At 40.8% G+C, this 57671-nt stretch carries 62 protein-coding genes, 1 pseudogene and 1 riboswitch (1 of these 64 only partly in view); of the genes and pseudogenes, 49 read left to right on the top strand and 14 right to left on the bottom strand.

The window, feature by feature from the left end; all coding sequences use genetic code 11:
* The 5 genes from E6139_RS08220 to E6139_RS08200 all read left to right on the top strand — a co-directional run.
* On the top strand, positions 1-2248 hold the 3' portion of the coding sequence (locus E6139_RS08220) for a DNA translocase FtsK (protein ID WP_316402575.1). 155 nt of this gene lie to the left of the window's left edge; only the last 2248 of its 2403 coding nucleotides appear in the window; its start codon lies off the left edge, out of view; it ends in the stop codon at positions 2246-2248.
* Between the two features lie 374 nt (positions 2249-2622).
* Entirely contained in the window at positions 2623-4569 is a 1947-nt protein-coding gene (locus tag E6139_RS08215) for a BglG family transcription antiterminator (protein ID WP_316402574.1), read from the top strand.
* A gap of 5 nt (positions 4570-4574) precedes the next feature.
* Positions 4575-5036: a fructose PTS transporter subunit IIA gene (locus tag E6139_RS08210; protein WP_316402573.1), complete on the top strand. Its 462-nt coding sequence runs from the start codon at positions 4575-4577 to the stop codon at positions 5034-5036.
* Positions 5037-5058: 22 nt separating this feature from the next.
* Complete coding sequence (locus tag E6139_RS08205; protein ID WP_316402572.1) at positions 5059-5370, top strand: PTS fructose-like transporter subunit IIB; 312 nt, start codon at positions 5059-5061, stop codon at positions 5368-5370.
* A 98-nt stretch (positions 5371-5468) separates the two neighbouring features.
* On the top strand, positions 5469-6560 hold the full coding sequence (locus tag E6139_RS08200) for a PTS fructose transporter subunit EIIC (protein WP_316402571.1): 1092 nt from the start codon (positions 5469-5471) through the stop codon (positions 6558-6560).
* Between the two features lie 35 nt (positions 6561-6595).
* Here E6139_RS08200 and E6139_RS08195 read toward each other — a convergent pair whose 3' ends face one another.
* Entirely contained in the window at positions 6596-7354 is a 759-nt protein-coding gene (locus E6139_RS08195; RefSeq protein WP_316402570.1) for a DeoR/GlpR family DNA-binding transcription regulator, read from the bottom strand.
* Positions 7355-7624: 270 nt separating this feature from the next.
* Between E6139_RS08195 and E6139_RS08190 the strand changes: the two genes are divergently transcribed.
* The 5 genes from E6139_RS08190 (at position 7625) to E6139_RS08170 (ending at position 13577) form a co-directional block, all read left to right on the top strand.
* Positions 7625-9973: a formate C-acetyltransferase gene (locus E6139_RS08190; RefSeq protein ID WP_316402569.1), complete on the top strand. Its 2349-nt coding sequence runs from the start codon at positions 7625-7627 to the stop codon at positions 9971-9973.
* A gap of 14 nt (positions 9974-9987) precedes the next feature.
* Entirely contained in the window at positions 9988-10770 is a 783-nt protein-coding gene (locus E6139_RS08185) for a glycyl-radical enzyme activating protein (protein ID WP_316402568.1), read from the top strand.
* 130 nt (positions 10771-10900) lie between these two features.
* Positions 10901-11968, top strand: a complete 1068-nt coding sequence (gene rlmN / locus E6139_RS08180; RefSeq protein ID WP_316402567.1) for a 23S rRNA (adenine(2503)-C(2))-methyltransferase RlmN — start codon at positions 10901-10903, stop codon at positions 11966-11968.
* Positions 11969-12299: 331 nt separating this feature from the next.
* Positions 12300-13115 carry a prenyltransferase gene (locus E6139_RS08175; RefSeq protein ID WP_316402566.1) on the top strand — a complete coding sequence of 272 codons (816 nt, stop codon included), beginning with the start codon at positions 12300-12302 and terminating at the stop codon, positions 13113-13115.
* Between the two features lie 57 nt (positions 13116-13172).
* Positions 13173-13577: a hypothetical protein gene (locus E6139_RS08170; RefSeq protein WP_316402565.1), complete on the top strand. Its 405-nt coding sequence runs from the start codon at positions 13173-13175 to the stop codon at positions 13575-13577.
* A gap of 23 nt (positions 13578-13600) precedes the next feature.
* On the opposite strand, the gene E6139_RS08165 is transcribed toward E6139_RS08170, so the two are convergent.
* From E6139_RS08165 to E6139_RS08145, 5 genes are all read right to left on the bottom strand, one after another.
* On the bottom strand, positions 13601-14080 hold the full coding sequence (locus tag E6139_RS08165) for a DUF2798 domain-containing protein (protein ID WP_316402564.1): 480 nt from the start codon (positions 14078-14080) through the stop codon (positions 13601-13603).
* Positions 14081-14267: 187 nt separating this feature from the next.
* Positions 14268-15095: an NUDIX hydrolase gene (locus E6139_RS08160; RefSeq protein ID WP_316402563.1), complete on the bottom strand. Its 828-nt coding sequence runs from the start codon at positions 15093-15095 to the stop codon at positions 14268-14270.
* A gap of 102 nt (positions 15096-15197) precedes the next feature.
* On the bottom strand, positions 15198-16127 hold the full coding sequence (locus E6139_RS08155; protein ID WP_316402562.1) for a peptidylprolyl isomerase: 930 nt from the start codon (positions 16125-16127) through the stop codon (positions 15198-15200).
* Positions 16128-16278: 151 nt separating this feature from the next.
* A complete protein-coding gene (locus tag E6139_RS08150; RefSeq protein ID WP_316402561.1) occupies positions 16279-16668 on the bottom strand; it encodes a YtxH domain-containing protein in 390 nt (129 codons plus the stop codon).
* Entirely contained in the window at positions 16669-17094 is a 426-nt protein-coding gene (locus tag E6139_RS08145; protein ID WP_316402560.1) for an HIT family protein, read from the bottom strand.
* Between the two features lie 378 nt (positions 17095-17472).
* Between E6139_RS08145 and E6139_RS08140 the strand changes: the two genes are divergently transcribed.
* The 16 genes from E6139_RS08140 to E6139_RS08065 all read left to right on the top strand — a co-directional run bounded on the left by E6139_RS08140 (position 17473) and on the right by E6139_RS08065 (position 29020).
* Positions 17473-18210 carry an ABC transporter ATP-binding protein gene (locus E6139_RS08140; RefSeq protein WP_316402559.1) on the top strand — a complete coding sequence of 246 codons (738 nt, stop codon included), beginning with the start codon at positions 17473-17475 and terminating at the stop codon, positions 18208-18210.
* Positions 18203-19411 (top strand): ABC transporter permease, encoded by a 1209-nt coding sequence (locus E6139_RS08135; RefSeq protein ID WP_316402558.1) that lies wholly within the window; start codon positions 18203-18205, stop codon positions 19409-19411. The genes E6139_RS08140 and E6139_RS08135 overlap by 8 nt, the downstream gene beginning before the upstream one ends.
* A gap of 3 nt (positions 19412-19414) precedes the next feature.
* Complete coding sequence (dat, locus tag E6139_RS08130; protein WP_316402557.1) at positions 19415-20284, top strand: D-amino-acid transaminase; 870 nt, start codon at positions 19415-19417, stop codon at positions 20282-20284.
* A gap of 89 nt (positions 20285-20373) precedes the next feature.
* Complete coding sequence (locus E6139_RS08125; protein ID WP_316402556.1) at positions 20374-21156, top strand: phosphotransferase family protein; 783 nt, start codon at positions 20374-20376, stop codon at positions 21154-21156.
* A 139-nt stretch (positions 21157-21295) separates the two neighbouring features.
* The gene (gene trmB, locus E6139_RS08120) at positions 21296-21949 is read left to right on the top strand and encodes a tRNA (guanosine(46)-N7)-methyltransferase TrmB (RefSeq protein WP_316402555.1); all 654 of its coding nucleotides are present in this window, start codon (positions 21296-21298) and stop codon (positions 21947-21949) included.
* A 93-nt stretch (positions 21950-22042) separates the two neighbouring features.
* Positions 22043-22993 (top strand): competence type IV pilus ATPase ComGA, encoded by a 951-nt coding sequence (gene comGA, locus E6139_RS08115; RefSeq protein WP_316402554.1) that lies wholly within the window; start codon positions 22043-22045, stop codon positions 22991-22993.
* The gene (gene comGB, locus E6139_RS08110) at positions 22971-23966 is read left to right on the top strand and encodes a competence type IV pilus assembly protein ComGB (RefSeq protein WP_316402553.1); all 996 of its coding nucleotides are present in this window, start codon (positions 22971-22973) and stop codon (positions 23964-23966) included. The genes comGA and comGB overlap by 23 nt, the downstream gene beginning before the upstream one ends.
* Positions 23963-24229, top strand: a complete 267-nt coding sequence (comGC, locus tag E6139_RS08105; RefSeq protein ID WP_316402552.1) for a competence type IV pilus major pilin ComGC — start codon at positions 23963-23965, stop codon at positions 24227-24229. The genes comGB and comGC overlap by 4 nt, the downstream gene beginning before the upstream one ends.
* Positions 24230-24245: 16 nt before the next feature.
* Complete coding sequence (gene comGD / locus E6139_RS08100; protein ID WP_316402551.1) at positions 24246-24668, top strand: competence type IV pilus minor pilin ComGD; 423 nt, start codon at positions 24246-24248, stop codon at positions 24666-24668.
* Positions 24646-24927 (top strand): competence type IV pilus minor pilin ComGE, encoded by a 282-nt coding sequence (comGE, locus tag E6139_RS08095; RefSeq protein ID WP_316402550.1) that lies wholly within the window; start codon positions 24646-24648, stop codon positions 24925-24927. The genes comGD and comGE overlap by 23 nt, the downstream gene beginning before the upstream one ends.
* Positions 24914-25324 (top strand): competence type IV pilus minor pilin ComGF, encoded by a 411-nt coding sequence (gene comGF / locus E6139_RS08090; protein ID WP_316402549.1) that lies wholly within the window; start codon positions 24914-24916, stop codon positions 25322-25324. Before comGE ends, comGF begins: the two co-directional genes overlap by 14 nt.
* On the top strand, positions 25317-25637 hold the full coding sequence (comGG, locus tag E6139_RS08085) for a competence type IV pilus minor pilin ComGG (protein WP_316402548.1): 321 nt from the start codon (positions 25317-25319) through the stop codon (positions 25635-25637). Before comGF ends, comGG begins: the two co-directional genes overlap by 8 nt.
* A gap of 166 nt (positions 25638-25803) precedes the next feature.
* Positions 25804-26811, top strand: a complete 1008-nt coding sequence (locus E6139_RS08080; protein ID WP_316402547.1) for a class I SAM-dependent methyltransferase — start codon at positions 25804-25806, stop codon at positions 26809-26811.
* 73 nt (positions 26812-26884) lie between these two features.
* Positions 26885-28081, top strand: a complete 1197-nt coding sequence (locus tag E6139_RS08075; RefSeq protein WP_316402546.1) for an acetate kinase — start codon at positions 26885-26887, stop codon at positions 28079-28081.
* Positions 28082-28226: 145 nt separating this feature from the next.
* The gene (locus tag E6139_RS08070; protein ID WP_316402545.1) at positions 28227-28577 is read left to right on the top strand and encodes a BMC domain-containing protein; all 351 of its coding nucleotides are present in this window, start codon (positions 28227-28229) and stop codon (positions 28575-28577) included.
* Between the two features lie 2 nt (positions 28578-28579).
* Positions 28580-29020, top strand: coding sequence for a EutP/PduV family microcompartment system protein (locus E6139_RS08065; protein ID WP_316402544.1), 441 nt, complete (start codon positions 28580-28582; stop codon positions 29018-29020).
* 19 nt (positions 29021-29039) lie between these two features.
* Positions 29040-29214, top strand: a riboswitch (cobalamin riboswitch).
* 184 nt (positions 29215-29398) lie between these two features.
* On the opposite strand, the gene E6139_RS08060 is transcribed toward E6139_RS08065, so the two are convergent.
* The gene (locus E6139_RS08060; RefSeq protein WP_316402543.1) at positions 29399-30295 is read right to left on the bottom strand and encodes a PocR ligand-binding domain-containing protein; all 897 of its coding nucleotides are present in this window, start codon (positions 30293-30295) and stop codon (positions 29399-29401) included.
* 283 nt (positions 30296-30578) lie between these two features.
* On the opposite strand from E6139_RS08060, the gene E6139_RS08055 reads away from it, so the two are divergent.
* From E6139_RS08055 to E6139_RS07970, 18 genes are all read left to right on the top strand, one after another.
* On the top strand, positions 30579-30857 hold the full coding sequence (locus E6139_RS08055) for a BMC domain-containing protein (protein ID WP_316402542.1): 279 nt from the start codon (positions 30579-30581) through the stop codon (positions 30855-30857).
* Between the two features lie 17 nt (positions 30858-30874).
* Positions 30875-31684, top strand: coding sequence for a propanediol utilization microcompartment protein PduB (gene pduB / locus E6139_RS08050; protein WP_316402541.1), 810 nt, complete (start codon positions 30875-30877; stop codon positions 31682-31684).
* A 19-nt stretch (positions 31685-31703) separates the two neighbouring features.
* Positions 31704-33365 carry a propanediol/glycerol family dehydratase large subunit gene (locus tag E6139_RS08045; RefSeq protein WP_316402540.1) on the top strand — a complete coding sequence of 554 codons (1662 nt, stop codon included), beginning with the start codon at positions 31704-31706 and terminating at the stop codon, positions 33363-33365.
* A 12-nt stretch (positions 33366-33377) separates the two neighbouring features.
* On the top strand, positions 33378-34043 hold the full coding sequence (locus E6139_RS08040) for a propanediol/glycerol family dehydratase medium subunit (protein WP_316402539.1): 666 nt from the start codon (positions 33378-33380) through the stop codon (positions 34041-34043).
* A 13-nt stretch (positions 34044-34056) separates the two neighbouring features.
* Positions 34057-34569 carry a diol dehydratase small subunit gene (locus E6139_RS08035; protein WP_316402538.1) on the top strand — a complete coding sequence of 171 codons (513 nt, stop codon included), beginning with the start codon at positions 34057-34059 and terminating at the stop codon, positions 34567-34569.
* Between the two features lie 38 nt (positions 34570-34607).
* On the top strand, positions 34608-36443 hold the full coding sequence (locus tag E6139_RS08030; protein WP_316402537.1) for a diol dehydratase reactivase subunit alpha: 1836 nt from the start codon (positions 34608-34610) through the stop codon (positions 36441-36443).
* The gene (locus tag E6139_RS08025; protein ID WP_316402536.1) at positions 36433-36810 is read left to right on the top strand and encodes a glycerol dehydratase reactivase beta/small subunit family protein; all 378 of its coding nucleotides are present in this window, start codon (positions 36433-36435) and stop codon (positions 36808-36810) included. Before E6139_RS08030 ends, E6139_RS08025 begins: the two co-directional genes overlap by 11 nt.
* Positions 36807-37391 carry a BMC domain-containing protein gene (locus tag E6139_RS08020; RefSeq protein ID WP_316402535.1) on the top strand — a complete coding sequence of 195 codons (585 nt, stop codon included), beginning with the start codon at positions 36807-36809 and terminating at the stop codon, positions 37389-37391. The genes E6139_RS08025 and E6139_RS08020 overlap by 4 nt, the downstream gene beginning before the upstream one ends.
* A 183-nt stretch (positions 37392-37574) precedes the next feature.
* Positions 37575-37865: a BMC domain-containing protein gene (locus E6139_RS08015; RefSeq protein WP_316402534.1), complete on the top strand. Its 291-nt coding sequence runs from the start codon at positions 37575-37577 to the stop codon at positions 37863-37865.
* Positions 37858-38490, top strand: coding sequence for a phosphate propanoyltransferase (pduL, locus tag E6139_RS08010; RefSeq protein WP_316402533.1), 633 nt, complete (start codon positions 37858-37860; stop codon positions 38488-38490). The genes E6139_RS08015 and pduL overlap by 8 nt, the downstream gene beginning before the upstream one ends.
* 15 nt (positions 38491-38505) lie before the next feature.
* A complete protein-coding gene (eutJ, locus tag E6139_RS08005; RefSeq protein ID WP_316402532.1) occupies positions 38506-39345 on the top strand; it encodes an ethanolamine utilization protein EutJ in 840 nt (279 codons plus the stop codon).
* Between the two features lie 73 nt (positions 39346-39418).
* Complete coding sequence (gene pduM, locus E6139_RS08000) at positions 39419-39919, top strand: PduM family microcompartment protein (RefSeq protein ID WP_316402531.1); 501 nt, start codon at positions 39419-39421, stop codon at positions 39917-39919.
* Complete coding sequence (locus tag E6139_RS07995) at positions 39906-40169, top strand: EutN/CcmL family microcompartment protein (protein ID WP_316402530.1); 264 nt, start codon at positions 39906-39908, stop codon at positions 40167-40169. The genes pduM and E6139_RS07995 overlap by 14 nt, the downstream gene beginning before the upstream one ends.
* A 17-nt stretch (positions 40170-40186) precedes the next feature.
* Positions 40187-41179, top strand: coding sequence for a cob(I)yrinic acid a,c-diamide adenosyltransferase (locus E6139_RS07990; protein WP_316402529.1), 993 nt, complete (start codon positions 40187-40189; stop codon positions 41177-41179).
* 1 nt (position 41180) lies between these two features.
* Positions 41181-42566 carry an aldehyde dehydrogenase family protein gene (locus E6139_RS07985; RefSeq protein ID WP_316402528.1) on the top strand — a complete coding sequence of 462 codons (1386 nt, stop codon included), beginning with the start codon at positions 41181-41183 and terminating at the stop codon, positions 42564-42566.
* Between the two features lie 14 nt (positions 42567-42580).
* The gene (locus E6139_RS07980; protein WP_316402527.1) at positions 42581-43699 is read left to right on the top strand and encodes a 1-propanol dehydrogenase PduQ; all 1119 of its coding nucleotides are present in this window, start codon (positions 42581-42583) and stop codon (positions 43697-43699) included.
* Between the two features lie 152 nt (positions 43700-43851).
* On the top strand, positions 43852-44568 hold the full coding sequence (locus E6139_RS07975; RefSeq protein WP_316402526.1) for an MIP/aquaporin family protein: 717 nt from the start codon (positions 43852-43854) through the stop codon (positions 44566-44568).
* Between the two features lie 80 nt (positions 44569-44648).
* Positions 44649-45833, top strand: coding sequence for an acetate kinase (locus E6139_RS07970; protein WP_316402525.1), 1185 nt, complete (start codon positions 44649-44651; stop codon positions 45831-45833).
* Positions 45834-45888: 55 nt separating this feature from the next.
* On the opposite strand, the gene E6139_RS07965 is transcribed toward E6139_RS07970, so the two are convergent.
* The 5 genes from E6139_RS07965 to E6139_RS07945 all read right to left on the bottom strand — a co-directional run bounded on the left by E6139_RS07965 (position 45889) and on the right by E6139_RS07945 (position 50360).
* Complete coding sequence (locus E6139_RS07965; protein ID WP_316402524.1) at positions 45889-46446, bottom strand: BMC domain-containing protein; 558 nt, start codon at positions 46444-46446, stop codon at positions 45889-45891.
* Complete coding sequence (locus E6139_RS07960) at positions 46446-47792, bottom strand: 4Fe-4S dicluster domain-containing protein (protein ID WP_316402523.1); 1347 nt, start codon at positions 47790-47792, stop codon at positions 46446-46448. The genes E6139_RS07965 and E6139_RS07960 overlap by 1 nt, the downstream gene beginning before the upstream one ends.
* A 17-nt stretch (positions 47793-47809) precedes the next feature.
* On the bottom strand, positions 47810-49024 hold the full coding sequence (locus E6139_RS07955) for a phosphotransferase (protein ID WP_316402522.1): 1215 nt from the start codon (positions 49022-49024) through the stop codon (positions 47810-47812).
* Between the two features lie 235 nt (positions 49025-49259).
* Positions 49260-49736 (bottom strand): MGMT family protein, encoded by a 477-nt coding sequence (locus E6139_RS07950; protein WP_316402521.1) that lies wholly within the window; start codon positions 49734-49736, stop codon positions 49260-49262.
* A gap of 96 nt (positions 49737-49832) precedes the next feature.
* Positions 49833-50360 carry a CDP-alcohol phosphatidyltransferase family protein gene (locus E6139_RS07945; RefSeq protein WP_316402520.1) on the bottom strand — a complete coding sequence of 176 codons (528 nt, stop codon included), beginning with the start codon at positions 50358-50360 and terminating at the stop codon, positions 49833-49835.
* Positions 50361-50484: 124 nt separating this feature from the next.
* On the opposite strand from E6139_RS07945, the gene E6139_RS07940 reads away from it, so the two are divergent.
* Positions 50485-51051: an NAD(P)H-dependent oxidoreductase gene (locus E6139_RS07940; protein WP_316402519.1), complete on the top strand. Its 567-nt coding sequence runs from the start codon at positions 50485-50487 to the stop codon at positions 51049-51051.
* 46 nt (positions 51052-51097) lie between these two features.
* Here E6139_RS07940 and mgrA read toward each other — a convergent pair whose 3' ends face one another.
* A complete protein-coding gene (gene mgrA / locus E6139_RS07935; protein WP_316402518.1) occupies positions 51098-52099 on the bottom strand; it encodes an L-glyceraldehyde 3-phosphate reductase in 1002 nt (333 codons plus the stop codon).
* 335 nt (positions 52100-52434) lie between these two features.
* Here mgrA and E6139_RS07930 point away from each other — a divergent pair, with 335 nt between their 5' ends.
* Together E6139_RS07930 and proS are read left to right on the top strand one after the other, a co-directional pair.
* Positions 52435-53286 carry a DUF368 domain-containing protein gene (locus E6139_RS07930; protein WP_316402517.1) on the top strand — a complete coding sequence of 284 codons (852 nt, stop codon included), beginning with the start codon at positions 52435-52437 and terminating at the stop codon, positions 53284-53286.
* 318 nt (positions 53287-53604) lie between these two features.
* On the top strand, positions 53605-55044 hold the full coding sequence (proS, locus tag E6139_RS07925) for a proline--tRNA ligase (protein WP_316402516.1): 1440 nt from the start codon (positions 53605-53607) through the stop codon (positions 55042-55044).
* Between the two features lie 395 nt (positions 55045-55439).
* Here the strand turns inward: proS and E6139_RS07920 are convergent.
* Positions 55440-56029, bottom strand: a pseudogene (locus E6139_RS07920) (histidine phosphatase family protein).
* Positions 56030-56415: 386 nt separating this feature from the next.
* On the opposite strand from E6139_RS07920, the gene E6139_RS07915 reads away from it, so the two are divergent.
* The gene (locus E6139_RS07915) at positions 56416-56799 is read left to right on the top strand and encodes a hypothetical protein (RefSeq protein WP_316402515.1); all 384 of its coding nucleotides are present in this window, start codon (positions 56416-56418) and stop codon (positions 56797-56799) included.
* Positions 56800-56861: 62 nt separating this feature from the next.
* Positions 56862-57548, top strand: a complete 687-nt coding sequence (locus E6139_RS07910; protein ID WP_316402514.1) for a DUF2922 domain-containing protein — start codon at positions 56862-56864, stop codon at positions 57546-57548.
* Positions 57549-57671: the final 123 nt, after the last annotated feature.

Genomic DNA, 57671 nt, shown 5'->3' with positions numbered 1-57671 from the left:
TGTATTGCGAATGATCGGCGGCAATACTTATCAATTTTTGGCGCTGCTGTTGGGACTATATGGCGGATTGCTGGTAGCCAAAAATACGAAGCTGCGAATCAGCAAGCCGCGGCGATGGATTGGGATCGGAGTTTTTTACTTAGGAATCCTATTGATTCTTCATGCTCGTTTGTTTATGAAGGTTGAGAGTCAGGATCCGAATATTTTGAAAACGACGTGGGATCTTTTGATGATCGACTTTTTAGGAAATCAAATCAGCCAAAATGTCGGTGGCGGGATGCTGGGCGGTGCAATTTACAATTTAACCCACTTCCTAGTGTCGCAGGTCGGCAGCTATCTGATCGCTGGATTGTTATTGATCCTCGGCATATTTTTGTTCAGCCAGTTGGAATTCAATCAAGTGACCGATTACTTAGCAAATTTCGTCGATACGATGAGGGAGAAATTCTCTGAATCAGATGAGAAAAAAGCCTTAAAAGCTGCTAAAAAAGAAGAGCGGCAAGCACAAAAAGCCCAAGCCAAAGCGGAAAAACAAGCAGCTGAAAAGGCGAAAATGGAAGCAGAACTGGCAGAACGTGAGAAAAATAGAGTGCGTTCGTTAACACCAGGTGAACAGCTGGCAAAAGAGAGTCAAGAGCATTTAGAGAAAGAGCCGGAGCAAATGACCTTAGTGCCGATTGAAGGCTTCCAAGAAAATCTGGAGCCAACAACAACGCCGCTTGCCAAGACAAAACCCGAGGTTGATGAAGAGGAGATTGACGATCCTGGAGATTTGGAATTTGAAATCAATGCCGAACCGGAGGATCATGATTATCAATTACCTCCTTCAACTTTACTGGATTCGATACCTGCAGCGGATCAAAGTGACGAATACAAAAAAATTGAACAAAATATCAAAGTACTGGAAAAAACCTTCAACAGCTTTGGCGTAGATGCAAAGGTCGTCAAAGCCAGCTTAGGTCCATCTGTTACGAAATTTGAAGTGCAGCCGGCAGTCGGTGTGAAAGTCAGCAAGATCGTCAACTTAACGGACGATATCGCTTTAGCTTTAGCCGCCAAAGATGTGCGGATGGAAGCACCAATTCCTGGTAAATCATTGATTGGGATCGAAGTACCAAATAGTACGATCAGCATGGTTTCGTTCCGAGACATCATCGAGGCCCAGCCGAACCATCCAGATAAACTGTTGGAAGTTCCATTAGGTCGAGATATTTCTGGTATGGTCCAAACAGCTGATCTATCGAAAATGCCTCACTTGCTGGTTGCAGGGTCAACTGGTAGTGGGAAGTCCGTCTCTATCAATGGAATCATCACAAGTATCTTGATGCGGGCGAAGCCGAATGAAGTAAAATTAATGATGATCGATCCGAAAATGGTCGAGTTAAATGTCTATAATGGGATTCCACATTTACTGACCCCTGTTGTAACCAATCCGCGAAAAGCGGCACAGGCGCTGCAAAAAGTGGTACAGGAAATGGAAGAACGTTATGAAAAATTCGCCGCAACTGGTGTGCGGAATATTTCTGGCTTCAATGAATTAGTCATTCAGAAAAACTTGGAGGATGGACAAAATCGTCCGATATTACCGTTTATTGTTGTTATCGTGGATGAATTAGCCGACTTGATGATGGTAGCAAGTAATGAAGTCGAAGATGCGATTACTCGCTTAGCCCAAATGGCTCGGGCGGCCGGTATCCATATGATTCTTGCCACTCAACGGCCAAGTGTTGACGTTATTACCGGGATCATTAAAGCCAATGTGCCGTCTCGGATCGCCTTTGCTGTATCTAGTGGTACAGACTCACGGACGATCATTGACAGCAATGGTGCCGAAAAACTTCTAGGTCGTGGGGATATGCTGTTCTTGCCAATGGGTGAAAACAAACCGATCCGTGTGCAGGGGGCGTTTATTTCTGATCACGAAGTCGAACGAGTGGTAGAATTCGTCTCCGATCAGCAGGAAGCACATTACGAAGAAAAAATGATGCCGACAGAAGAAACTTCTTCCTCACCATCAGAAACACCACAAGACGAATTGTATGAGGAAGCGAAAGCATTGGTAGTCGAGATGCAGACCGCTAGTATTTCCTTGCTACAACGCCGTTTCCGCATCGGCTACAACCGTGCTGCTCGTATTGTTGATGAATTGGAAGAACGTGGCGTGATCGGACCTTCTACCGGCAGCAAGCCGCGAGAGGTCTTCATAGAAAAAGCGGAAGAAGAACTAGAGAATCCATTAGATGAATAGTTAAGAATAGGAACAGTCTTGCCAAAAATCCGTTTGGCAAGACTGTTTTTTTCTATAAAACAGCAACGTAGAAAAAGATTCGCCGTGTCGCAACTTATTTTAAACTTTATATAGAATTGCACATATGTGCGAAACAATTGTAAGTTTTGATTGAAAAAGGTCCTTCTTTTGGTTTTTTATCTATTAACTCTCTTTGCGTAAAAGCGCGTCATTGTCAGCTTTGTATGAAAAATAAGTCAACCCGTTTTGTTAGAAGGCGAACAGAATGAATAAATTTCAACATTAATGTGTAACTTTTATGTGTTATACAATAGAAAAAGCCTGTGCTATCTTTTTGTTAGATTGATAAGCGCTTACAATTGGAGGACAAAAAAATGGAGGAGTTGAATCCACGTCAGAAAAAATTGATTCATTTGCTTGTTCAGAATGAGCACTATTTACCAGTAGCCTTTTATTCTGAAAAGCTTGGAAAGTCGAGCCGAACGATTTATTCAGATCTAAAAAAAATCCAAACGTTTCTATCAAATGACTCACTTATTTTGGAAAAGAAGCCGCGAGTCGGAATACAACTAAGCGGGACTGTCGCGGAAAAGCTAGTGGTATTGGAGCGGATCAATGGATATTCGATAGAGCCGAAAGTAGGCACACAAGAACGGCAATGGTTGATTGCCAAACGATTACTGATTGACGAGGAGACAGTAACACAGCAAATGCTGGCGCAACACTTTCATGTGAGTCCCACTTCGATCGCCAGTGATTTAGAAAAACTGATTGAGAAATATCGCTTTACACTTTCTGCGTCAAAACGAGGAACAAAGATTAGTGGAAGTGAAGAGGAGATTCAACACGCGTTATTTCGTTTTTGTGAGGAGTACTTGGATTCTAATGAGATTATTTCAGAAGACTTGTTTCAAGAAACAACCAAGGAAACCTTGAGCAACCTGTTTCCGCAGCAGCTGATTACAGTCATTTTTGAACAGCTGAAAAAGGTAAAGCAGCAGCCGGAATTCTATTTTCCGGAACAGTATATGAAATCATTACTTATTCGTTTAGTTGTCTTTTGCTTTCGATTAATGAAGGGCAATCACATCGAGGAGAAGGAGTTCCTATTCGATCAAATAAAAATGATTGATACGTATCTGATCGCCAATGAGCTGCTGAAAAAAGTTGCGGAATCAATTGTTATTGATTATGACGAAGAGGATATTTCCTATGTAAACCGCCAACTAGTTGGTTACGGTGTAAAGCTCCATACTAAAGAGCAAGAAGGTCATGAGCGGTACGCTGAAACGATTCATAAGGTTTTGAAAAATATGAGTGAGATCATGCAGGTGGACTTTTTATCAGACGTACAATTGTCCGAGCGATTTACCAGCCATTTTATTCCGATGATCTATCGACTGAAGATGGGCATTGTAATTACCAATCCGTTAGTAGAGGAGATCAGGACTCAATATGCGATTACCTTCAGTGCAACCTGGTACGCATTAGCCAATGCTGAGAAAAAATTGGGTGTTCATTTCAATGACGAAGAAGTCGCATTAGTGGCAATGTATTTTCAAGTTTCATTGGAAAAGAGTCAAAATGGCAAAAAGATTTTGATTGTTTGTCCAAACGGAATGGGGACTTCAGAATTGATTTTCAATAAGATCAAGCGCATTTTACCGGCTCAGGACATCGCTGAAATCACAACGATCGACAAGTTGTATAGGAAAAATCTTGATAATGTCGATCTGATTATTTCTTCAGTTAAGCTGGAAAATGTCAATAAACCTATCATTAAGGTCTCGACTCTAGTTACACAAGAAGATATTAAAAATATCACATCGCTTTACTCAAACCTTTTTTATTCGGAAGAGCCAGATGAAGCAGAGATTTTGGACTTTCCCTATTTGAGAGATGTCATTTACCTAGATTTTATTTACACTCATAAATGCTTCTCGGATAAACAAGCTTGCTTGAACTGGCTAATCAATCAGTTGGAGAAAAAACAAGTCGTGACGAAAGAGTTTCGCAAAGAGGTATTTGCGCGCGAAGCGATCGGCGAGACGGCATTAGCAACAGGAGTAGCGATTCCGCATGCATCGCCGCAAAATGTTTTACAATCAAAAATTGCCATCGTCACATTGGCGCAGCCGATTATGTGGGACCAGCGAAAGATACACTATGTTTTATTGATGTGTATCGCAAAAAGTGATCGCAAACTGGTTCGGGGAGTCATCACAGATATTCATAAAATCGTCCAGTCAGAAAAAAAGTTAACGCGTTTCTTCTTTGAAAGAGATGCAACAGAAATATATCAAGCGATTAGCAGGAGGTAGAAAAAATGCAAGTGATTAACGAAGAATTAGTTGATTTAGCGATTGACGCAGATTCAAAAATGACCGCTATCAATGTCTTAGCGGATCGGATCAATCAAGCAGGACGGTTACATGACCACGCTGGTTATGTAGAAAGTGTCGTTGAGCGTGAAAATTTAACAACGACTGGAATTGGCTTTGGAATAGCGATTCCTCACGGAAAGAGTCCGCATGTCAAAGAGACAACCGTAGCTTTTGGTCGCTTAAACAATAAAGTCGATTGGCAAAGTTTAGACGGAGAAAATGTGGGACTGGTCTTTCTGCTGGCGGTACCTGAGGAATGCCAAGGAGACCAGCATCTAAGAATCATTGCCGGACTGTCAAGAAAATTAGTCCACCAAGAGTTTCGTGACACGCTGCAGCAAGCATCAAGTGATCAAGAAATTGTGAATTTACTAAACGATAGCCTAGCAGGCGTCGTAGCATAAAAAATACTAGGAGGAAATCATTATGAAATTAGTCGCAGTAACAGCATGTCCATCAGGAGTTGCCCATACGTATCTTGCCGCTGAAAGTTTAGAAGTTGCCGCAAAGAAAAACAGTGTGGATATTCACGTAGAGACTCAAGGTTCAATCGGGATTGAGAATGAATTGACAATGGATCAGATCAACGGTGCGGACGCAGTAATTTTGACTAATAATATTGGCATCAAAAATGAGGATCGCTTTAAAGGCAAGCCAGTAGTCCGTGTCAGTGCAGGAGATTGCATCAACAAAGGCGAAGCGATCGTTAAGAAGATCCAGCAAAAATTAGCGAAATAGACTGTTAACTCCGCTTGTCAGAGTAGAAAGGGCCATACTTTAGCGGAATGATGAACATAGTGAAAATGATTCTGAAGGATGAACTAGGAGGTACGGGAATGATTGAATTATTAAAAAATACAAGAAAAAACATGATGACAGGTGTCTCATATATGATTCCATTTGTTGTTGCTGGTGGGATTTTACTCGCATTAAGTGTCTTACTTTCAGGGAATGCATCTGTACCAGATAAAGGCTGGTTAGCAGATATCGCAAATATTGGGATTACGGGACTTGGTATGATGGTGCCGATTTTATCTGGCTATATTGCCTTCTCTATGGTGGATCGCCCAGGTCTAGCTCCAGGAATTATCGGCGGACTGATCGCCAGCAATATCGGAGCTGGTTTTCTAGGCGGGATATTGTCAGGGATCGTCGCAGGGATCGTGGTCTTTTACTTGAAGAAAATCAAATTGCCATCCAGCTTACGTTCACTGGGTCCGATCTTTATTATTCCATTGTTTGGAACGCTGATCGTTGGAGTCCTGATGTATTGGGTGATTGGTCAGCCGATCGCTTCGATGATGACAGCATTAACAAAGTGGTTGGAGTCGATGGGAACAGGGAATCTGGTTGTTCTTGGATTGATTTTAGGTGCGATGATCGCTTCAGACATGGGCGGACCGATCAATAAAGTTGCTTTCAGTTTTGGCTCAGCAATGGTTGGAACGATCAATCCAGCAACTGGCTTGCCCAGTGATACAGCGTTGACGATTATGGCCGGGATTGGTGCGGCAATTTGTATCCCGCCGCTGGCAATGGGTCTGGCGACGATTGTTGCTCCAAAAAAGTTTACAGTTGAAGAAAGAAACTCTGGCAAGGCTGCAATTGTGATGGGAATGGTAGGAATCTCAGAAGGAGCGATCCCGTTTGCTGCGGCGGATCCGTTGCGCTGTATTCCGGCGAACATGATTGGCAGTGCGGTAGGAGCTGCTATTGCCATGGTGTTAGGTGCAGGCAATCCAGCACCATGGGGTGGTTGGATCGTTGCACCTGTCGCACAAAATCCATTAGTTTACATTCTTGGAACCGTGATTGGCTCAGTGATTACTGCTGGAATCGTAATTGTCCTGAAAAAACCAGTCATTGAGGAAGGCAGCCAAACAGTCGGAGTTGAAGACGACTTTGATTTAGATATTGAGATCATGTAAAAAGCTGTGCCGAAGACGTCTTCGGCACAGCTTTTTTAAACTAAAACTAATTTTGCATTTGCACGGATCATGCGTTCATAATCTAGCGGCAAACCTTTACTCGTAATAACGATATCAACTTCGGACCATGGAGCGACCTGTACAAGAGAGGTTCGCTCAAACTTCGTGTGATCCAGCAGCACGATTTTTTTGGTGGATTTTTTTAACATCCGGCGTTTGGCTTCGGCATCAATTAAGGAAGAGGTACAAAAGCCTTTGCGATTTTTCACGCCGCTTGAACCGAAAAAGCAGAGATCAAATTGAATATCAGGAAAAACCTCATTCCCGCTATTGCGAAAAGCCATGTCGGCAGGTGAATATTCACCGCCAAAACAAAAAAGTTTATGCTGGCTGATCGAAAGTTGAGTAATCGCCGCTAATGAGCTGGTAAAAATTTGTTTTTTTTCTAAGGACAGCATCTTCTTGGCTAGCAGGGCTATAGTACTCCCTTGATCCAAACCGATCGTAAAATCTTCAGGTGTGATGAAATCTAAAGCAGCATGGGTGATGCGATCCTTTTCGGCAAACTGAGTGGTTCGTTGGAAAACAGGGGCTAATTCCTTTTCTTTAACCAGTATTGCTTTGCCATGATGCTTCTCCAAAATACCTTCTTTGGCAAGATAGGTTAAGTCTTTACGAATAGTTTCATCAGAGACTTGAAATATTTTCACTAAGTCGCATACTTTTAGTTCGTTTTGTTGATACAAAAGCTCAGTGATCTCTTTTCGACGTTGAGCGATTTCAACAGCTTTCATTGTCATTCCCCTTTTTAAGTAATTATTTCAGCAATGCTAGTTCGGATTGAATACTACCATTCTTCGCATTTTACAGGAGCAAGATAAACTGTCTAAGTTGGTTGGATAGACAGTCTTTTCATTTAAGTTAGCATGGGAATCCAACAAAAACAACAAAAAACTTGGGAAATATTGCACAAATCCAATTTATTTGCGATATTTCAAAGAATCATATAGTTTCAAACGAAAAACCTTTCTATACTGAGAGTGAGCTGAAAAGGAGGAAATAAAATGGGATCAGGAGTCATTAATCAAGCGCAGAATATCGCCAATGTAGTAGTAAAAGGAAATTCACGGATTCAACAAATGAAGGATCATTTATTTAAGGAAAAACGCCAAATTTCTTTGGAGCGTGCGTTGCTTTATACGGAAAGCTATCGTCAGAATGAGGGAGAGCCAACGATTATTCGCAGGGCCAAAGCGGTGGCACATATTTTGGCAAAGGTCGAAATCAGTATTCGTGAAGGGGAACTATTAGTTGGAAATCGCACGATTCGTCCACGTTCAGGCATCCTTTCGCCGGAGATGGATCCATATTGGATCATGGAAGAGATTGATACGATCGCCACACGTCCGCAGGATCAATTTGAATTTACAGAAGCGGACAAAAAGATTTATCGCGAAGAACTGTACCCCTATTGGGAAAAGCGTTCGATGAAAGATTTCATCAATGGGGAGCTGACAGAGGAAGTAAAAACTGCATTGAAGGATGAAGTCTTCAAGTTGAACCAAACCGATAAAGGGCAGGGGCACATTATTATGGATTTCCCGGGAATTTTATCGCAGGGAATCGGCAGCTATCTTGAGCTGTTGGATGAAAAAATTGCTGAGGAACCAGAAAATCATTTTTATGAAGCAGGAAGAATCGTTTTTGCCGCGATGGGAGATCATTTTTTACGCTATGGTAAACTGGCAGAGGAAATGAGTGTAAAAGAAAAAGATTTAAAGCGTCAACAAGAATTAACGACGATTGCGAAAATGTGCCGCAAATTAAGCTCAGAAAAGCCTGATTCCTTCTATGAAGCCTTGCAGCTATTATGGATGACCAGTATCGTGGGTCAATATGAATCCAATGCTTCTTCACTTTCATTAGGCAGAATGGATCAGTATTTGTATCCATTCTACGAAGCATCACTACAGGCCGGGATTACGAAAGAATTCCTGTATGAAGTATTGGGTGATTTTTACATTAAGACGAACGATGTTGTGCTCTTGCGTTCTGAGAGCAGTGCCAAATGTTTCGCTGGATTTCCAACTGGTTACACAGTCGTATTGGGTGGACTAGATGAATTGGGTCATACGTCGGTGAATCCATTATCCTTTGTAATGCTAGAGCTTTACCATGAAATTTTATTGCCTCAGCCCAATTTATCGGTACGCATGAATGAGTTGATCCCTCGCCGCTTCTTGCTAAAAACTGTTGAAACGATTCGTTTAGGAACAGGTATCCCGCAGCTATTCAATGATGAAGTGTGTGTTCCAGCCTTTTTAAGCAAGGGAGTGTCACTTGATGATGCCCGAGATTATGCGACGGTTGGCTGTGTGGAGACTTCTATTCCGGGGAAAACCTACGGGCTGCATGACATCGCTCTTTTCAATTTATTACGAATCATGGAATTAAGCATATATGAGCTGCGTGATAAAGAAGATCTAACCTATGAGGAACTTGTAGCAACGATCAAACAGAAAATCGATTATTATGTAGAGCTGGTGGTGAAAGGTTCTAACATTGTGGATTTAGGGCATCGCCATTATGCGCCAACACCATTCCTATCTGTCTTGATCAATGATTGTTTAGAAAATGGAAAGGATGTTACAGAAGGCGGCGCACGCTACAATTTTTCTGGTGTGCAAGGAATCGGTGAAGCTAATCTAAGTGACTCACTCTACGTTATCAAAAAAATGATCTTCGAAAATAAAGAAATGACCTTTAGTCAGTTGGTCAATGCTCTGGAATCAAATTTCACTGGAGAATATGTCGGATTGCAAACACATGTAATCCAAGATTTTGAAAAATTCGGCAATGATGATGAAGAGTTGGATATCATCGCAGCGAGATTATTCCGCCACTATGCCAAAGAGTTGGAGAAATACGAAAATGTACGTGGAGGGAAATTTATTCCTGGAGCTTATACGGTTTCAGCACATATCCCATTGGGCGAAGCGGTAGGAGCAACACCAGATGGACGGAAAGCTCATGAACAGTTAGCCGATGGCGGATTATCACCGATGGTTGGTCGAGATCATTTAGGCCCAACCGCGGTATTGAAATCTGTTAGTAAATTAGACAATTACCTGACTGTCAACGGCAGCTTATTAAATCTGAAGTTCCAGCCCAATACCTTAAAGGGGCAACAGGGCTTAAATAAATTCGCTGATTTTCTAATGGCATTTACGAAGCTAAAAATCCAACATGTCCAGTTTAATGTGCAATCAAAAGAAACGTTATTAGAAGCGCAAAAGTATCCGGAAAAATATTCTGGTTTATTGGTCCGGGTAGCAGGATACAGTGCGTTCTTCGTTGATTTGAACAAACAGATTCAAGACGATATTATCGCACGGGTGGAACATCAATTATAGAATGAGGGATGAAAATGGATCAAGGATTAATCTTTAATATTCAGCGCTATTCTGTACACGATGGCGGCGGAATTCGAACATTGATCTTCTTGAAGGGCTGCCCATTGCGCTGTCCATGGTGCTCTAATCCTGAGTCGCGAAAAAAAGTCGAGCCAGCTAGCTGGCGAAAGAATGGAAAAATTGAGCAGGTTGGAACATGGCGATCAAAAGATGAATTACTTGATGAAGTGTTGAAGGATGACATATTTTATCGAACCTCTGGTGGTGGCGTGACATTATCTGGTGGCGAAGTATTAATGCAGGCAGAATTTGCCGGCGAATTTTTGAAGGAAGTAAAAAATCTCGGCATTCATACAGCAATTGAGACGACTGGTTGTTTTCCAATTGAGCGAATCGAAAAAATTGTGCCATATGTTGATCAAGTATTGTTTGATCTGAAAATCATGGATCAAAAGGAAGCAAAAAGAATTATCGGGATTGATCCAATGATCGTTGAAGAAAACTTCGATTATCTTTTGAGGAATAAAGAAATTCAAGTGATTCCGCGAATTCCGCTGATCCCAGAATATACTACAAACAAAATAAATATTCAGCAGATTATCAATTTCCTAGTTGAGCGGCAAATAAAAGAGGTTCATTTACTACCATTTCATCAATATGGCAGTAGTAAGTATGACTATCTTGGTTGGGAATATCGTATGAAAAATGTCCCGACTCTGAATGAAGATGAAATCCAAGCAATCAAAGAACACTTCGAAAAATTCGAGATTGCTGCTAATATCGATGGATTAGAATGAGAGGCTAAGTGCCTGTCATTCTTTTCTTTTTTTCAAAGTTGATTGTTTTCTCTTTGTGAATCGGTTATAGTATGTAGCGAATGTGTCGAGCACATCGTGTGTTCGATGGTACTGAGTAGGAGGAAACACCTTGGAAAAAATCTCAATTTATGGATTAACCAGAGATGAATTGGTCGAATGGTTTTTGGAACACGGAGAGAAAAAATTTCGTGCGACGCAAGTTTGGGAATGGCTTTACCGTAGTCGTGTGACAGAATTTGCCGAAATGAGCAACCTTTCGAAGCAGACAATTGCTTTATTAGAAGAAAATTTTATCATCAACCCATTAAAACAACTGGTCGTTCAAGAAGCTAGTGACGGCACTGTTAAATACTTATTTGAATTGCCCGATCATTTGATGATCGAAACGGTTTTGATGCGTCAGGAATATGGTTTATCTGTCTGTGTAACAACACAAGTTGGCTGTAACATTGGCTGCACATTTTGTGCGTCAGGTTTATTGAAAAAGCAGCGTGATTTAACTGCTGGCGAAATCGTCGCGCAAATCATGTTAGTCCAACACTATTTTGATGAACGTGGGGAAGACGAACGGGTGTCCCATGTTGTCGTAATGGGAATCGGGGAGCCATTTGATAATTACACGAACGTAATGAATTTTCTTCGTGTTATTAATGACGATAAAGGAATGGCGATCGGCGCTCGCCACATCACTGTTTCAACTAGCGGGCTCGTTCCGAAGATCAAGAAATTCGCCGAAAATGGTCTGCAGGTCAACTTAGCGATCTCATTGCATGCGCCAAACAATGAAGTACGTTCATCAATCATGCGCATCAACCGCAGCTTCCCAATTGAAAAATTGATGGAAGCCGTGGACTATTATATAGAAGAAACGAATCGCCGCGTAACCTTTGAATACATCATGCTGTCAGGTGTAAACGATCGACCAGATCATGCGCAGCAACTAGCTGACTTGATGAAGAACAAGAAAAAGTTAGTCTATGTTAATTTGATTCCTTATAATCCAGTTAGCGAACATGACCAATATTCTCGCAGCAGTAAAGCGGATGTTTTGCGTTTTTACGATGTCTTGAAGAAAAATGGTATCAACTGTGTGATTCGGAAAGAGCATGGAACAGATATCGATGCAGCCTGCGGACAATTACGCAGTAAGCAAATGAAAAAAGCAGAAGCAAAATAAGTATCTTTTACTCTCTCAAATTTTTGAGAGAGTTTTTTTGTCTACCAAATTTTTACAGTAGATTTTCACTACGTTAGTGAAGTCATATGCGAAAATACGTTCTCTATTTTTTACTGACTATGATACACTTAAAAGAAAGCGCTTTGGAAATGGCATACGGCTTGAACATCAGACTTGTTTTTCTGGAAAGAAAAAAACACATTAATAGGAAAAAGGATGCCAGTTCTACTTCTTGCTTCAGCAAGACTAGTAGAATGGTATACGGCTTGAACATCAAACTTATTTTTCTGGAAAGAAAAATAAATACATTAATAGGAAAAAGGAGAATACAATGAACGAAGCAGACATTCAAACAATTCTAGATCATCGCTACGATCAGGGATGGGACTATTGGACGACTGAAGACAGACGCCTTGGCAAAGGTGCGCCCTTTTCTTGTTTAGAATCGGCGGAGTACTTATTGGAATTAGGGATGGATCCGCAAGAAGAGATTCTGCAGAAGGTTGCGGAGCTTTTATGGGAAAATTGGCGTGATCCGGGGGAATTTAAGCTTTATCCCAAAGGAGCGGTCTTTCCATGCCAAACAATTCCGGCAGCAACATTATTGGTTCGTTTAGGTCATGGGGATGATCTGCGAATGAAAGAAACTTTGGAACATTTAATAACCACTCGTTACAAAGATGGCGGCTGGTGGTGCAAAAAGTTTTATTTTGGGAAAGGGCCAGAAACCGAATTTTCCAATCCATTGCCGACTTTGAATGCACTGGAGTTGTTCCGCAGGACGGAATTTGTTGAGGAAGTCGAGTTGGATGAAGCTGTCGAATTTTTGTTAAATCACTGGGAAACTAAATTACCGCTTGGTTCATGTCATTATGGAATTGGAACATTGTTTATGCAGGTAGAGTATCCATTCCGCGGTTATGACTTATTTTATTACCTCTATGTTTTGTCTTTTTATAAAAAGGCTCGGAAGGATTCTCGTTTCTTGGAGGCTTTTTCGGCATTACAGAAAAAAACGATTGAAGGTCAGATCGTGGTGGAACGGGTCGTACCTAAATTGCGTAAATTGAACTTTTGCAAAAAAGATCAAGTGAGCGATTTAGCTACTAAGCGTTATCAGGAAATCCTTGCTAATTTAGCAGATTAAGAACAGATTTCAATTTTTTGCGTATCTTTTTGAACATTGAAGGAGAGGAGTTACGCAATGAAGCTAATCGAGGTAAAGAGAGAGTATGGTCTTAATCAAAATACATTTTATGGCTGGCTAAGAGAAAATCAGATGATTGTTAAGAAAATAACCGGTTACGTCGTCGGTCCTAATGCTCTTGATGGGATGGAAACAAAAGAAAATCAAAGAGTTAATGAAGACGGTGAGATTTTAATTACTACGCAAGTTATTATCGACAATCAAAAAGTTCCCCAACTATTGGAGGGATATGAGAAATCAGGCTTGCCAAGACTTTATTCGAATCAAAGACAGGAAAGTGAGGGCAAGCGAAATTCTACTAGTGAGCTAGAAGAACGGGTAGAATTTCTTGAAAAACAACTGTACATTTTAACTGAACAATTGGCAACCTATGTCAATCAAAATAACCGAGAACACACGTAAATGTGTTCTCGGTTATTTTGATGTTATGCTAGAATCGTGCCTACAGGAAAAATTCTTCTGAAAACTTTTCGAACGAGTGGGCCTGCAATGAATAATTGAAAGGGCAGAGCCATGACGACATTCTTCAAAATATTTACACCCCAAACGATAAACAGCTGACTCCAATTTTGTGTATGACTTAAGACTTCAACAGCACCATAAAGGGACATAAAGAAGACCATTGGTAAAACCATGCAGCAGGAAACAGTCAGGACTTTACGCAAAGGGCTTGCGAAAGTAGGCAAAATTTTGAACGCAATTTTTTTGGCTGGCCCAGATACCACAAACCAGTCAAGAAGCAAGGCACAGCAATAACCTAATGGCAAACCAAGCCAGGCAGATTTTAAAACCTCTAAAGTGAAAGCACCTGAATGTAAATAAATATTATACAAACTCATCCAAAATACCATCACAAAACACATCATTATCGTATACACAAAACTTTCTCTTTTATTACTTGGCATAAAGATCCTCCTAAATTTTAGATACCACAAATTCATAATTTGTTTATGAATTTGCCAGAAGCAAAAAAAGTGGCAATCGTATAACTCGCTACGATTGCCACTCGGGATCTTCACTGCGTTATGGAAAGCTCTATTTTTTGCTTTTTCCATTATATACAGATTTTTCAGTTTCATGTAAGTAAAACTTTTATTTTTTTTCACCAATCTCGTCTTTTAGGCGATAAATCTTTGAAGGGCGCCCGATACCGACTGGACGTTCGCCAATTTCATCAAAATATTGCAGCATCGCTTTTTTGAAATTCGAATGATCGACGGTCTTGAAATCGACTCCTAAGAATTTCGCAAACACCTTACGAGCTTCAGTGATGGTAAATTCCTCACCTAGAACTTGTAGAATTAGTGGTTCGTGATCCATTTTATTCAAAACTCGATTGAAGGCCTTGCGAATGATTTCATTGTGGTCGAAGGCTAAGGTATCTTTTCCGACCGATTTTCCAGCCTCTAGTTCAATCTCAATTGAAATGTCATCACTGGTTAAAGAGATCGTTTCACCATGACGCTCAAGATTGAACCAGCGGGCATCTTGTGTGTCATCACCAGCCGTTGGTGGTACTTGACCAATAAATGCTAAGTAGCTGACAGTAATTACCCAGCCACGAGGATCACGATTTGGTGTACTGAAGGTATGAAGCTGCTCGACACTTTTGCGACCAATGGTCAATCCAGTTTCTTCAGCGGTTTCGCGCCGGACGCTGTCATTTGTTGATTCGTTGCGTTCAACGAAGCCTCCTGGTAGAGCCCAAGAATTGCGGTAAGGGTTGCCGCGGCGTTGGATCAGCAGTATCTTAAGCTGATCTTCCTCTTTGTTATAGCCCATAATAACAATGTCGACCGTGACTGAGGGCTTGTCATATTCTGGATGGTCTTGTTCTTTATACCAAGCGACGAATTCAGCTTCATCCGCTTCGTGTTCATAATAATCTTTTTCTGCTTCTTTTGAGGCAAATTCCTTCATGCATTGTTCACCTAATTTCTTATAAGTATTCGCTACCTTATTGTAGCATGAATCATAAAAAAAGGGGAACTCCGCTTGGAATTCCCCTTGACTACTCATAATTTATTTTGATGAGTCGGTTGCTTTTTTACTTGAGCTATTTGTTGTTAAGAAGTCAGACAAGATATTTTCGAATGAATCATCTTTGATCTTCACATTGGCTTTCTTCAATTCTTTTGAAATGACTTCAGAAGAGAAGGTTTGGTCGGCCATTTTTGTATCTTCAGCGATTTGTTTCAATTCTTTCTTGTATTTATCCATGTCGTTACCTTTAGATGAATTCTTTTCCATCTTCACAAGGTAGTAGCTTGATTGGTAAGTTGATGAATCCATTGCTGTGATCACATCAGAAACTTCGCCATCCTTCAACTTAAAGGCTGCTTCTTTAACCTCAGAAGGAACAGTTGTTGATTGCGAATCAAATTTGATTTCGCCGCCATCTTTTTTCGTTGTTGAATCTTGTGATTTTTCTTTAGCGATCTTCGCGAAATCACCTTTATCATCCAATTGCTTCTTAATTTCTTTTGCTTCATCTTCGCTGCTAGCTAGGATAATACGGGCAGTGACTTCTGGATGGAAGGAATCCCAAGCCGCTTTTGTATCTTTATCGGTAATCTTCACATGTGCTTTCAGGCCTTCTTGGAAAGCTAAAGATTGTTTTAGATATTCTTTATAAGATTTCTTCGTGTAGCCAGCAGATTGTAATTGGCTTTCGAAGCTGTCGCCCAATGATTTTTCTTGTTTTGCATATTCTTTATCGATTTGCTTATCAGTTACTTTATCACCATAAGCATTCTCAAAAACTTTATAGATGATCATGTTACGAACTAAACTTTGGTTTGTTTGTTCTTTTTTTGCTTCATTATAAAAATCTTCGACGGTAATTTTTCCGCCTTTCATTGTTGCGATGTCTTGATCAGAACCACCTGAACAAGCCCCCAATACAATTACACTAAGTAAGCCAGCAGTGGCTAAAAGAATCTTTTTCTTCATTTCTGTGCTACAACTCCTAATATTATAATTTACATTCGTTTGTTATTCCTGTTCAACTATAACACACCTAAAAATGCAAAAGAAAGGGGGTTAAAAATAGTTTCCGAGAAAATTCACAATAAAGGCACAATTAATTAAGTGGAACAAAAAATTAATCTTTCGCCTCAGCGGGTCTTTCTAGTGAAAAACGGCCCTTTTTTATCACTGTTTTTTCTTCCGATTCAGGCAACGCTTGATTAATCTTATCCAATTGCGCTTGGATCTGCTGGATGCGAGGCTCTGCTTGAAAACGGAATTCTTCGATATCTTTTTCTACGCCAGATTTAAAAGCAGGGACCAACGTATCAAAGGTTTCTTTTAGGTTCGTGACAGATTCGCGAAAATCAGTCAGATTATCATTGAGTTCATCCGTTAATACGACGATTTCTCGCGTATTAGTGATCAGTCTTTCCCTTGTTTCTTCACCTTTACGCGGTGCTAATAGGAGTCCGCCCAGTGTCCCAATACCGGCACCAAATAGAAGTCCTTTAAAAAAGCTCATTTAGTTCACCTGCTCCTTGATCTTATCAGCGATCGCCTGCATTTCCTCTGGTGTCTGCTGATCTGTGTGATTGCCAAAATGAATCGAGAAATCGTCCTTTTTGCTGTATCGTGGAATCAAATGAACATGAGAATGGAAGACAGATTGATAAGCTAATTCTTTATTATTATTTAAAATATTTAATCCTTCCAATTCAGGAAAAGCTTTTTCAATCGCCCGGGCAATTTTTGGAATGCGGGCAAAGACATCTGCTGCTAAATCTTCATCATATTCAAAAATATCATTCACATGTTGTTTAGGAACAACTAATGTGTGGCCTTTAGTTGCTTGTGAGATGTCTAAAAAGGCGTAGACTTTATCGTCCTCATAAATTTTGTAGCTAGGGATTTCTTGATCGATGATTTTACAAAAAATACAATTTTCCATTGCAAACATCCTTTCTAATTCACATTATTATTTATTTTGAGTCGCTGCTGCAAAAAGATAAGCAAGCTGTCGACCGTAAATTCTTCTTTTACTTTACCATAACTTGTTATACTTGTGCTGGAAAAGGTCAGGAGAAGATTAAATATTTGTTGGATTCTGCTATAATGTTAACTATGAAATTGGCTGATCCCTATTAAATGGAATAAAACAATTAGACATGGATATGAATCAGGATGATATTCTGGATTTGTCAGTTATTCAAATTTTTGGCAGGGTCAGAAGAATGATGAGTGTACACTTAGGGTGACTGTTTACGTTAAGAGAATCAGAATGTTTTTATTAAGATAGAAATCTTTATTACGAACTAGGAGGAAAATAATGAGCTTAGCAATTCAGCATGTTACAGGCGGCTATGGCCATTTGCCTGTTTTAAAAGATATTAGTTTTGATGTCCATAATGGAGAAATGATTGGTTTGATCGGTTTGAATGGGGCAGGAAAATCCACCACGATCAAAAATATCATTGGTTTGTTAGCACCACAGAAGGGAACGATCACAGTCGATGAGCTGACCTTGCAGCATGATCCGGAAAATTACCGCAAAAAGATTGGGTATATTCCTGAAACACCTTCTTTATATGAAGAGTTAACATTACGGGAGCATATTGAAGTAACCGCGATGGCTTATGGTATTCCTAAAGAAGAAGCGATGCAGCGAGCAGAGTCGTTGTTAAAAACCTTCCGTTTGGAAAATCGTTTAGACTGGTTTCCAGTGAATTTTTCTAAAGGAATGAAGCAGAAGGTAATGGTTCTGTGCGCCTTTTTGATTCAACCTAGTCTGTATATCATTGATGAACCCTTCTTAGGGTTGGATCCCTTAGCAATCAATGCATTACTGGAATTAATGGTAACGATGAAGGAGCAGGGTGCCGCGATCTTAATGTCCACCCATATCCTGGCAACAGCGGAAAAATATTGTGATCGCTTTGTCGTTTTGCATGAAGGAGAAGTTCGTGCACAAGGAACTTTGAAGGAGCTGCAAACGGAGTTCAATTTACCAGGTTCTTCCTTAGATGAAATCTATATCGCGCTGACAAAGGAGAAAGAACATGCATGATTTTTTTCTATTAAGGCGGCAACGCCACCAGAAAAAAATGATGAAATACATGCGTTATGTACTGAATGATCATTTTGTTTTGGTGTGCTTGTTCTTAGTTGGCGGGCTAGCCTTTTATTATTCAAATATCTTAAAGCAATTACCGCCGGATTTTCCTTGGAGTCTGCCGATCGTTGGTATCGTCTGGTGGCTGATTTTACCGTTTGGTAAGTTAGCGACGTTAGTGGAGCCTGCCGATATGACCTTTTTATTGCCAAAGGAAAAAGAAATGGGTGGCTATCTGTCACGTGGCTTGCGCCATTCGCTGGCTTTTCCTTTCGTAGTAGAGCTGCTTGTTTGCGGAGCGTTATTGCCGCTAGTTGTTCTAGCCAAACAGGTCAGTTTTATCAATTTTTTCTTCTATTTAGTTATGCTTTGGTGTTTGAAGCTTGGAAATCTGCGGATTCAACGCCTGGCTTGTTATCAAAGAACACATGAAGAAACGCGAAGATTGACCTTAATGTGGTTTATCACAAGCGGTGTAACGATTTTTCTGAGTTTATATGTGACGGCTTGGCTCGGGAGTATCGTAGCACTAGCTTTGACCTTTGGATTCATTACTTTGACTCAAGAAAAAGATCGATTGTTGGATTGGAGTAAAATGATTGATCAGGAAAATGCTCGGTTGCATCGAATCTATCAGTTCATTAATTTATTTACAGATGTTCCAGAAGTTGAAGCAAAGGTTCGCCGAAGAAAATATTTAGACAGCCTGTTAGCAAGAATTTCTTTCAAACAAGAAAATACCTATCTCTACTTATTTGCTCGCGGAGCGTTGCGTGGTGCAGAGTTTGGCGGATTATTCTTTCGGCTGTTGACCGTGGGGGGCGTCTTGCTTTTCTCACTAAATGATTTTCGTTTTGTCGTAGGGGTCAGTCTGTTGTTTATTTACCTGATCGGCTTTCAAATGATCCCATTATATAGTCAGTTTGATTATATTAGTGCGACGCAGCTTTATCCCGTTCAGAAAAAGTTTAAGAAAGCAGCTTTACAACGCTTAATAGTGATCTTATTGATTGCTGCAGCGTTCATCTTTACATTGTGTAGTTTGGTGCATTTGTCAATCATTGGAAGTTTGGTCTTACTTATGTTACTTTTAATCGAAATCGGTTTGTTTGCTTGGTTCTATCTCCCAGCAAGAATAAAGAAAATGGAGGATTAGTGGATGAAGGTATTGTGGAATGAAAAGATCGTAGATGAATCAGAAGTAAAAATTGATTTGGAAGATCGCGGCTACCAATTTGGCGACGGTATTTATGAAGTTATTCGTATTTATGATGGCTATATGTACACAGAAAAAGAACACTTGGACCGGCTGTGGACTAGCGCAGAAAAAATCCGCATGACACTTCCATTTACAAAGGAAGAACTGAGTCAACGCTTGCATCGTCTCGCAGATGAGGTTGGATTGGAAAATGCACGGGTCTATTTTCAAGTGACTCATGGTACAGCAAAACCACGTCTGCATAATTTTCCTGATCCTAAAGAAGTTCAGCCAGTTTTGGTGGCTGATATTCAACCAGCTTCACGGCCAAGCGCAAAACAAAATATTGGTATCCGCGCTGGTTTTGTAGAAGATAAACGCTGGCTGCATTGCGATATCAAATCAATCAGCCTCTTAGGAAATGTTTTAGCGTTGGATGAAGCGCAACAAAAAGGATATGATGAAGCGGTTTTGGTCCGGGATGGGAATGTGACGGAAGCCTCAGCATCAAACTTATGGATGGTGAAAGACGAGGTGCTTTACACACATCCAGACGGGAATTTGGTTTTGCCGGGAATCACGAAGATAAAAATTCGCGAATTGGTAAACGCATTGGGTATCGAACTGAGAGAAGAAACCTTCACGAAAGAGGAATTATTGGCGGCAGACGAATGCTTTAAAACAAGTTCAGTAGCCGAGATCATGCCGATTATTGAGATTGATGATCATAAAATCGGTGATGGGATGCCAGGAAAAATGACGAAGAAAATCCTAAACGCCTATATCGAAGCAGTGAATTTAGCAGTGCAGGCGCATCGTGATGAAAAATAATCAAAGAAGAACATACATGCCCTTGACGAAGCGACCTTCCCCGACTACAATAGTAAATACGTTTAAAATGCTAGGGGAGGGCCTTGGGAATGGAGTTTCAGTTGGATAGTGACTGGCGTGTGCAGCCGATCAAAGGCGATACGGGAAAAACGTATATCGGCTATCGTGACGAAGATCGCGTCTTCATTAAACGAAATACCACCCCAATGTTGGCGGCTTTATCTCGTGAAGGAATCGCACCAAAACTAGTCTGGATCAAACGGACAGGGAATGGTGATACTTTGACTGCTCAGGAATGGTTGGACGGTCGAATTCTTGAACCAGAAGAAATACCACGTCGGAATGATGTGGTGGATGTATTGTATCATTTGCATCACTCGCCTTCATTGAAAGTGATGTTGAAGAAAATGGGGGGACGTCAAGTTTCACCTCAGCAGCTGTTAGCTGATTACGAAGCAAATTTACCGACAATGATCGAGCAAAATGCGTTTATAGAATTAGTCTATGATTATTTGAAGAAAAATATTCCGACTTACGCTAAGAAAAACTATACAGTCGTGCATGGCGATGTCAATCATCGAAACTGGTTAGTTTGTTCAAACTATCTGTATTTAGTCGATTGGGACTCGGTAATGTTTGCCGATCCGGCATTAGATATCGGCACGATCTTAGGTAACTATGTTCCGCTATCTAGCTGGAGCAAATGGCTCGTCCGTTACGGAATCCGTCCAACGGATGACAATATGGAACGAATTTATTGGTACGGTCTAATGAGTTTACTATTAGAGATTGCTCGTCAATACAAACGGCAAGAATTTCACCATATGAATCAATCAATTCTACAATTAAAACGAATTTTTGCTGGAAGCTGAACGTTTCGTTCAGCTTTTAGTTTGGACAGATATAAAAATGAATACAGGCAGCCGTAGTGGCTGTGAGTTTTATTGATAAACTTCTTATAATAATGAAAAAGATAAATAGATAATAGAATCGTTTTTTTGGAGGAGAACTATGCGAGTTAGAAATCGTCCGGGTGCTGCAGAAATGCTGGCAGCTCGCCCAGAATATGTTGTACAAGAACCTGAAGCGTGGAAGGGGCGCTGGGCCGAACGTTTTGGAAACGATCATCCAATTCATATTGAAATCGGCATGGGTAAAGGCCAGTTCATTACTGGTATGGCGAAGGCTCATCCTGATATCAACTATATTGGTGTAGAGATGCAAGTCAGTGTTCTCTCTCTGGCATTGGATAAACTGATTGAAGCAGAATTACCTAATTTACAGCTGCTGCATGTCGATGGTTCAGAGTTAACGAACTATTTCGCTGATAGTGAAGTGGATCAAATTTATTTGAATTTTTCTGATCCATGGCCTAAGAAAAAGCATGAAAAACGTCGCCTAACATCACCAAGTTTTTTAGCGGTGGATGAAGAAATCTTACGTCCTGCTGGGGAGATTCATTTTAAAACGGATAATCAAGGACTATTCGAGTATTCATTAAGCAGCTTCTCGAAATACGGGATGATACTTGAACAAGTTTGGTTGGACCTACATGAAAGTACCTACGAAGGTAATATAATGACAGAATATGAAGAAAAATTTTCCAACAAAGGTCAACGGATTTATCGAGTGGAAGCACGGTTTCAAGATAAAACAAAAAAATAATTATTGAGAAGATGAGCTGATTTTTTTTAGCTTATCTTCTTTTTTTGATTATTTGGATTTCTTTTACGTATCTTATTTTTAGAGGTGAAAGGAATGGAGATTGAACAGTTTTCAGACGAGTTGATTCAATATGGTTTCGAACATCAAATGCAGGATTTATATTTGTTACCTCGAGGAGAAAAGTACCGCTACTTTTTTCGGAGAGGCCCCTTCTATGAGCATAAAAACTCGAATCTATCCTATGTTGATAATGAATTGTGTGTGGTTACGGCCCTGCAGTTGATCAATCGGTTCAAATACTTGGGTCAAATGGATGTCAGTGAAAAAAGAAAGGCCCAACTGGGTGCGATCTCCTACTCCTTGCCTCATGGAGAACAACGATTGCGGCTCTCTACTGTGGGAAATTATTTGCAGCAAGAAAGTTTAGTTGTTCGTTTTTTGCATCAATTTGGACGCAGCCCAGAGGTTTATCATCTAGCTGAACAACTTGAAATACTCCAGAAACATACGAAGAGACGGGGATTATATTTATTCTGCGGTCCTGTCGGTTCTGGGAAAACGACCTTGATGTATAAGCTGGCACGTGAGATGGATGGACAGGTAATCACGATTGAAGATCCTGTAGAAATTGAAGAACCGGACTTTTTACAGCTGCAAGTAAATGAAAAAATTTACCAGAGCTACGATGAATTAATCAAGTTGTCCTTAAGACATCATCCCGATGTTCTGATCATTGGAGAGATTCGTGATACGAAAACGATTCAGGGTGCGATCCGAGCAGCATTAACAGGTCATTGCGTTTATGCAACTTTGCATGCTTCTAGTTTGGAATCAGCCCATGCAAGGATTTATGAGTTAGGCGGTGAAGCTTCACTGCTAAAAGAGTGTTTGCAAGGTATCGTTTATCAAGAACTGAAGTCAGTTAATGACACAGTGGGGTTGTTGACTAGCTATCATTTTTATCAAGAGAACCTGCAGTTTACTTGGGAAGAAGGGTTAAGTCGTGTGGCGCAAAAACAAAATGACGAGGAAGCAACGGATTGATTTTGTCCATCTCTTAGGGGACCTGTTAGAAAATGGTTTTAGTTTACAACAGGCTTTTGATTTTTTTATTAACGCGAATCTTTTTGATTCGTCCATTTTGGATACGGTTCAACAAGACCTTCATGAAGGAAAAAGTTTAGCAGCGAGTTTCTCCCAAATGAATTATTCGAATGATCAAGTATTGCAGATCGAATTAGCAGAATCTCATGGGAATCTTTCCCAAACACTATTAGGAATCGCAGAACAAATGCGTCTGGTACAGCGTCAACGGGAGAATTTTTTAAAGGCTGTGTCGTATCCACTGCTTTTACTCGTTTTTTTAATTGTCATTTTATTAGGAATGCGTTTTTTCTTGCTTCCTCAACTATTAGACAGCGGTATGATTCGAGCAGAAGATTTTTCAGTACAATTGATTGAATCAGTGCCATTAATTGGATTGGGCATGATCATTCTTTTACTTTTCTTGGTTCTAGGATGGCAAAGCTGGGGTAAGCGACAGGACTATTTGGTACGCTTTCGTTTCTTAGCAAAAATACCGCTTATTGGCTCTTTGTTCAGTAATTATTATTCTGCTTACTTTGCATTAGAGTGGGGAAAGCTTTTTCAACAGGGACTGGAGTTGCAACAGATCATCGAATGCTTGCTGGTGATCGATGGGAAATCCTTGATGCAGGAACTGGCAGCTGATCTAAAGGTGCGTTTAGGACAAGGAAATACTCTGGCAGAGGAACTAAAGCGATATCCTTTTTTAACCAAAGAATTCAGTCGGATCGTCTTTCAAGGAGAAGCTCGCGGAAATCTAGCAAAAGAATTACTAACCTATAGTCAATTAGTCTGGCGTCGCTTTTTTAATCAATTGGAATTTTTGTGTTCTTGGCTGCAGCCACTCGTCTTTTTGATCGTGGCTCTTTTGATTGTCAGTTTGTATTTAACGATGCTCCTGCCTTTAACAAACTTGGAGGGAATACTGTGAAGAAGAAGCTTTCAGGATTTACTTTGTTGGAAATGTTGGTTGTTCTATTTGTAATCAGCTTGCTTTTGTTGTTGTTTGTACCGAAAATTATGAGTCAAAAAGATAGCGCAAGTAAAAAAAGTGATGCAGCTATCGTTAAAGTTGTTCAGACACAGATAGAGGTTTTTGAGTTAGATTATGGTCGGAAGCCGAATGAGGGCGAATTAGTTAGTGAGAAGTATGTCAGTCAAGAACAATATGATATATATGAAAAAAATAAATAGCTTAGGCGGCTTTACTTTGATCGAAACTCTAATCGTATTAGCATTGGTGAGTAGTTTCATCCTGCTGCCAACGATCGCACTAAAGAGTTGGCAAAGCCGATTGGAAAAAGTATTTTTTTATTATCAGTTTGAGAAATCAATTTTACATTTGCAGCAAGTCGCTATCGCAGATCATAAATTAACTAGAATCTATCTTTATAATAGTTCCCAGTTAATTGTTTTTTATACCGGTCACACAGAATTACCATGGAAAAACTTAGAAGTTCCTAAATCTATCAAGCTTGGCAGTAGCCATACGATCGATTTCAAAGCTGGGACTGGGAACATTTCAACGAATCAGCCTGGAAATGGGAATATCCCCAAAGTGGTATTTGTTGACGAAGGGCAGCCAATCACCTATCAATTTCAATTAGGAAGTGGTCGATTTGAAAGGAAATAAGGGGTATATCTTATTAGAAAGTTTGATCAGCTTAGCTATTTTATTGATTATTGTAACAAGCTATCTCGGGGTAACGACTAAAATGCAGAGAGAGAGCCAACAACGCTTAGCTAATCTCGAAAATTATCGTGATCTTTACACCGAAACTAGACGTTGCCGGCTACACTCAGTGGAGTCGCTGAAGCCGCAGATTGAAGTATCTTTGACAAATGGGGTGGCTTCAAACCAGCAGGGAGGGATAGTGATTGCCAAAAAATAGTGGTTTCACTTTGTTAGAAAGCATGGTAGCACTTATGATGCTGAGTGGTACTCTACTACTGCTCTCGGGCTTGATTCAGCATGCACACAAAATGGAACAATCCCTCAGCGGCTATCATCAATTGGAGTGGGAAATTTTTTTGCTGCAGCTGGATAATGAGCTAAATGATGTAGAATATCTCAAAACTACGTCACAGGAAATTTTGACTAAGAGCAGAGATGGCAAAAAAACAATTACAATCAGAAAGTATCAAGAGCAGATAATAAAATCTGATGGCTACCAGCCTTTATTGACGGGAGTGAGCAAATTTGTTTGCCAAGAAAAAAATCATGGAGTGGACTTTGCCGTTACTTTTACTGACGGGAAACAAAAAGAAGGTACGTGGATCTTTGAATAGCCAAGGCGGAGTGTTGCTATCCGTCTTATTGGCTATTTTTTTGTTCAGTTTTTTGCTCTTGAATCTAACCACCAGTTACTATCAAACGGCGGATTTAGTCTCACGTACCGAACAATTGTATGAAGCAAAAATAGCTAAAGAACTTTTTTTAGCCGATTATCCTGAGTTAAAAAATAAAAATGGAATATGGAACTTTAACAAAGGTGAGCTAGTCTACGATACTGAGGAGAATCGAGTGAAAATAGTTGTGAAAATGAAAGAGAAAACCTATCTTTTTTATGAAAATATTAACACATCAAATTCATCTGATTGATATAGCTTGAATGATTAAGTGAATGAAGGATAATATAGTGATAATGATACTTTTATGAAGAATTATGAAATCGATGATAAAAGAAAGAAAGCGATTGATTAATTGGATTATGTTCGCTAAAATAGAACAGGTATCGTGAGTGTTATATTAGTATGTGAGGTGCAAGATGAATCCAGAAAAAATTGAGACAGCTTTTTCTTTAATGGAAGAAGCGATCATCACATTGCAGCATTCACTAGGAACTTCTTTTTTTGACGCTTACATCGAAAATACGGAGAACTTAGTTGACAATGCAAAAGTACGTGTGCTTGATCAACAACCAGATGCAGCTACAGTGGCAAAAATCGAGAAACTTTATCAAGAGTTACTAGAGCTGGGGCTAGAAAAAGAAGAATGGCGCAAGTTGACCCAATTGATTTTGCTTAAGGGATCAAAAACGGAAAGCTTACAGCCCAATCATCAATTGACTCCGGATAGTATCGGTTTCTTGTTTGTCTTTTTGATTGAACAGCTAACATTGAAAAAAGATCAAGCCATAGATATTTTAGATATCACTGTGGGAATGGGAAATTTACTGCTGACTACGTTAATTAATTTACAGGCGGCTAACTATTCTGTAAAAGGAGTCGGCGTGGATAATGATGAGACTTTACTAGCAATTGCTGCTTCAGACAGTTTGCTGATGGAAGAAGAAATAAAGTTATATCATCAAGATAGTTTGCAAGATTTATTGGTCGACCCGGTGGACTATGTAATTGGGGATCTTCCAGTAGGCTACTACCCGAACGATCAGCAAGCAGAGAAATTTGTGACACATTCTGAAAAAGAACACAGCTACGCCCATCATCTGCTGATGGAACAAGCCATGAATTACGTGAAACCTGCTGGTTTTGGTTTGTTCTTAGTGCCGAGCAACTTCTTAGAGACCGAGCAAGGTCCATTGTTGCAGAAATGGTTAAAAGAGGAAGTACTATTGCAAGGAATCATCCAATTACCGGATGAATTATTTAAGTCCGAACATTCACGTAAAAGTATTTTACTCTTGCAGAAAAAGGGTGAGACAGCTGCGCAGGCGGAAAAAGTCTTACTCGTGCATTTACCTTCATTAAAAGATCCAGCGCAAGTAACAGAATTTTTCAAAAAATTCGAAGACTGGAAGTCTTCTAATTTATAAAACTGCTCTATGAGCGATAAGCAATTCAACTATAAAAAATATCAGTCCAAAAGAAGAAAAAAGGAGAGTCAAAATGTCAAAAACAATCGCAATCAATGCAGGTAGTTCAAGTCTTAAGTGGCAGCTTTATCAGATGCCTGAAGAATCAGTAATCGCAAAAGGAATCGTAGAACGGATTGGTTTGAGTGATTCGATCTTCACGATCAAATATGGCGATGGACAAAAATTCGAACAGATTTTAGACATCAAAGACCACGAAGTTGCGGTTCAAATGTTATTAGATCAATTGATTGAATTAAAAATCATCGGATCATTTGATGAAATCACAGGTGTTGGGCATCGTGTTGTTGCCGGCGGAGAATATTTCAAGGATTCTGTTTTGATTGATGACGATGTTTTAGCGAAAATTGAAGAGTTAAGTGAGTTTGCACCGTTGCACAATCCAGCAAATGCAATGGGGATTAAAGCTTTCCGTCATATTTTACCAAACGTGACCAGCGTAGCAGTATTTGATACATCTTTCCATGCAACTATGCCAGCTACAAATTATTTGTATAGTATTCCAAAAGAATACTATGATAAATACGCAGCTCGTAAATATGGTTTTCATGGAACAAGTCATCGCTATGTTTCAGAACGCGCCGCAGAGTTATTAGGCAAACCAATTGAAGAAACGAAGATCATTACTGCTCATATCGGTAATGGCGGTTCAGTGACTGCTGTTGAAGGCGGAAAATCAGTCGATACCTCAATGGGCTTTACTCCATTGGCGGGTCTGACCATGGGGACACGTGCTGGTGATATCGATGCTTCTTTATTACCATACTTAATGGAAAAAGCAGGTATCAAAGATATCAATGAAATGATTGACGTGCTGAATAAAAAATCAGGCGTTTTGGGACTGACAGGTATCTCAAGTGACATGCGCGACATCGAAAACGGCGCTGAAGAAGGCAATGAAGATGCAATCTTGGCATTAGACATTTACTGTGATCGTATCCGTAAATACATTGCTCAATATATTTCAGTCATGAACGGTGTAGATGCGATTGTCTTCACTGCGGGTGTTGGTGAAAATGCTGACCCTGTTCGCCGCATGGTATTAGAAAATCTAACTTGGTTCGGCATCGAGATCGATGAAGAAATCAATAAGAGCATCCACGGAAAAGAAGCAGAACTTTCAACTGAAAATTCTCGCGTGAAAGTATATGTGATTCCGACCGATGAAGAAGTAATGATCGCTCGCGATGTAGAACGGTTAAGTAAATAGATAGTTTAGCCTTTGCCAATAAACCGGCAAAGGCTTTTTTCTATATGATCAGATGAGAAATCTGAAAGCATAATTTTGTTGTATCAGAACAAAACTATGCTATTTTTTTATGCTACACTTTTTATGAAAGTGAGAGTGACTGTCTATGAGCGAAAAACGAAATATCGAACGTTCCATTCAAGAATACGTTCCCGGGAAACAGGTCACACTTGCTCATTTGATTCCTCATGCCAATCAGGAAGTCTTCGAAAAGCTTGGTCTTGAACATACCGGTGATGCGATCGGGATTTTAACGATTACTCCTAGTGAAGCATCGATTATTGGTGCAGATATTGCCAAAAAGTCGGGAAATGTTTCGATTGGTTTTATGGATCGGTTCAGTGGGGCAGTGGTGATTATCGGGGAAGTATCGTCCGTTGAATTTGCGTTAAAGCAGGTAATAAGTTCGCTTGCAAACATCTTAGATTTTGATATTCCAGAGATTACTAGGACTTAGCTATGAAACGAATCATTTTTATCGGAGAGACTGGATCAGGAAAAACCACTCTGATGCAGATCCTAAATGACTGGGAAGTAAAATATCATAAGACGCAGCAGGTCTATTTTACAGACAACGTGATCGATACACCGGGAGAATTCATGGAAAATCGTTTCTATTATAATGCTTTGGTAAGCTCGGCTGTCGGCGCTGATTGTATCGCGATCGTTCAGAGCATTCACAGCAGCCAGAACTATTTTCCACCATACTTTTCATCACGATTTACGAAGCCAATGATCGGGATTATTACAAAAACAGATTTAGAGCATAGTCAGGCTGATCTTGATTTGGCACAAAAAAGACTGCGCTTGGCTGGAGCCAGAAAAGTATTTTCATTATCTGCGATGAATAAAGATGGTCTTACGAGTCTAAAAGAATTTTTATTAGCAGATGGTTTTTGACAGCGCATTCAATATGATGTATTATAAAAACGCAAAGAATTGAATAAGAGCATTCGGGACAGGGAACAAGGTGTGAATCCTTGGCAGCCCCTTTCTACTGTATAAGCAGACAAAATCTCAAAAAGCCACTTTCGGGAAGGCGAGATGGAGGATGAAGCGAAGTCAGGATACCTGCCCTTTTGCTGAGATAATTGTATTGGGAGAGTTATTTCACCAAAAAAAGTCATAATGATGTTTATTTGGTGAGGTGTCTTTCAGGCACCTCACTTTTTTTGCGAGTTCTACTTTTCGCAGTTTGTATAGCATAAAAATTGATACTAGTGAAATCGTCTGGGAACATAGGCAAAAAAACAGCCGTGAACCGGCTGTTTAGAATAATTACTTTATTTTTCGATAGTTGACGGGAGTCATGCCAACAAGTTCTTTGAAGATCTTGCAGAAATAGCTGGTTTGTGAGTATCCGATATTTTGTGAGATCGATTTAATACTCAAATTGGATTGGGTCAAAAGAACTTTTGCTTGTTCAATTCGTTGCTGATTTAAGTAAGTAATAAAGCTAACACCGATTTCCTTTTTGAATAAGCGACTGAAATAGAACTGACTTAGGTAAACATGATTCGCGACATCTTCAAGCGTTAAGTTCGTCGTTAAATTCGTATCAATATAAGAAATCGCTTTGCGAATCTCATCATTTTTTGAATTAATTGAATCTTTCGTTTCCTTCTTGGCTGTGTGAAAGTTAAATTTAATTTGATCACGAGGTTCAGTGTCATTGAAGTGATAGTCGCCAATTGTTTTTAGTAGGGCAGCTGCTGATTCGATTTGAGTAGTATTGACCGTCTTGACTTTTTTTCGAGCTTGGCGCAATTCTGGAGAAGTTTCCCAATGAGTGACGATCGGGTGGATACGGGTATATGGATTTTTTGTGTCATCGGTGATCTCTACTTGACCAAATAAGGCGAATCCGATTAATTGATTATTGCTAATAATAGGTAATGAAATATCAGTGAGTCCAGCGTGACAACGATAAATACAAGGATTACCATTTTTGGAAGCCTCTAAACCACCAAATGCGTCACATTTCTGACAGAGTGATTTAAACTCTGGGTTGGATCGCATCAACTGGCAAAAAGGCGAGAAATTATAAAGGTCGGAAGTTTCCTTTCCATGTATATCAACAAGTACTGAGCCGAAATCTGCGGCAAGTGCAAAATCTTGGATGGTTTTGGAAAGTTGCAAGGAACTGTGCGAATTCAATGTACTAATATTTTCCATGTAAGCGCCTCCTAGTCATCTATCATTTTACCAGAACATAATTTTATTTTAAATCTTGTTTAGACCAATAACATTATTTTGACCAGCAGAAGACAAAATATTGATATTTTTTGAACTTAATTGACCACTGATTAAGGCTTGTTTGATGATGTCTTGACACTTTTCTACAACAAAATTTTAACATTGGAATTAATCCGACTAAAAGATAGGACAAATTTGTTCTATCTTTTTTGTTTATCATTATAAATGTAAGTGCTATCAAAATAATTAGGAGGTATGTTTTATGCAACAGGAAGCGCTAGGAATGATAGAAACTAGGGGGTTGATTGGTGCGATCGAAGCAGCTGATGCGATGGTAAAAGCTGCGAATGTTTCCTTAGTTGGGACGGAAAAAATTGGCTCTGGATTAGTCACTGTGATGGTACGAGGAGATGTAGGAGCGGTCAAAGCAGCAGTTGATGCAGGTGTTTCTGCGGCGGACGCAGTAGGAGAAGTTGTTTCTAATTATGTTATTCCACGGCCACATACTGAAGTTGAAGGCTTGCTCCCTAAGTCAGAATAGAAAGGGTGGGATAGCTGATGGCAAACACAGATCAAAAGATCGATGAGATCATGAAGCGCGTGCTCGCAAAAATGGAAACAGGAAATGAGATGAAAACCACTAACGGAGGAGATCAAAAAATGATTGAAAAGCAATGTGCATTGACTGAATACGTAGGAGCTACAGAGTTTGGAGATACGATTGGGTTAGTAATTGCTAACGTAGATTCATCCTTATTAGAAACAATGAAACTAGAGAAAAAATATCGTTCAATCGGAATTGTTGGTGCCCGTACTGGTGCCGGACCTCATATTATGGCGGCTGATGAAGCTGTAAAAGCAACAAACACAGAAGTTATCCTTATCGAAATGCCTCGGGACACAAAAGGCGGAGCTGGTCATGGTTCGATCGTGATCTTTGGCGGCGATGATGTATCTGATGTGAAACGTGCAGTAGAAGTTACGTTGAAAGAAGTAGATACTCGTACGTTTGGCGATGTATATGGAAATGAAGCAGGGCATATCGAATGTCAATATACAGCACGTGCTAGTTTTGCATGCAATAAAGTATTTGGTGCCCCTGTTGGAAAAGCATTCGGGATTTTAGTTGGCGCTCCTGCCGCAATTGGTGTTGTAATGGCTGATACGGCGTTGAAATCTGCCAATGTTGACGTAGTATCTTACGCTACTCCGCAAAATGGACAAAGCTTCTCAAATGAGGTAACGATGACAATTACAGGTGATTCTGGAGCTGTTCGTCAAGCGATTATTTCAGCTCGCGATATTGGTTGCCAATTGTTGGGAACAATGGGAAGTACGCCTAAAAATGATCAACCATCATACATTTAAAAGTGGGAGTGAAAAATAGATGAAATCAAAACGATTTGAAGAACTAGAAAAAAGACCGGTCAATCAAGATGGTTTCGTAGATGAATGGGTAGAGGAAGGCTTAATTGCCATGCAAAGCCCTAATGACCCTAAGCCAAGTATCAAGATCGTTAATGGCGAAGTGGTTGAACTAGATGGAAAAGACAAAGCCGACTTTGATTTGATCGATTCATATATTGCTCAATACGGAATTGATTTAACCCGTACTGAAGAAGTAATGGCGATTCCTTCTAAAGAGTTAGCGAACAAAATCGTCGATCCAAACATCTCTCGGGAAGAAATCGTTCAATTAACTACCGCAGCTACACCCGGTAAATTGAATGAAGTTGTTGGCTACATGAACGTAGTTGAAATGATGATGGCCGTTCAAAAAATGCGGGCACGTCGTCGTCCTACGACACAATCACACGTGACAAACGTGCGGGACAATCCTGTACAAATTGCGGCAGATGCGGCTGAAGGCGCTCTACGTGGCTTTGATGAACAAGAAACGACAGTTGCCGTGGCTCGTTATGCGCCATTTAACGCAGTGGCAATCATGGTTGGTTCACAAACAGGTCGTCCAGGTGTTCTGACTCAATGTTCATTGGAAGAAGCGACTGAACTTGATTTAGGAATGCGCGGATTTACCGCTTATGCGGAAACAATTTCTGTATATGGTACAGAACAAGTATTTACCGATGGAGATGACACGCCATGGTCTAAAGGCTTCTTAGCTTCTTGTTATGCTTCACGGGGTCTGAAAATGCGCTTTACTTCGGGAACTGGATCAGAAGTACAAATGGGTTATGCAGAAGGCAAATCCATGCTTTATCTTGAAACACGCTGTATCTTCTTAACAAAAGCAGCAGGGGTTCAAGGCTTACAAAATGGTTCAATCAGTTGTATTGGTGTTCCAGGAGCAGTTCCTTCAGGGATTCGGGCTATCTTAGCAGAAAACTTGATTGCAATGCTGCTTGACTTGGAAGTAGCTTCAGGTAATGACCAAACCTTCTCACATTCAGATATTCGCAGAACGGCTCGTCTGTTGATGCAGTTCTTGCCAGGAACTGACTTCATTTCATCAGGATATTCAGCAACACCAAACTACGACAACATGTTTGCTGGATCAAACTTCGATGCAGATGATTTCGATGACTACAATGTTATCCAACGTGACCTGAAGGTAGATGGCGGATTGCGGCCAGTTAGTGAAGAAGATGTTATTGCAATCAGAAATAAAGCAGCAAGAGCATTACAAGGATTATTTGATAAATTAGGCTTGCCAACGATCACGGATGAAGAAGTAGAAGCTGCGACTTATGCTCGCGGATCACAGGACATGCCAGAACGTGACATGGTTCAAGATATTAAGGCGGCTCAAGAGCTGTTAACACAAGGTAAGACAGGTTTGGATCTTGTAAAAGGCTTATCGGATAGCGGTTTCGAAGATGTAGCTCAAAGCTTGCTTAGTCTGTTGAAACAACGTGTTGCTGGAGATTTCTTACAAACTTCTTCAATATTTGATGCGGATTGGAATGTAATCTCTGCTGTCAATGACAAAAATGATTATGCCGGACCAGGAACAGGTTACCGCCTTGATGGTTCCGAATGGGAAAAAGTAAAAGCGATCCCTAAAGCAATCAATCCGAAAGATATTTAAGGAGGAGTAAAAATGACAGAACTGAATGAAAATCTTTTGCGCTCCATTATTAAAGAAGTTTTATCTGAAATGGAAGCAAGTACAGGAGATCAACCTGTTGCGTTTGAACAACCAAAAGCAGAACCTGCTGCATCATCTGATTGGTTTAAATCTGTCGGTGTGGCTCAACCAGGAAATTCTCAGGATGAAGTAGTTATTGCCGTGGCTCCAGCCTTTGCAGAGTCGCAAACGACCAATATTTTAGGCGTACCACACAAAGAAATTTTGAAACAAGTTATTGCCGGAATTGAAGAAGAAGGCTTAAAAGCTCGGGTTGTTAAGGTGTATCGTACTTCCGATGTTGCCTTTGCAGGTGTTGAAGGAGATAAACTATCTGGTTCAGGTGTTTGTGTGGCAATCCAATCAAAAGGAACCTCCATCATTCATCAGAAAGACTTGCAGCCGTTATCAAATCTAGAGCTGTTCCCGCAAGCACCGCTGATTGATTTAGAAACATATCGTGCGATGGGGAAAAATGCCGCGAAGTATGCTAAGGGTGAGTCTCCAAACCCAGTGCCAATGATGAATGACCAAATGGCTCGACCAAAATATCAAGCTTTATCAGCTTTGCTTCATATTAAAGAAACAAAGCATGTAGTAATCGGAAAACCAGCAGAAGAAATTTCTGTAACTTTATAGTGAGGTGACTAGAATGAATGAGCAATCTATCGAGAGTTTGGTTCGAGGAATCTTAAAAGATATGAATAACGGTGCAGGAAGCGCAGCACCGGAAAATCCAGTTAATACTGGCACAGCAACTGTTGCTGATTATCCAATCGCGAAAAATCACCCGGATTGGATCAAAACAAATACTGGCAAAACATTAGACGATATTACATTAGAGAATGTTTTGAATGGATCACTAACACCAGATGATTTAAAAATTACTCCTCGTATTTTAAAAGCACAAGGGGAAATTGCGACAAGTGCTGGCAGAAAAACAATCGCGAATAACTTTGATCGCGCGTCTGAGTTGACTGCTGTTCCTGATGCACGCGTGTTAGAAATGTATAATGCGTTACGCCCTTACCGTTCAAGCAAACAAGAATTATTAGATATCGCAACTGAGTTGGAAACAAAATATAATGCAACAATCAGTGCCGGCTATATTCGTGAAGCGGCTGAGCATTATGAAAAACGGAAAAAACTTAAGGGCGATAACTAATTTCTAGTTCGGAATTTCAGGAAGAGGAGCAATGAATGATGAAACGTGTAATTGGGATTGATATTGGAAATTCCTCAACTGAAGTTGCTTTGGTTGAAATAGATGACCATCAACATGTCCGATTCCTAGAATCAGCAATTGCGGACACGACCGGAATAAAAGGGACGAAGAAAAATTTATTTGGAGTCTATAAGGCGATCAATGAGGCTTGCTTCAAAAATCGTTTAAAGGTTGAAGACATCGATCTGATTCGAATCAATGAGGCAACTCCGGTTATCGGTGATGTGGCGATGGAAACAATTACAGAGACGATCATTACAGAATCAACCATGATCGGTCATAATCCTAAAACGCCAGGCGGTTTGGGATTGGGCGTTGGGACTACGCTGCGCTTTGGTGAATTTGAAAAGCTTGCCCAAAAGGATACTCCTTATATTTTGATCATCAAGAAATCTTTTGATTTTGACGATGTGGCACGCCAAATAAATCAATTTGCTGCAAATGGCTATCTCATTACTGCTGCAATCATGCAATCAGATGATGGTGTTTTAGTAAACAACCGCCTGAACAATAAGATTCCGATCGTTGATGAAGTTTCTTACATTGATAAGGTTCCTGTCAATATGCTGGCAGCAGTCGAAGTAGCTGAAACAGGCCGTGGTGTTTCACAATTATCAAATCCTTATGGGATTGCCACAGTCTTTGACCTTGATTCAGAGGCAACGAAAAACATCGTTCCAGTTGCACGTGCCTTAATTGGAAATCGTTCTGCAGTTGTGATTAAAACACCAAAAGGCGATGTCAAAGCACGTACAATTCCTGCTGGGAAAATTGAGATTACTGGCGGGAATCGCCGTAGCACTGTAGGAATTTCTGCTGGAGCTGAAAAGATTATGGAGGCCGTTTCGGCTTTCGAAGTGATCGATAATGTTACCGGAGAATCAGGCACAAATGTTGGTGGCATGTTAGAAAAAGTTCGTTTAACAATGGCAGAACTGACAGACCGCCCCGTGAATGAGATCTTTATTCAAGATTTATTAGCGGTAGATACTTTCGTGCCGATCAGCGTCAAGGGTGGTTTGGCTGGTGAATTTTCGATGGAACAAGCTGTTGGGATCGCATCAATGGTCAAATCAGATCATTTACAGATGTCAAAAATTGCGGATGAAATTCAACAGGATCTGGGAATAAAAGTTGAAATCGGTGGCGCAGAAGCTGAAGCAGCAATCTTAGGTGCGTTGACGACACCGGGAACTTCCGCCCCATTGGCAATTTTAGACCTAGGTGCTGGTTCGACAGATGCTTCTATTATTAAGAAGGATGAAAGGATCGTAGCGACTCATTTGGCGGGTGCTGGTGATATGGTTACGATGCTGATCCAGTCGGAATTAGGATTAGAAGATGTGTATTTGGCTGAGGATATCAAGAAATATCCATTAGCAAAAGTAGAAAATATTTTTTATATTCGACATGAGGATGGCTCCGTTCAATTCTTTGACGATCCACTAGATCCATCTTTGTTTGCCAAAGTGGTTGTTGTAACACCAGATGGTTATGTGCCAATTCCGGGGGATGATTCGATTGAAAAAATTCGCATCGTTCGCCAAACAGCAAAAGAACGGGTCTTTGTGACGAACGCGTTACGGGCATTGCGGCGAGTAAGTCCAACTGGCAGCATTCGAGACATTCCATTTGTGGTGATTGTTGGCGGATCAGCATTAGACTTTGAAATACCTCAGATCGTCACGAATGCACTCTCTCATTATGGATTAGTCGCAGGACGCGGAAATATTCGTCAAATCGAAGGTCCGCGAAATGCTGTAGCGACCGGGTTGATTCTTTCCTATTTGAGGGAGGGATTCGATGGAGCTTGATTTAAATGTTCGACCAGTGATATTGATCTATCATTCTAAAACTTCGTCAATGAATGATATTCAATATGTACTTTATGGTTTGGAGGAGGAGAAGATTCCTTTTTCTATTGAACAAAGAGATTTCTCAACAGCGACGGAGGCTGCTTATATTGCGGCAAATACCTCTTCGTTAAACGTTGGAATCGGCTATGTAAACAATGAAGTAGCCCTTCATTATAAAAACTTGGCACCAGAAACTCCTTATCAATCGATTCAACGAGTTGTAACTTGTCCGCCATTAATCTTAAAACGCTTTGGCGGAAATGCGGCACGTTTAGTAAAGGGTGTGCCATTCAACTCAATTGATCCTATGGAGGTGAAAGTATGAAGCAAGCAATTGGCCTAGTTGAAGTAAAAGGCTTGGCTAGTGCGATTGAAGTATCGGATACGATGGTCAAAGTGGCAAACGTGGAGCTCTTAGGTGTCGAAAAGGCCAAAGGGTTCGGCTGGATGACTGTGAAGGTAGCTGGTGATGTTGGCGCTGTGAAGGCAGCGGTAGATGCCGGTAAAGCTAAAGCAGTTCAACATAACGTATTTCTATCTGCGCTGGTGATTCCTCGACCAGCCAATAATTTAGAGAATTTTTTCTTCAAGAAGGAGACCAAGGTTTCAGATACAACTGAACCTGCTGAGAAATCAGAGCCAGTGACTGAACCTGTTGTATCAGAACCGGAAAAAGTTGAAGAGAAGCCACAACTAATCGAAAGACCGGAAGTCGAGAAGCCAACTAAGGAAGAACCGGCTAAAGAAGAACCGATCAAAGAAGAAACAGTCAAGGAAGAATCTGTGAAGGAAAAACCAGTCACAGAGGTACCGGTCAAGAAAGAACCAGCTAAAGAAGGACCTAAAAAGAAAAAGAGTCCGTCGAAAGGTTCAAAGAAATCTTCCGAGCCAAAAAAGAAGAAGTAAACATTGATACGAATTAGGATGTCAGTCCAACTTTGCCAGTTTTACAAAATCTATAAGAATCATTTGCTGTATATGAAAATATAGCATTGGCAGTTTAGTTGGATGATATACGTGATGAGCATGAGACTTATTTTTCGCCCTTTGAAAAATAATTTCATTGATACGAATTAGGAGGAATAAGACATGAATGATGCATTAGGAATGATTGAAACAAAAGGATTAGTCGGAGCGGTAGAAGCAGCCGATGCAATGGTTAAGGCAGCGAATGTAACACTGGTTGGAACTGAAAAAATCGGTTCTGGATTAGTTACTGTGATGGTTCGTGGAGATGTAGGTGCAGTAAAAGCCGCAGTAGATGCTGGCTGTGCAGCAGCTGAAAAAGTGGGAGAAGTGGTTTCCGTTCACGTGATCCCAAGACCGCATCGCGATGTGGACGATATTCTAGTACCTAAGCCAAAAGTAGGCAATGAATAATTACAGCATTGAGGAAATAAAAAAAATTGTTCGTGAAGTGTTATTGGAGATGCAAGCAGAAACATTTCCAATCGGCATCTCTAACCGACACATACATCTAACGGAAGAACATTTTACTATTTTATTTCCGAATGAGGTGATTGAGCCATTAAAGCCTTTGAAACAACCGGGAGAATTTGCCTCAAAACAAACGGTGACTTTGGTTGGATCAAAAGGAGAGATCAATAGAGTTCGTATTTTGGGACCACTCCGAAAACGTTCGCAAGTTGAGATTTCTAAGACCGATGCAAGAAATCTAGGGATTCAACCGCCGATACGCTTGTCAGGAAACCTGGATGATGCGGTTGAGATCACGATACGCAGTGAAGCAGCGGAACTAACAATTCCGGCAGCGATCGTGGCAAAACGTCACATCCATTTGAATGATCAAGACATGAAACGGATGAACCTAAAAAAAGGTCAAGTTGTCTCGGTCGAAATTTTTGAAGGGTCGCGAAAAACCATTTTTAACGATGTTGAATTGCGGCCGGGGAAAAATTTTGTTTTAGAAATGCATGTTGATACAGATGAAGCAAATGCAGCAGATATTAAGCCAAATACAAGAGGACGGATTATTTGTGAATAATCCAAAGGAGGAAGTATGGAATCGATCGAAAAAGCCAATCAATTATTAACATCTTTTCATGAACTTGTGACTACGAAGCAAGTGCGGGATTTTGATCCTGAAGATGGCTATAAAGTTGGAGTCGATTTGGGTACTTCCTCTATTGTATTGGTTGTTTTAGATGGGAAGGATCGACCAGTTTTTGGTGCCTTTGAATATGCGGATGTTATTCGGGATGGACTGGTTGTTGATTATCAAAAATCTGTTCAAATCGTCAATCGATTAAGAATGCAAGCAGAGGAGACATTAGGATTCGCCTTAAAGGCGGCATCAGGTGCCGTTCCACCTGGAACTGTTGGCAACAACAAACGAGTGGTTGGCAATGTCATTGAGAGTGCCAATATGATGGCGGATCAGCTAGTCGATGAACCAACAGCAGCAGCATTAGTTTTAGGAGTAGATGAGGGTGCGGTAGTAGATGTTGGCGGTGGAACGACCGGTATCAGTATTTTTAAAAAAGGTCAGCCCATCATCGTAGAGGATGAACCAACTGGCGGCACGCATATGACATTGGTGATCGCCGGGAATTATAAAATTTCGATCGAAGAAGCGGAGCTGATCAAACGAGATCCAGCACGCGATCGAGAGAATTTTATTATTTGCCGACCGGTTATTCAGCGAATGGCGAACATCACTGCGACTGTGTTAAGAAAACATCCAACAGAACCGATCTATGTGGTCGGCGGGGCGTCTTACCTATCTGAATTTGAAAAGGAGTTTTCAAATTATCTGGATCAACCAGTTTATAAACCAAAATATCCTCAATTTGTAACACCAATTGGAATTGCGATGTCTTCTACTCCGATCATTGATTGACAAAGTAAGTATTGGGCATCATGTTTCAATTTAAATAGTAACTATGTCTGCAATAAGAATTGGGAGTAAGAATATGGACGAGTTAGTTGAGCGTATTATTTCAATCATCAATCAGCGAGAACAAAATACCTTATTTCTTTCTTGTCGCACACCTTCCCATATTGATCAAGGAATCCGAGGTTTTTTATACAATAAACAGATTCATTTGACCGAGGTAGATATCCTATTTTTAGAGCGGTTCATAAGAAAAGATAGTGAAGATCCTTTAGTGAAATGGCTGTATCAAAGCTATGACTATGATTGTCACCTGACTTTTGAACTGGCTTTTTCAAACACGGATTTGATTCCAATCGAATTATTCAACGAATGTAGTGTGAAATTAATGAATAAGCAAGGAAAACAATACATTTCTTTTCCTCAAAAGATCATTACTTACCAAAAAACAGCTATGTTGACGCAGGACCATATTCTTTTATTAACGTCAAAGCAGCTGATTACAGACTTGGCCAAGGATCGATTACAGGAAAAGAAAGTGGCTGTTGTAGAAAGGAGTTTGCCCAATGCTGATGGCTAAAGTAGTTGGAAGTGTCGTTTCGACGCAAAAGGATGAATCATTGGTAGGAAAGAAATTAATGATCATTCAGCCAATCAATTCCGAACAACAAAATATCCGCTTCCATCAAGTGGCTGCCGACACAGTGGGGGCCGGCATCGGAGATTATGTTTTAACGGCAAGCGGTTCTTCTGCCAGAAAAATGTTTTCGAACCCTTCAGATGCTGTTGATCTTGCAATCGTTGGAATTATTGACACGTTTGATCTATAGGGAGCTGAGGAAAACATATGGCGATTTATACAAAAACGGGAGACAAAGGAACAACAAGCCTTTTTGATGGTACAAGAGTGGATAAATCGGATCTGCGCGTGGATACTTATGGAACTTTTGATGAATGCTGCGCTCAAGTCAGTGTGGCTCAGAAGTCGGCCATCCATTCTGAGACGATCCAACACTTAGAATGGGTCCAGCATAAGCTCTTCCAATTAAACGCAGAAATCGCAACGAAGGAAAATATCGCGAAGCTGGAAGCGAAAAGTACACTGATCGCAGAATCTGATATTCACCAGATGGAAGAATGGATTGATCAATATACGAAGCGTTTACCAGAATTGCACAGCTTTATTTTACCGGGACAGACACTCCCATCCGCCCAGCTTCATGTGGCTCGAGCGATTTGCCGTCGTGGAGAACGACTACTAACGGAATTATCGAAATCAGAGGAGCTGCGGGAAGAAGTAAGAAAGTTCGTCAATCGACTATCCGATTGTCTTTACATTTTTGCTCGGATGGAGGATCAGGCTGAGACTGAAAAAAAGCTGATCGATGAGATCCTGCGGCGCTATCTCGAACGTAGCGGGGAGAAACGAGACCAGAGCTATTTGAAGCTCAATCACAAAATTTTCCAAGCTTGTGAAGAGCAAGCAATAGCAATGGGCGTTCCAGTATCGATGGCGATCGTTAGTAAAAGCGGGAAGCTTCTAAGCTTTTATCATATGCCAGGAGCATTACTAGTCAGTGAGTCTCTGGCGCAAAAAAAAGCGTATTCTGCTGTTGCGATGAAAACAGATACCCATGAGCTGAAAGGGCTGGTTCAACCTAACGGAGATCTATACCAACTAGAAACATTGACAGAAGGACAAGTCGTGACCTTTGGTGGCGGGTTTGTCATTAGAGACGTGAATGGAGAAGTTCTAGCCGGCTTAGGAATCAGTGGAGGATCAGTCGAGGAAGATATGGCGATTGCTCAAAAAGGTTTAGAGAAGTTGAAGGAGATTTGACATGCGTGAAGAAGAAATAAAAGAAGTGATCAAAAAAATTCTTCAGGAAGCTCAAGCAACAACATCTCCAACAAAGGAATTTGGTGTTTTTGAGACCGTTGAAGAAGCAATTCATGCGGCAAAATTTGCCCAAGAATGTTATGAAAATCAAACACTAGAAACAAGGAGAAAAGTGATCAATGCAATCCGCTGCGGCATGCAGCCGCATATTGAAAAGATTGCTTGTGATACTTTAGAAGAAACAGGGATGGGGCGTTACGAAGACAAGCTCCAAAAACTGCAATTAGTTTTGGATAAAACCCCAGGTGTAGAAGATCTGAGAACGGAAGCCTTGACTGGTGATAATGGGATGACCTTGTACGAATTATCGCCTTATGGTGTGGTCGGAGCAGTGACACCAAGTACGAATCCAGCTGAGACAGTGATCTGCAATTCGATCGGGATGCTGGCGGCAGGTAACGCTGTTTACTTCAGTGTTCATCCTGGAGCAAAAAAGATTTCTCGTTGGGTCGTTAGCAAAATGAATGAACTGGTTTATGAAGCGTGCGGCATTCAAAACCTGATCGTTACAATTGCTGAACCTTCGATCGAAGCAGCTCAAGAAATGATGGTCCATCCGGATGTGCCATTATTGGCTATTACTGGCGGACCGGGCGTGGTACGCCAAGCAATGAAGAGTGGGAAAAAAGTCATTGCAGCTGGTGAAGGAAATCCTCCATCCTTAGTCGATGAGACAGCAAATGTCGAAAAAGCAGCGAAAGATATCGTGATTGGCGCCTCATTCGACAATAATATTTTATGTACGGCTGAAAAAAGCGTCGTCGTTGTGGAACAGGTAGCAGATTATTTAATTCTACAAATGGAAAAAAATGGTGCCTACCTCGTTCAAGATGAAGCCGTGATTCAAAAGATGGTAGAAATGACGATCATGGAAAATGGCGCTCCGAGCCGTAAATTTATCGGGAAGGATGCCAACTATATTTTAGCTGAAGCGGGAATCAAGGTTGATTTTGATGTTCGCGTGATCATTTTACGGGCTGATAAGATTCATCCTTTTGTGGTGAAGGAAATGCTGATGCCGATTCTGCCAGTCGTAACAGTGAATGATTTTGATGAGGCATTAACGACCGCTTTACAAATCGAAAATCGGCGACATCATACGGCAACGATGCATTCTCAAAATGTTGGACGGATGAATATTGCCGCTAAGAAATTCCAAACATCGATTTTTGTTAAAAATGGTTCTTCATTTGCGGGCTTAGGCTTCGGTGGTGAAGGTCCAACAACATTTACGATCGCAACACCAACAGGTGAGTGTACAACATCTGCCCGAGATTTTGCACGGAAACGTCGTTGTGTTCTGACTGATGGGTTTTCAATTCGTTAGAGAGGGGGATTCTTTTGAAAAAATGGTCAATGAAGCCAGAAATATATTCTGGATTTAACAGTCTGGAACGGCTGCAGCAATTTGAAAAAGAAAACCTCTGCTTCGTATGCGATCCCTATCTAGCTGAGTCCGACAGCTTAAAACGGATTTTGGGGTATGTAAAACGGACAAATACAGTAGAGATTTATTCCGATATCATCCCTGATCCTCCGATTGAAACGGTCGTGGATGGTATTGAAAGAATGACCCAACATCAACCAACTGTGGTCATCGCAGTTGGTGGTGGATCAGCGATCGATACAGCTAAGGCGATGTTGTTCTTCTACAAACGAACGACGGGCAATAAAGTGAAACGGTTTGTTGCCATTCCGACTACAAGCGGAACGGGTTCAGAAGTAACCAGCGCTTCGGTTATCACGGACACACAAAACAAAATAAAGTATCCGATTTTTCATGAGGCGATCATTCCTCATGAAGCAATCTTGGACGCTAGCCTAGTCATGTCTAGCCCACCTTCAGTTACAGCATTCAGTGGGCTAGATGTATTGACTCATGCGATCGAATCTATCGCTTCAATCAATCGAACGAATTATACAAATGCGTTAGCCGAAAAAGCAACAGAGCTGGTTTTTAAGTTTTTACCAACTTGTGTGAATCAGGGACAGGAGCTGGATGCGCGAGTGCAAATGCATGAGGCATCTACCTTGGCTGGATTGGCGTTTGATGCAGCTGGCCTGGGTGTCTGTCATGCAATCGCCCATCAGGTCGGGGCAAACTTTAAAGTTCCTCATGGGTTAGCCAATTCGATGCTGCTGCCATATGTGATTGAGGCGAATAGCAGGAATAAGGAGACAAGAAGAGAATATGCAAGAATTTCACGGAAACTAGGGATTTGTCCACCAAGTTTACCTGATCATCTGGCGGTTTCAAATCTGGCTCAAGCTGTTCAGCAGCTAGCAATTGAATGCAAAGCACCTATCAAGTTAAGCAGCTTTGGGATTCAAGAAGAAGCTGCTCTGTTGGCTGAGGATGTGATTGCGAAAAATGCATTAAATGATACGACATTTAAGACCAATCCGATTCAGTTTTCGATGGAAGAAATTAAAGAGATTTATCGAAACATCATAAAATAATCATTTCACCTGACAATATTTTACAACTTTAAAGGCAGAAAAAACTTTATAATTATAGGTAAAGGGAGAGAAACAGATTGTCAGGTGTATGTCGCGAAAGTCAAATTGGTTTTTCTGCAAAAGCACTATAAAAAGAATAAGGAGGTCTCATTATGAATAGTCCTGTATTTGGTGAATTTTTTGGTACGGTTGTTCTGATTCTTTTTGGTTCAGGTGTTGGTTGTTCAGTCAATTTAAAAGGTACCTTGGCAAAAGGTGTCGGAGCTAGCTGGTTGTATATTGCAATGGGCTGGGGTGTTGCGGTTATGCTGGGCGTTTTATCCAGTGGACATTTCGGTTCTCCAGGGCACTTGAATCCAGCGGTAACGATTGGTTTCGCCGTTGCCGGCTCCTTTGAGTGGGGGCAGGTAGCACCATTTATTTTAGCTCAAGTCGGCGGAGCGTTTGTCGGAGCGTTGATAGCAGCGATCCACTTCTGGCCGCATTTCCAAAACACTACGGTTGAAGAAGGAAACAGCGTTGGAATTTTTGCTACTGGACCAGCAATTCCAAGCACAGCATTAAACTTAGTTAGTGAAATCATTGCTACTTGTTTCTTCGTTTTAGCGATTCAATTAATGCCAGCTGATATTCCTCCTGGTTTGCAACCATTGATGCTTGTCTTCGTATTGATCGGTATTGGTCTGTCACTAGGATCAACTACAGGATATGCCATCAACCCTTGTCGTGACTTTGGCCCACGGTTGATGTACGCGTTGATGCCTATTCCAAATAAAGGCGACGCAAACTGGGGTTACGCATGGATCCCGATCGTTGGACCAATTATTGGTGCGTGTATTGCGACCCTATTAGTGAAGGCTCTAGGATAAATTATCTAAAGAATTATTACAATGAATTCGTCTGTCGTTTTATGAGACAGACGGATTTTCTATAAGTAAGGAGGAAAAATATGGCGAACAAAATCATGTCGATCAATGCCGGCAGCTCATCATTAAAATTTCAATTATTTGGAATGCCGGAAGAAGAGTTGCTGGTAAAGGGCTTATTTGAGCGAATCGGATTAGAAGAGGAGATGGGTTTTTCTTATTCGATGAAGGATGAGAAAGTCAAAACAACCATTAAAGGAAAAACACACGAGGATGCCATTAATTTCCTACTACATTTTTTACTGGATAGAAAGATTTTAATGAGTTTACAGGAGCTTGCAGGCGTCGGGCATCGCGTTGCTCATGGCGGTGAAGATTTCAAAAAATCTAGTTTGGTCAATCTGGAAGCATTAAAAAAGATCAAGGATCTAGGGAAACTAGCGCCCTTGCACAATCCCGTAAACGTGGTTGGGATCGAAGCGCTGCAAAAAGAACTACCTGACTGTCCACAGGTTGCCGTTTTTGATACGTCTTATCATCAGACGATGGAAGCAAAGAATTACGTTTATCCATTGCCTTATCGTTTCTATGAAGAAGACAGTGTACGACGCTATGGTTTCCATGGAACCAGTCATCAGTTTGTCGCTTCGGAAGCGGCAAGCTTTCTCGGCAAGCCTCTGGAGTCGCTAAAAATCGTTTCTTGTCATTTGGGAAATGGTGCGAGCATTTGCGGTATTAAGGACGGCAAATCGGTCATTACTTCAATGGGCTTCACGCCGTTGGCCGGATTAATGATGGGGACACGTTGTGGTGACATTGATCCATCAATCATTCCGTTTTTACAAAAGGAAAAAAATCTTTCGGCTGATGACATGGATAAGCTGATGAATGGCGAATCAGGCTTTAAAGGTATTACAGAGTTCAGTAGTGATACGCGAGATATCATTAGTGAAGCTGAGAATGGTAACGAAAGAGCGCAACTTGCTCTGGACATGTTTACTGGTCGGGTCAAGCAGACGATTGGGGCTTATGCTGCCGAGTTAGATGGCCTTGATGTACTAATTTTTACCGCTGGGATCGGGGAGAATTCTGCGATCATTCGCGAGAGGATTTGCGAGAATATGACCTTCTTTGGCATTCAGCTTGATGAAAGTCAGAATCAACAGGGCAGCATGAGGATCAGTACGGAGGCGTCTAAAGTGGAAGTATTAGTTGTCGAAACGAATGAAGAATTAATGATTGTTAGAGACACCTACAATTTGATTTAATAAGAATAGAAAAAATAGGCTGGGAATTCAAGAAAGAATTCCCAGCCTATTTTTTCTATTGCATCAGACTGTCAATCAACTCGGGACGAGGATTGGATAAGACAATCTTATTGATAAGCATCGCTTGATCGCGAGCACCATTTGCTCCTGCTTCAACCGCCGCCTTTACTGCGGCGACATCTCCGGTTAGTACGACAAAAGATTTCCCAGCGATTCCGGTACCGAGCTGAATCGCTAAAAGCTCAACATCAGCTGCTTTGACAGCAAAGTCAGCTGCGATGATTGATCCTGTCGCAGAATAGTATTCTAACACTCCGACTGCATGGACATTTTCTGGAACGGTTGCCATGTTAATCGCTTGTATTACCGATGGATTGATCCGAGGAATCAGCAATTCACCGACGACATAACGTCCCCCCATCTCAACCCCGACTTCCATCGAACGTTCGATGGCTGCGACTTGTCCGCAGATCATGATGTAGTATTTACCAGGACAACTTGCCCGTGCCATGATTAGGGTTGCATCAGCGGCCTTCAGCATGTAGTCAACGACTTCGATTCCTTTAGCGATACTGTTTAACTCTAAAAATCCGATAGTATCCATTACTTTCATTAGTTGTCCCTTCTTTCAATAGTAATGCTGGTGGTTACTGCTGTCACAGTGCCATTGATACTGGCATGAATATCTGCGCCTAAAGCTTTTTCAGGCTTTCTGCCGATCAGGTCACCGGCCTTCACTTGATCGCCGACTTGAATGACTGGCTCGCAAGGTGCTCCGATGTGCATTTTTAATGGAATCGTTACACTGCTCGTTTCATGCTTCAGCAGCTCTTCGACTTTTAGATCGACGTATTGTTTCAGTCCATCCTTCAGTAAAATTTTCACTGGCGGAACCTGTTGATATTCCCGCATTAACGTAGGAGTCAGCGGCTTATCATCTTTTTGATAACGAATGCCTTTTTCAGCTAAGCGTTGTTTAACATATTTATTGACCTGCCGTGGTAAAAGCCCCATCGGACAAGCGATTGTTTCACAGATACCGCACTCACAGCACAGGAGCGCTTCCTTCCAAATTGGATCATCGTCAATATCATCTGGGATATCAGTGATCGTCAGATGGCGCATCACGCGATGAGGGTGGATCGGATGACCAATCTGATATCGTGGACAAAGTTCCGTACACAAACGACATTGAATGCAAGAAGAGCGGGCTTTGTTGATCATTTGCGGAATTTCTTTTTCAAGCAGCTCATAAATAAAATCGCGTTTTTCCATGATAATAATGCCGGAGGTTGTCTTAGTAACGACTTGTTGAGAAAAATCTTCTTTTGTTCCAGTTTTGCCCATCATGGGTCCGCCATTGATGAACATAAAATCATCGATCGTAGCACCGCCCGCCAAAGCTAGACATTCATCAAAGGAAGTACCGATCGGAACTTCCAAGATTTTGGGCTCTTTGACCGCGCCAGTGACTGTTAACAGTTTGTGGGTGACATTTTCTCCTTGCTGCGCTTGATAAACATTCAGCATCGTCGCGATATTGGAAATGACACAGCCAACCTCGATCGGAATGCCCCCAGGCGGAACGGTTCGTCCAGTTACTTCAAACACCATGATCTGCTCATCACCTGCTGGATAAAAATTCTTCATTTTGAAGACCGTGACAGGCGCATTCTGTGCTTGGATGGCGTTTTCTAAAGCATTGATTTCCTTTGTATAGTATTCTTTTGTAGCGATCACGATATGTTCTGCTTCTAATAATTTCCCTACAGCTGTGATCGCTTGCACACATTCATTTGCGTAGTGATTCATCACATAATGATCTGTCTTCAGGAGCGGCTCGCACTCCGCGGCATTGATGATAAAGTACTCTGCTTTCGTATTGTACTTTACAGCAGTAGGGAAGCCCGCTCCGCCGCAGCCAACGATACCGGCCGATGTGATTTGATCCAATAGCATACTCGTTCCTCATTTCTTTAAGATAAAATAAGAGCGTTTTCATTCGTGGTGATCAGTTGTCGTAAAAAGTTATCCCGGGTGGTTGTAATCAGTTCACAGGCCTGTTCCGGCGTTGTTAATTGTAGCCGATTGTTAAATAATTTCTGTGCCAACATCATGGATAGTCCTTTAGCTAAAAATTCAGCTTTAGAATTATCCAGACAATCAAAATCAGGAAATTCACCTAGATGCGAGACTCGATTGATATTGGCCATCGCTAAGTAACCTAAGGAGTCTTGCAGAATCTCTAAAAATCGTTCCTGATGATCACCAGGCATATGAGCAGAAAAATAACTGAAATAAGTTTTATACGTATCCTGAATGACCTGCAACAGGAAGGTACACATCGAGTCCTTTCCTCGAATACTAAAAGCTGCATACTGAGAAAGGATATTGGCTAAAAAGTAGCCGATATCATAGGAAAAAGGTCCCGTCATCGTATATTCCATATCGATCACTTTAAATGAGTTTTGCGAAACAAAAACATTGGAGGAATGGAAATCCCCATGGATCAAGCATTCATCCTTACTAGAAATGCGCGCAATCAAATTATCCCAATCGTGCTTTGTTGTGGGCTCCTGCAGAATAGTGTCTAAAATATCCCGCAGTGCTTTTTGATAGGGCGTTAGATCCTTAGCTAGACCTTCTGGCGGCTTCAAAATAAAATCTGTGATAATCAGCCGCATATCAGTGTTTTTAAAATAACTTGTCAAGGCGCGCCAATAATCAGACGGCAGTTTCATTTTAGAAGTTGCCACATGCGTTCGAGCCAGATATTCGCCCACCTGTTTGCCTAATCGTGGAAGCACATCACCGCGGCACAATGAAAAACGCAAAACAGTCAGGTAGGAGAGATCCTCCATGATAAAAAGATGATCATTTGGATCGGCGTAATATGTCTCAGGAACCATCTGAGGAGCTAAGCCAGCTCGTAATTGATAGGTCATATACTCCAAATAATTCCGTTTTGGATCGATCGGAGCTAGGGATATACCGCTGGAAATCGTCTTCTTAGAATGTTTCACAACGTATTTTCTATTTCCTTGTTTGAGTGTGTAAAGATAATTCAAATAGCCATCAACGTATTTGTCCTTTTCATTAGAAAGAGCAGTCACGATGAGGGGACTAGTTTTATCAAAAAGCGCGGTTCGCTGAAGTAAATAATCTGCGAGAGTATCTTCACTAATCTCCATCGTCTTCCTCCTGTTCGAAATAGCCTATTGGTTGATTCTGCTGGTGTGTCGAAAACCACACAAGAATCCTATCCTATCAATAATTTTATCGAATCCCCCGGTGAAAATATATAATAAAAATATGTACTTTCAAGTCCGCCGCGAGAAAGCCTTTGAGGGCTTGGTTTCAAGGAATAGTCGCAAAAAAAGTGCGCAAAAAAGTGCAATAAAAAAACCGTTTTCGATGTGAAAACGGCTACAATTCATACATGGATTCTTCGAAATTTTCAACATAAAAACGGAAATTTTTCCTGCCCCGACGAACGATCGTGTGTCCTTCAGCCTCGAGTTTTTCAATCTGTGCTTCGACACCGCCAGGAAATTTTGGATTAATCTCTCCCTTATTTTTTAGGGTTCGCCAATAAGGCGTTAAATCGGTGTCGCGCTGTTCACTGGCCCAAGCTGCAATGGAGATAAATGCGCCAGCTGTGATAGGCTCCGTGAAGTCGCCATCGTTTTGCTTAGCCAAATAATCTCTGATGGCACCAGTCGTGATGACCTTGCCATAAGGGATTTTTTTCATAAGTGCATCATAATCCAATGGGGGTGCAAAGTACATTTTTGTTCCGCCGTAGCGCTTGATCGTCGCTTCATCCGTCACGATCTGCATCTTCGGCATTCCTTTATCTTCGTTCATCATTGCGTTGAAATCTTTTTGATCCTCATTTGCCATGAGGGCCACCTCCTAACTTCATGATAAGGTAGTCATTACGCGCGCAATTCCTACTACTAGTTTACCTAGTTTAAAAATAGACTGCAATGAGACAGTTTATTTTTTATGAAAAAAAGTTGCGCTATTTTTATCTAATTTTTTTGTGGTCGAGACGATCAATAGTTCTTCGATTGATGATAAAATTCCACAGAGCAAAAGAACGATGCCGAAAGGATTGATTGGCAGAATCAATAAGATGACTGGCGATAGAAATAGTAATAGACCAGTCAACTTATTTAAATAGGTGTGCAGGCTGGCAAACTGTCGGAAACGAAAAAAGCCGATCAAATACGTGATACAGCGAATAATGACGACTGCGAGAGCACCCCAAAGCAGAAAGGCGGGTAGTGTGATTGACCGAATGATCTTTACCACCACCACAATAAAGAAAATCAAATCTGCGATGCTGTCTAACAGCGTTCCAAAGCTGCTTGTCCAATTCATTTTCCTAGCGAGCCAGCCATCAAGAATATCTGTCAGCCCAGCGAAAAAGTACAAAGGAAAAAATAAAGAATCCGCCGCGAAAGGGATGATTAGTGAAGCTAAGATACGAAAAATTGTTATTATGTTGGGAATATAATTCATGTATTAGCTCCTTTTAGGAAGATAACTTAACTTTATCATGTTCTTAGCTTGTTTGAAATCAAACTGAAATCAAAATGCAATGAATTTGTGCTATTTTTGATAAAAAGGGTTAGAGGAGGTTGACATGACAACGACATTGATTATTGATCATCCGTGGAAGGAAAGTTTCAATCATGGTATCTTGAACAAATTGACCACAGGTTTGGAGCAGGATCAGAAAATTTATCAAGTAATCGATCTGAATAAAGACGGCTTTAATCCAGTCATGACCGAAGAAGAGCTGGCAGGATATCAAAGCGGATCGGTTTTAGATCCTTTGGTTTTGCACTACATGAGTATTCTGCGAGAAACAAGCCAGCTGGTCTTGATCTTTCCAATCTGGTGGTATTGTTCACCAGCAAGTTTAAAGGGCTTTCTTGATAAGGTGCTGCTAAATGAATTCGCTTTTTTTGATGGTGGAAATGGCATCCAGCCGCTTTTGTCGATCGAGTCAGTCGTTGTTTTTACGACCTCTGACCAGCCGACGGAAAGCCTGGAGAAACGCTGTACCCGCAGCTATAAGCATCAGCTGACGACCACTTTAGAAGACGTCGGCATGCGGAATATTTCTTGGCATCATTTAGGGTATGTCAAGCATCTGACTGATGAAGAGAGAAATGAGTATTTGGAGTCGGTATATGACAAAATTTAAAAAGGATTCGGAGTTCACGTGTTGCTGAACTTCGAATCCTTTTTTTCTATTTAGCTGTTAACTTCGACAAAATATCATCAATTTGTTTCAATTCATCTGTGCTAAATGTTAAGTTGTCTAAGGCTTTCAGATTATCCTCCAATTGACTGACACGAGAAGCCCCGATCAAGACGCTGGTCACTGTTGGCTGACGCAAATTCCACGCCAATGCCATTTCAGCCAATGTTTGTCCGCGTTTTTCTGCGATGCTGTTCAATTGTTTGACGACATCGATCGTCGATTGGACATTTTCTTCTGTAAGAAATGGGCTGTCAGAACGATGCGCGCGGGAATCGTTAGGGATACCATTTAAGTAACGGTTGGTCAGCATTCCTTGTGCTAAAGGACTGAAGGTGATTGCGCCGATACCTTCTTCTGTCAAAACATCTGTCAGACCGTCCTCGATCCAGCGGTCGAACATATTGTAGCGCGGCTGGTGAATGACAAATGGTGTTTTTAGATCGTGGAAAATTTTGGCGATCTCAGCCGTTTGTTCAGCGGAATAATTTGAAACCCCGACATACAAGGCTTTTCCTTGGCGAACCAAGTGGTCTAAAGCCAATGCTGTTTCTTCTAGCGGTGTGTCGGGATCTGGACGATGAGAGTAGAAAATATCTACATAATCAAGTCCCATTCGCTTCAAGCTTTGCTCACAGCTGGCAATGATGTATTTTCTTGATCCCCATTCACCATAAGGTCCCGGCCACATGTAGTAACCAGCCTTCGATGAGATAATCAGCTCATCGCGATACGGCAGCAGGTCTTCTTTTAAAATACGACCGAAATTGATTTCAGCAGAACCAGCCGGTGGACCGTAATTATTTGCTAAGTCAAAATGGGTGATCCCATGATCGAAGGCTGCGCGTACAATCGCTCGCTGGTTATCCAAATTATCGACATCACCAAAATTGTGCCATAATCCTAAAGAAATTGCAGGAAGCTTCAATCCCGAGTTGCCTAAGCGACGATAAGCCATTTTCTCATAACGGTGTTCATTTGCTAAATACATAGATGACCTCCTAATGAATTGATTCGCACTTTGAAAGCGCCTACCTAAATTATCCGCTTATCTTCAGGAATGTAAAGTGAAACTAACTGATTGCGCAGAAAAAACTCATTAATCATTAAAAAATGAGAACAAAGTCGTTAAATTCTCAAAACTTTCTTTAAGTTTTAGATGGATGGCCCTTGGATGGTCTTGCGCCCCTTTCTTTTTATCGTTACACTGGCTAAGGTAGTGCTGATTTGCTCTCTTTTTGAAGAGAGTCGATTGGCCCGAGAAGGATTCTACTTTTATTTATAAAATAGATTCTTTTGAAAAGAATTAGGAGGACTTATTTTTTTATGGAAAACGAAAAAGTTACACAGCCGAATAAAAGCGACTGGTTTTTACGCTTCATCAAAGGTATGTTCATCGGCTCAGGATTTATTTTACCTGGTGTCAGCGGTGGCGCACTGGCAGCAGTGTTCGGTATTTATGAACGCATTATTTCATTTTTAGCCCACATCACGAAAAATTTTAAGGAAAACGTGTTATTTTTCATTCCTGTAGGATTAGGTGGATTAGCAGGTGTATTTGTTCTTTCATTCGCCGTCAGCTTCTTATTGGGTGAATTTGAAACAATTATGCTTTGGTTCTTTGTCGGTTGTATCATCGGAACCGTTCCTGCGTTATGGAAAGAAGCTGGAAAAAAAGGGCGGGGAACAAAGGATTATGTTATTATCGCTGTTAGTTTTGTTCTTGGTTTCTTATTCTTATGGAAAGGTTCAAGTCTCTTTGGCACAGTCGATCAAAATTTCTTTACTTGGATGATCGCTGGAGCTTTGATTGGGCTTGGCTTGATTGTTCCTGGACTTAGCCCTTCGAACTTTTTGGTTTATATGGGAATGTATAAGGCGATGGCTGATGGCTTCAAAACCATCGATATGGGTGTGATTATCCCGATCGGAATTGGCGGGTTAGTGACCGTATTAAGTCTATCAAAAGTGATGGACTGGGTATTCAGTCGTTACTATGCACCGATGTATCATTTTATTTTAGGGATTGTTTTTGCTTCGACGGTCATGATTGTACCGACTGATTATAGCGGAATCGGCATACTTGGATTCCTTGGTTGTGCGGTTTTATGTGTTTTAGGTGCCGCTCTTGGCTGGTGGATGAGTCGCCTAGAAGAACGCTACGTTCCAGAAGATTAGAAAAAAATTTGAAATTTGGGCTTGCATTTTTGATGAGAAGTCTTTAATATGGTGGTAAGCATTTGGAATAGTAATAAATTTTATCGGCAGCAGAGAGTTGATTCACCGTCTGAAAGATCAACACGCCCTCTGAGATTTATGAACCTACCAAAGTTGATTGCTGTGAAAGCAGCACGCGACTCCAGCGTTATTGGAGCTGAAAGTTGGGTCAACAAAGATTGACCAAGCAAGGTGGTACCGCGAAATTATCCGTTTCGTCCTTACAATTATGTAGGGATGGAACGGTTTTTTTATTTTTATTTTTAGGAGGATGCATGGATGACTAACTTACAAAAAGAAGATTTTTCAAAATGGTATTTACAAACAATTCAAAAAGCGGATTTAATGGATTATTCACCCGTTCGTGGCTGTATTATTTTTAAAGCTGATGGTTGGGAATTATGGGAACATATTCAAGAGGACTTTAATAAATGGTTGAAATCTCAAGATATCCGTAACGTTTACTTCCCAATGCTGATCCCTAAGCATTTCCTAGAAAAAGAAGAAGAACATGTTGAAGGATTTGCTCCAGAATTACCATGGCTGACAAAAGTCGGAGATGAAGAGTTAGAAGAACCTTATGCATTACGTCCGACATCTGAAACACTGATCGGAGATGCCTTCTCTAACTGGATCAATTCTTATCGTGATCTTCCTTATGAAATCAACCAATGGGCAAACGTTTTCCGTTGGGAGAAAAAGACGATGCCGTTCTTACGTACCTCAGAATTCTTGTGGCAAGAAGGACATACGGCCCATGAGTCTGAGAAAGATGCACGCGAACGTACAATGAGTGCGCTAGAAGCCTACGCGACATTGATTGAAGATACCTTAGCTATTCCAGTTTATCGTGGACAAAAAACACCGTCAGAACGCTTTGCCGGTGCCGTAGATACTTATTCTGTAGAGGCAATGATGCGTGACGGAAAAGCCGTCCAAGCAGGAACGTCTCATTATCTTGGTCAGAACTTTGCGGAAGCCTTTGATATCAAATTCTTGAACCGCAACAACGAACATGAACATGTGTATACAACTTCATGGGGGATTTCTACACGTTTGCTTGGATCATTGATCATGGTTCATGGTGATGAACAAGGATTAGTATTACCGCCAAAAGTAGCGCCAACACAAGTAATCTTGATTCCAGTTGGTCCTTGGCAAAAGAACCCTGCGATTCTAGATCGTTTGAAAGAATTAAAAGCATCATTAGCGGCAAAAGATCTGCGCGTTCGTATTGATACCACTGATAATACACCAGGATACAAATTCAATGAGTGGGAACTAAAGGGTGCCCCATTACGAGTTGAATTCGGACCGCGTGACTTAGAAAATAACCAAGCCGTAATCAAAATGCGTGATCTAGACGACAAAGAATCAGTATCACTAGATGGCATTGAAGACTACATTACTGAGCAACTTGATGTTATGCAAAAACGTTTATTCGAAAGCGCGCAAAAACGCTACGGAGAGAATGAACATACAGATATTGATACACTAGATGAGTTGAAAGCTCATATCGAAAAATCGAAAGAAGCCGGAGAAATCCCAGGATTTGTATTGATTGGTTGGGATGGTACAGAAGAAACAGAAGCTAAGATCAAAGAAGAAACTGGCTTCACGACACGAAACATTCCATTTAACCCGCCTGTTGAAAAAACAGTCGACATCGTTAGTGGAAAGCCTGCGAAACACACTGTTTGGATCGCACGCGCATATTAATTTGAGGAATCCGCTACAGAATCACTTTTATATAAATGAGTTTTTGCAATTACTGTTTAATCAATCAGCCACCAGTAAGCAGGACGGTCGGGAATTTGGTTTCCCAAAAAGGTTGATCTGTGCGGTTATATTCTTAGAGCCTGAACCAGTCAAAGACATTTGACCAGTTCAGGCTCGATTTGTCAGTCCAACTTTTCGCAGTGCTCAAAGTTGGACTGGCTATTTAGTTATTTATATTGGATATTGATAGAGATGTTTAGTTGGATGGTATGCGTACGAAGATGAAGTCATTTTTCTGGTTTTTAGAAAAATGCCAACCTTACTAGTGAGCTAGCTGCCCCGCAAATTACGACCACATCATTTTGCGTGATCGTTGTTAACTAACGATCAAAATTCTAATCATCATTAGGGTTAATGGACTGTACGAAAGAAAATTTACCATCTTCATAATCAAACATGAGAACGCAACAGTTAGTAAAAAGAATCGTTTCAATCTGATCTTGAGACAGCCATTTTTGAATAAATCTATACATCGCACCTCCGTGACTAACACATAAGATATTGTTTCCCTCCGCATTCTCCATTATTTCTAATAAAGTGGCATTCATTCTATCTTGGACTGCATCAGCTGATTCTCCACCATAATCGACAAAATAATCACCATAAGAAGTTTCCCCATCTTTGATTTTAGGATTCAAGAGCTCACTTCTCCCTCGAACAGGCCAAAATTCCATTCTTTCAAGCCTTTTATTGAATCGATCTTCAAATAGTCACAGACTATTCCAGCAGTATCTACAGCTCGTTCTTGAGTAGAAGAATACGCCGCATCAAAACGAACTTTTTCATCAATAAAATAATCTCTTGCCTTACGAGCTTGATCTACGCCCAATTCAGTTAGTGGGGAATCACAATGCCCTTGAATTTTCCCCCGAAGATTGAACAAAGTCTGACCATGTCTCATCAAAAATAATTTCTTCAAAAAAATCCACCCTTTCAAATTTTTTCACAATAATAGTTTAAGAAGGATAACCCTACAATTGGATGTATACTCACATCTAATTATAAAGCAAAGGTATACTTGAATAAATCATTGAAAGTTGATCTATCAAACTATTAGGCCGTATGTTAGTCAACGATCAAGACTCAGTAGCTTTTTGTTAGTATTATTGTTTTGTTATTAAAAAATAATGTTTATAAATATGTCATTATTTCACCATGTCCATTTTGTTGGTGAAATAGCATTGCAATATTAATTATGCATTATCTATACACTAAATTTAAAATATCTTTAATTAATTGGTTTGAAACCCATTTCAGAAAGCGCTATCTTGAAATCGTCAAGATCATTAAAAATGGAAGGAGGAAAACCAGATGAATGACCAATTATTGAGCCCTCAAAAATTGTTTCGCTTACAACGTAGAACTTTGGAAAAACGAATTCGCACTTATTATCAGCAAACTCGCGACGAAAAAGCGACGATCAAGTACCTGTTAGCGCTGCAGGTTCGTGATCAATTAACCAATGATGATTTTAGCTTTGTGCTGACAGAGCTAGTACACAAAATATTTCTTCAACGAACAACCTCACGCGATTTACGCCGCTATTCTATTTACTTCCAAAACTACTTCGAGCAAAAAGACTGGTCATTAGTCGTTCATAGATTATTTCCCATCAAAACATTTATCGCTGAAAAGCATACGCAATTATATACCCATTTTGTCGATGAGCCCTTAAAAGGTTTAGCAAGTTCATGACGAAGATGCGGGAAAAGACGGAAAAGAATCGTACAATTTTAAAAATCGAAAGGAAGATAAATATGCTAACTTTAGAAGCAGTATTTAAAAATAGCGAAGGCAGAAAACATACATGGAAATTGAAAGATCCAGATCGTAATAAACCAGCAGAGGAAATCAAAGCGTTGTTAGAGCAAATGACAACACTGGACCTATTTAAAAAAGACGGAGTCAGTCTGTTCAAAAAAGTGATCGGTGCGAAATTCGTTGAGAAAATAGAAACAACAATTTTTGATAGGACCAAAGAGCCGACAGGTGAAGTATATAAGTCTGCCAAAGCGTCAGAAGAAGCGGTTGCGGCTAGCGTTTTACCAGAAGAAGCAACAGCAGTGATGCCCGCAGCTGCTGCTATTCAGACAGAATCAGTGGAAAGCATCGAACAACCTGATGAAGAGCAATCTGTCGAAATAATGATTGATCCTGCGACGATGTCTGAAGAAGAAATCCTCGCGACGCTTATGGCGAACCTGCCTGAAGGAGCGACATTAGAGGATATTCAATTCGAAGAAGTTGAAGAACAGCCTGATATTTCTGAGAGTGAGCAGATCATTCGTGAACCCGAGGAGATACCCAAACCAATAATGGAAGAAATCAGTAAGGAACCGGAGATCGTATCGAAATCAGAGGCAGAACCTGGAGCGAAGAAAAAATACAGCAAGCAAAAGCGTAAGCTGCTAGAGCAGTTCAGCGTGAAGAAAAAAAGAAAGTAATATATAAATGACCTAATTTTCTCCCCATCAAAAATCCAACGTTGGTATGGGGAGAGAATTCACAGTGATCAATTATTTGAATAAAAACAATTTTGGTCTTAAAAATATACTCAGATAATTCGA

The organism is Enterococcus sp. (assembly GCF_032555305.1).
GTDB lineage: Bacteria > Bacillota > Bacilli > Lactobacillales > Enterococcaceae > Enterococcus_A.
Note: the sequence above shows the minus strand (reverse complement) of the source record. Positions and strands in the feature narration are given on the sequence as shown.

Bases quoted from the DNA above. Each gene is read 5' to 3' on its own strand.
- E6139_RS08215 (WP_316402574.1), top strand. From the start codon at position 2,623: ATGGAGGAGTTGAATCCACGTCAGAAAAAATTGATTCATTTGCTTGTT.
- E6139_RS08210 (WP_316402573.1), top strand. From the start codon at position 4,575: ATGCAAGTGATTAACGAAGAATTAGTTGATTTAGCGATTGACGCAGAT.
- E6139_RS08205 (WP_316402572.1), top strand. From the start codon at position 5,059: ATGAAATTAGTCGCAGTAACAGCATGTCCATCAGGAGTTGCCCATACG.
- E6139_RS08200 (WP_316402571.1), top strand. From the start codon at position 5,469: ATGATTGAATTATTAAAAAATACAAGAAAAAACATGATGACAGGTGTC.
- E6139_RS08195 (WP_316402570.1), bottom strand. From the start codon at position 7,354: ATGAAAGCTGTTGAAATCGCTCAACGTCGAAAAGAGATCACTGAGCTT.
- E6139_RS08190 (WP_316402569.1), top strand. From the start codon at position 7,625: ATGGGATCAGGAGTCATTAATCAAGCGCAGAATATCGCCAATGTAGTA.
- E6139_RS08185 (WP_316402568.1), top strand. From the start codon at position 9,988: ATGGATCAAGGATTAATCTTTAATATTCAGCGCTATTCTGTACACGAT.
- E6139_RS08175 (WP_316402566.1), top strand. From the start codon at position 12,300: ATGAACGAAGCAGACATTCAAACAATTCTAGATCATCGCTACGATCAG.
- E6139_RS08170 (WP_316402565.1), top strand. From the start codon at position 13,173: ATGAAGCTAATCGAGGTAAAGAGAGAGTATGGTCTTAATCAAAATACA.
- E6139_RS08165 (WP_316402564.1), bottom strand. From the start codon at position 14,080: ATGCCAAGTAATAAAAGAGAAAGTTTTGTGTATACGATAATGATGTGT.
- E6139_RS08160 (WP_316402563.1), bottom strand. From the start codon at position 15,095: ATGAAGGAATTTGCCTCAAAAGAAGCAGAAAAAGATTATTATGAACAC.
- E6139_RS08155 (WP_316402562.1), bottom strand. From the start codon at position 16,127: ATGAAGAAAAAGATTCTTTTAGCCACTGCTGGCTTACTTAGTGTAATT.
- E6139_RS08150 (WP_316402561.1), bottom strand. From the start codon at position 16,668: ATGAGCTTTTTTAAAGGACTTCTATTTGGTGCCGGTATTGGGACACTG.
- E6139_RS08145 (WP_316402560.1), bottom strand. From the start codon at position 17,094: ATGGAAAATTGTATTTTTTGTAAAATCATCGATCAAGAAATCCCTAGC.
- E6139_RS08140 (WP_316402559.1), top strand. From the start codon at position 17,473: ATGAGCTTAGCAATTCAGCATGTTACAGGCGGCTATGGCCATTTGCCT.
- E6139_RS08135 (WP_316402558.1), top strand. From the start codon at position 18,203: ATGCATGATTTTTTTCTATTAAGGCGGCAACGCCACCAGAAAAAAATG.
- dat (WP_316402557.1), top strand. From the start codon at position 19,415: ATGAAGGTATTGTGGAATGAAAAGATCGTAGATGAATCAGAAGTAAAA.
- E6139_RS08125 (WP_316402556.1), top strand. From the start codon at position 20,374: ATGGAGTTTCAGTTGGATAGTGACTGGCGTGTGCAGCCGATCAAAGGC.
- trmB (WP_316402555.1), top strand. From the start codon at position 21,296: ATGCGAGTTAGAAATCGTCCGGGTGCTGCAGAAATGCTGGCAGCTCGC.
- comGA (WP_316402554.1), top strand. From the start codon at position 22,043: ATGGAGATTGAACAGTTTTCAGACGAGTTGATTCAATATGGTTTCGAA.
- comGB (WP_316402553.1), top strand. From the start codon at position 22,971: ATGACGAGGAAGCAACGGATTGATTTTGTCCATCTCTTAGGGGACCTG.
- E6139_RS08080 (WP_316402547.1), top strand. From the start codon at position 25,804: ATGAATCCAGAAAAAATTGAGACAGCTTTTTCTTTAATGGAAGAAGCG.
- E6139_RS08075 (WP_316402546.1), top strand. From the start codon at position 26,885: ATGTCAAAAACAATCGCAATCAATGCAGGTAGTTCAAGTCTTAAGTGG.
- E6139_RS08070 (WP_316402545.1), top strand. From the start codon at position 28,227: ATGAGCGAAAAACGAAATATCGAACGTTCCATTCAAGAATACGTTCCC.
- E6139_RS08065 (WP_316402544.1), top strand. From the start codon at position 28,580: ATGAAACGAATCATTTTTATCGGAGAGACTGGATCAGGAAAAACCACT.
- E6139_RS08060 (WP_316402543.1), bottom strand. From the start codon at position 30,295: ATGGAAAATATTAGTACATTGAATTCGCACAGTTCCTTGCAACTTTCC.
- E6139_RS08055 (WP_316402542.1), top strand. From the start codon at position 30,579: ATGCAACAGGAAGCGCTAGGAATGATAGAAACTAGGGGGTTGATTGGT.
- pduB (WP_316402541.1), top strand. From the start codon at position 30,875: ATGGCAAACACAGATCAAAAGATCGATGAGATCATGAAGCGCGTGCTC.
- E6139_RS08045 (WP_316402540.1), top strand. From the start codon at position 31,704: ATGAAATCAAAACGATTTGAAGAACTAGAAAAAAGACCGGTCAATCAA.
- E6139_RS08040 (WP_316402539.1), top strand. From the start codon at position 33,378: ATGACAGAACTGAATGAAAATCTTTTGCGCTCCATTATTAAAGAAGTT.
- E6139_RS08035 (WP_316402538.1), top strand. From the start codon at position 34,057: ATGAATGAGCAATCTATCGAGAGTTTGGTTCGAGGAATCTTAAAAGAT.
- E6139_RS08030 (WP_316402537.1), top strand. From the start codon at position 34,608: ATGAAACGTGTAATTGGGATTGATATTGGAAATTCCTCAACTGAAGTT.
- E6139_RS08025 (WP_316402536.1), top strand. From the start codon at position 36,433: ATGGAGCTTGATTTAAATGTTCGACCAGTGATATTGATCTATCATTCT.
- E6139_RS08020 (WP_316402535.1), top strand. From the start codon at position 36,807: ATGAAGCAAGCAATTGGCCTAGTTGAAGTAAAAGGCTTGGCTAGTGCG.
- E6139_RS08015 (WP_316402534.1), top strand. From the start codon at position 37,575: ATGAATGATGCATTAGGAATGATTGAAACAAAAGGATTAGTCGGAGCG.
- pduL (WP_316402533.1), top strand. From the start codon at position 37,858: ATGAATAATTACAGCATTGAGGAAATAAAAAAAATTGTTCGTGAAGTG.
- eutJ (WP_316402532.1), top strand. From the start codon at position 38,506: ATGGAATCGATCGAAAAAGCCAATCAATTATTAACATCTTTTCATGAA.
- pduM (WP_316402531.1), top strand. From the start codon at position 39,419: ATGGACGAGTTAGTTGAGCGTATTATTTCAATCATCAATCAGCGAGAA.
- E6139_RS07995 (WP_316402530.1), top strand. From the start codon at position 39,906: ATGCTGATGGCTAAAGTAGTTGGAAGTGTCGTTTCGACGCAAAAGGAT.
- E6139_RS07990 (WP_316402529.1), top strand. From the start codon at position 40,187: ATGGCGATTTATACAAAAACGGGAGACAAAGGAACAACAAGCCTTTTT.
- E6139_RS07985 (WP_316402528.1), top strand. From the start codon at position 41,181: ATGCGTGAAGAAGAAATAAAAGAAGTGATCAAAAAAATTCTTCAGGAA.
- E6139_RS07975 (WP_316402526.1), top strand. From the start codon at position 43,852: ATGAATAGTCCTGTATTTGGTGAATTTTTTGGTACGGTTGTTCTGATT.
- E6139_RS07970 (WP_316402525.1), top strand. From the start codon at position 44,649: ATGGCGAACAAAATCATGTCGATCAATGCCGGCAGCTCATCATTAAAA.
- E6139_RS07965 (WP_316402524.1), bottom strand. From the start codon at position 46,446: ATGAAAGTAATGGATACTATCGGATTTTTAGAGTTAAACAGTATCGCT.
- E6139_RS07960 (WP_316402523.1), bottom strand. From the start codon at position 47,792: ATGCTATTGGATCAAATCACATCGGCCGGTATCGTTGGCTGCGGCGGA.
- E6139_RS07955 (WP_316402522.1), bottom strand. From the start codon at position 49,024: ATGGAGATTAGTGAAGATACTCTCGCAGATTATTTACTTCAGCGAACC.
- E6139_RS07950 (WP_316402521.1), bottom strand. From the start codon at position 49,736: ATGGCAAATGAGGATCAAAAAGATTTCAACGCAATGATGAACGAAGAT.
- E6139_RS07945 (WP_316402520.1), bottom strand. From the start codon at position 50,360: ATGAATTATATTCCCAACATAATAACAATTTTTCGTATCTTAGCTTCA.
- E6139_RS07940 (WP_316402519.1), top strand. From the start codon at position 50,485: ATGACAACGACATTGATTATTGATCATCCGTGGAAGGAAAGTTTCAAT.
- mgrA (WP_316402518.1), bottom strand. From the start codon at position 52,099: ATGTATTTAGCAAATGAACACCGTTATGAGAAAATGGCTTATCGTCGC.
- E6139_RS07930 (WP_316402517.1), top strand. From the start codon at position 52,435: ATGGAAAACGAAAAAGTTACACAGCCGAATAAAAGCGACTGGTTTTTA.
- proS (WP_316402516.1), top strand. From the start codon at position 53,605: ATGACTAACTTACAAAAAGAAGATTTTTCAAAATGGTATTTACAAACA.
- E6139_RS07915 (WP_316402515.1), top strand. From the start codon at position 56,416: ATGAATGACCAATTATTGAGCCCTCAAAAATTGTTTCGCTTACAACGT.
- E6139_RS07910 (WP_316402514.1), top strand. From the start codon at position 56,862: ATGCTAACTTTAGAAGCAGTATTTAAAAATAGCGAAGGCAGAAAACAT.